The 57671-nt window shown below is 65.7% G+C and carries 54 protein-coding genes (1 of these 54 running past the window's edge); 48 read left to right on the top strand and 6 right to left on the bottom strand.

Annotated features, from left to right (window positions below):
• From rpsO to AC3ENJ_RS04060, 14 genes are all read left to right on the top strand, one after another.
• Window positions 1-164: the 3' portion of a 30S ribosomal protein S15 gene (gene rpsO, locus AC3ENJ_RS04125; protein WP_431813175.1), read on the top strand. 106 nt of this gene lie to the left of the window's left edge; 164 of the gene's 270 nt are visible here — the last part of the coding sequence; its start codon lies beyond the left edge, outside the window; its stop codon occupies window positions 162-164.
• 264 nt (window positions 165-428) lie between these two features.
• Window positions 429-2696: a polyribonucleotide nucleotidyltransferase gene (locus AC3ENJ_RS04120; protein ID WP_190781616.1), complete on the top strand. Its 2268-nt coding sequence runs from the start codon at window positions 429-431 to the stop codon at window positions 2694-2696.
• Between the two features lie 21 nt (window positions 2697-2717).
• Window positions 2718-4136 (top strand): M16 family metallopeptidase, encoded by a 1419-nt coding sequence (locus tag AC3ENJ_RS04115; protein WP_431813174.1) that lies wholly within the window; start codon window positions 2718-2720, stop codon window positions 4134-4136.
• 12 nt (window positions 4137-4148) lie between these two features.
• Window positions 4149-4916 carry a 4-hydroxy-tetrahydrodipicolinate reductase gene (dapB, locus tag AC3ENJ_RS04110; protein WP_190781614.1) on the top strand — a complete coding sequence of 256 codons (768 nt, stop codon included), beginning with the start codon at window positions 4149-4151 and terminating at the stop codon, window positions 4914-4916.
• Complete coding sequence (locus tag AC3ENJ_RS04105; protein WP_431813173.1) at window positions 4913-5536, top strand: hypothetical protein; 624 nt, start codon at window positions 4913-4915, stop codon at window positions 5534-5536. The genes dapB and AC3ENJ_RS04105 overlap by 4 nt, the downstream gene beginning before the upstream one ends.
• 19 nt (window positions 5537-5555) lie before the next feature.
• The gene (gene dapA, locus AC3ENJ_RS04100; protein WP_190781612.1) at window positions 5556-6491 is read left to right on the top strand and encodes a 4-hydroxy-tetrahydrodipicolinate synthase; all 936 of its coding nucleotides are present in this window, start codon (window positions 5556-5558) and stop codon (window positions 6489-6491) included.
• 15 nt (window positions 6492-6506) lie between these two features.
• Window positions 6507-8201: a ribonuclease J gene (locus AC3ENJ_RS04095; RefSeq protein WP_431813172.1), complete on the top strand. Its 1695-nt coding sequence runs from the start codon at window positions 6507-6509 to the stop codon at window positions 8199-8201.
• An 80-nt stretch (window positions 8202-8281) separates the two neighbouring features.
• On the top strand, window positions 8282-11203 hold the full coding sequence (locus tag AC3ENJ_RS04090; protein ID WP_431813171.1) for an FtsK/SpoIIIE family DNA translocase: 2922 nt from the start codon (window positions 8282-8284) through the stop codon (window positions 11201-11203).
• Window positions 11204-11241: 38 nt separating this feature from the next.
• Window positions 11242-11844: a CDP-diacylglycerol--glycerol-3-phosphate 3-phosphatidyltransferase gene (pgsA, locus tag AC3ENJ_RS04085; RefSeq protein ID WP_431813170.1), complete on the top strand. Its 603-nt coding sequence runs from the start codon at window positions 11242-11244 to the stop codon at window positions 11842-11844.
• On the top strand, window positions 11844-12341 hold the full coding sequence (locus AC3ENJ_RS04080) for a CinA family protein (protein ID WP_190781608.1): 498 nt from the start codon (window positions 11844-11846) through the stop codon (window positions 12339-12341). The genes pgsA and AC3ENJ_RS04080 overlap by 1 nt, the downstream gene beginning before the upstream one ends.
• A 157-nt stretch (window positions 12342-12498) precedes the next feature.
• On the top strand, window positions 12499-12924 hold the full coding sequence (locus AC3ENJ_RS04075) for a helix-turn-helix domain-containing protein (RefSeq protein WP_190781607.1): 426 nt from the start codon (window positions 12499-12501) through the stop codon (window positions 12922-12924).
• A gap of 101 nt (window positions 12925-13025) precedes the next feature.
• On the top strand, window positions 13026-13247 hold the full coding sequence (locus AC3ENJ_RS04070; RefSeq protein ID WP_190781606.1) for a DUF3046 domain-containing protein: 222 nt from the start codon (window positions 13026-13028) through the stop codon (window positions 13245-13247).
• Between the two features lie 163 nt (window positions 13248-13410).
• Window positions 13411-14550: a recombinase RecA gene (recA, locus tag AC3ENJ_RS04065; RefSeq protein ID WP_190781605.1), complete on the top strand. Its 1140-nt coding sequence runs from the start codon at window positions 13411-13413 to the stop codon at window positions 14548-14550.
• A gap of 16 nt (window positions 14551-14566) precedes the next feature.
• Window positions 14567-15193 carry a regulatory protein RecX gene (locus AC3ENJ_RS04060; protein ID WP_190781604.1) on the top strand — a complete coding sequence of 209 codons (627 nt, stop codon included), beginning with the start codon at window positions 14567-14569 and terminating at the stop codon, window positions 15191-15193.
• Window positions 15194-15230: 37 nt separating this feature from the next.
• Here AC3ENJ_RS04060 and AC3ENJ_RS04055 read toward each other — a convergent pair whose 3' ends face one another.
• Window positions 15231-16409: an FAD-dependent oxidoreductase gene (locus AC3ENJ_RS04055; RefSeq protein WP_431813169.1), complete on the bottom strand. Its 1179-nt coding sequence runs from the start codon at window positions 16407-16409 to the stop codon at window positions 15231-15233.
• Between the two features lie 60 nt (window positions 16410-16469).
• On the opposite strand from AC3ENJ_RS04055, the gene miaB reads away from it, so the two are divergent.
• The 3 genes from miaB to dapF are packed head-to-tail and all read left to right on the top strand — an operon-like array spanning window position 16470 to window position 19882.
• Window positions 16470-17990, top strand: a complete 1521-nt coding sequence (gene miaB, locus AC3ENJ_RS04050) for a tRNA (N6-isopentenyl adenosine(37)-C2)-methylthiotransferase MiaB (RefSeq protein ID WP_431813168.1) — start codon at window positions 16470-16472, stop codon at window positions 17988-17990.
• A gap of 1 nt (window position 17991) precedes the next feature.
• The gene (gene miaA / locus AC3ENJ_RS04045) at window positions 17992-18927 is read left to right on the top strand and encodes a tRNA (adenosine(37)-N6)-dimethylallyltransferase MiaA (RefSeq protein ID WP_431813167.1); all 936 of its coding nucleotides are present in this window, start codon (window positions 17992-17994) and stop codon (window positions 18925-18927) included.
• 10 nt (window positions 18928-18937) lie between these two features.
• Window positions 18938-19882 (top strand): diaminopimelate epimerase, encoded by a 945-nt coding sequence (gene dapF / locus AC3ENJ_RS04040; RefSeq protein ID WP_431813166.1) that lies wholly within the window; start codon window positions 18938-18940, stop codon window positions 19880-19882.
• Window positions 19883-19920: 38 nt separating this feature from the next.
• On the opposite strand, the gene AC3ENJ_RS04035 is transcribed toward dapF, so the two are convergent.
• Window positions 19921-20544, bottom strand: coding sequence for a class I SAM-dependent methyltransferase (locus AC3ENJ_RS04035; protein WP_431813165.1), 624 nt, complete (start codon window positions 20542-20544; stop codon window positions 19921-19923).
• Between the two features lie 86 nt (window positions 20545-20630).
• On the opposite strand from AC3ENJ_RS04035, the gene hflX reads away from it, so the two are divergent.
• Window positions 20631-22280 (top strand): GTPase HflX, encoded by a 1650-nt coding sequence (gene hflX, locus AC3ENJ_RS04030; RefSeq protein WP_431813164.1) that lies wholly within the window; start codon window positions 20631-20633, stop codon window positions 22278-22280.
• 2 nt (window positions 22281-22282) lie between these two features.
• Window positions 22283-24343: an ATP-dependent DNA helicase gene (locus AC3ENJ_RS04025; protein ID WP_431813163.1), complete on the top strand. Its 2061-nt coding sequence runs from the start codon at window positions 22283-22285 to the stop codon at window positions 24341-24343.
• A gap of 65 nt (window positions 24344-24408) precedes the next feature.
• On the opposite strand, the gene lexA is transcribed toward AC3ENJ_RS04025, so the two are convergent.
• On the bottom strand, window positions 24409-25158 hold the full coding sequence (gene lexA, locus AC3ENJ_RS04020; protein ID WP_431813162.1) for a transcriptional repressor LexA: 750 nt from the start codon (window positions 25156-25158) through the stop codon (window positions 24409-24411).
• 306 nt (window positions 25159-25464) lie between these two features.
• On the opposite strand from lexA, the gene AC3ENJ_RS04015 reads away from it, so the two are divergent.
• From AC3ENJ_RS04015 to AC3ENJ_RS03985, 7 genes are all read left to right on the top strand, one after another.
• Window positions 25465-25824, top strand: coding sequence for a LysM peptidoglycan-binding domain-containing protein (locus AC3ENJ_RS04015; protein WP_431813161.1), 360 nt, complete (start codon window positions 25465-25467; stop codon window positions 25822-25824).
• A gap of 37 nt (window positions 25825-25861) precedes the next feature.
• Complete coding sequence (locus AC3ENJ_RS04010) at window positions 25862-26965, top strand: histidinol-phosphate transaminase (protein ID WP_431813160.1); 1104 nt, start codon at window positions 25862-25864, stop codon at window positions 26963-26965.
• 115 nt (window positions 26966-27080) lie between these two features.
• Entirely contained in the window at window positions 27081-27698 is a 618-nt protein-coding gene (gene hisB, locus AC3ENJ_RS04005; protein WP_190781595.1) for an imidazoleglycerol-phosphate dehydratase HisB, read from the top strand.
• A complete protein-coding gene (hisH, locus tag AC3ENJ_RS04000; RefSeq protein ID WP_431813159.1) occupies window positions 27695-28420 on the top strand; it encodes an imidazole glycerol phosphate synthase subunit HisH in 726 nt (241 codons plus the stop codon). Before hisB ends, hisH begins: the two co-directional genes overlap by 4 nt.
• Window positions 28417-28578: a CG2302 family histidine operon protein gene (locus AC3ENJ_RS03995; protein ID WP_190807523.1), complete on the top strand. Its 162-nt coding sequence runs from the start codon at window positions 28417-28419 to the stop codon at window positions 28576-28578. Before hisH ends, AC3ENJ_RS03995 begins: the two co-directional genes overlap by 4 nt.
• Window positions 28579-28665: 87 nt before the next feature.
• Window positions 28666-29415: a bifunctional 1-(5-phosphoribosyl)-5-((5-phosphoribosylamino)methylideneamino)imidazole-4-carboxamide isomerase/phosphoribosylanthranilate isomerase PriA gene (priA, locus tag AC3ENJ_RS03990; RefSeq protein WP_431813158.1), complete on the top strand. Its 750-nt coding sequence runs from the start codon at window positions 28666-28668 to the stop codon at window positions 29413-29415.
• Complete coding sequence (locus AC3ENJ_RS03985; protein WP_431813157.1) at window positions 29408-30268, top strand: SseB family protein; 861 nt, start codon at window positions 29408-29410, stop codon at window positions 30266-30268. Before priA ends, AC3ENJ_RS03985 begins: the two co-directional genes overlap by 8 nt.
• Here AC3ENJ_RS03985 and AC3ENJ_RS03980 read toward each other — a convergent pair.
• On the bottom strand, window positions 30265-30690 hold the full coding sequence (locus AC3ENJ_RS03980) for a DUF1844 domain-containing protein (protein ID WP_190781591.1): 426 nt from the start codon (window positions 30688-30690) through the stop codon (window positions 30265-30267). The two genes, AC3ENJ_RS03985 and AC3ENJ_RS03980, sit on opposite strands and share 4 nt — an antisense overlap.
• A 338-nt stretch (window positions 30691-31028) precedes the next feature.
• Between AC3ENJ_RS03980 and infC the strand changes: the two genes are divergently transcribed.
• The 9 genes from infC (at window position 31029) to AC3ENJ_RS03935 (ending at window position 40076) form a co-directional block, all read left to right on the top strand.
• The gene (infC, locus tag AC3ENJ_RS03975) at window positions 31029-32009 is read left to right on the top strand and encodes a translation initiation factor IF-3 (RefSeq protein WP_431813350.1); all 981 of its coding nucleotides are present in this window, start codon (window positions 31029-31031) and stop codon (window positions 32007-32009) included.
• Between the two features lie 125 nt (window positions 32010-32134).
• Window positions 32135-32332, top strand: a complete 198-nt coding sequence (gene rpmI, locus AC3ENJ_RS03970; protein ID WP_016998296.1) for a 50S ribosomal protein L35 — start codon at window positions 32135-32137, stop codon at window positions 32330-32332.
• Window positions 32333-32430: 98 nt separating this feature from the next.
• Window positions 32431-32817, top strand: coding sequence for a 50S ribosomal protein L20 (gene rplT, locus AC3ENJ_RS03965; protein WP_190807526.1), 387 nt, complete (start codon window positions 32431-32433; stop codon window positions 32815-32817).
• Window positions 32818-32825: 8 nt separating this feature from the next.
• Window positions 32826-33746 (top strand): TrmH family RNA methyltransferase, encoded by a 921-nt coding sequence (locus AC3ENJ_RS03960; RefSeq protein ID WP_431813156.1) that lies wholly within the window; start codon window positions 32826-32828, stop codon window positions 33744-33746.
• A complete protein-coding gene (locus tag AC3ENJ_RS03955; protein WP_190781588.1) occupies window positions 33743-34222 on the top strand; it encodes a (deoxy)nucleoside triphosphate pyrophosphohydrolase in 480 nt (159 codons plus the stop codon). The genes AC3ENJ_RS03960 and AC3ENJ_RS03955 overlap by 4 nt, the downstream gene beginning before the upstream one ends.
• Before the next feature lie 2 nt (window positions 34223-34224).
• Window positions 34225-35718, top strand: a complete 1494-nt coding sequence (locus AC3ENJ_RS03950) for a DHA2 family efflux MFS transporter permease subunit (protein WP_431813155.1) — start codon at window positions 34225-34227, stop codon at window positions 35716-35718.
• Window positions 35719-35842: 124 nt separating this feature from the next.
• Window positions 35843-36901, top strand: a complete 1059-nt coding sequence (gene pheS / locus AC3ENJ_RS03945; protein WP_190781586.1) for a phenylalanine--tRNA ligase subunit alpha — start codon at window positions 35843-35845, stop codon at window positions 36899-36901.
• Window positions 36902-36903: 2 nt separating this feature from the next.
• Window positions 36904-39459 (top strand): phenylalanine--tRNA ligase subunit beta, encoded by a 2556-nt coding sequence (pheT, locus tag AC3ENJ_RS03940; RefSeq protein ID WP_431813154.1) that lies wholly within the window; start codon window positions 36904-36906, stop codon window positions 39457-39459.
• Between the two features lie 20 nt (window positions 39460-39479).
• A complete protein-coding gene (locus AC3ENJ_RS03935) occupies window positions 39480-40076 on the top strand; it encodes a hypothetical protein (protein ID WP_431813153.1) in 597 nt (198 codons plus the stop codon).
• 5 nt (window positions 40077-40081) lie between these two features.
• On the opposite strand, the gene AC3ENJ_RS03930 is transcribed toward AC3ENJ_RS03935, so the two are convergent.
• Window positions 40082-41056 carry a quinone oxidoreductase family protein gene (locus tag AC3ENJ_RS03930; RefSeq protein ID WP_431813152.1) on the bottom strand — a complete coding sequence of 325 codons (975 nt, stop codon included), beginning with the start codon at window positions 41054-41056 and terminating at the stop codon, window positions 40082-40084.
• Window positions 41057-41229: 173 nt separating this feature from the next.
• Here AC3ENJ_RS03930 and argC point away from each other — a divergent pair, with 173 nt between their 5' ends.
• The 6 genes from argC to AC3ENJ_RS03900 all read left to right on the top strand — a co-directional run bounded on the left by argC (window position 41230) and on the right by AC3ENJ_RS03900 (window position 47271).
• On the top strand, window positions 41230-42279 hold the full coding sequence (gene argC, locus AC3ENJ_RS03925; protein ID WP_431813151.1) for an N-acetyl-gamma-glutamyl-phosphate reductase: 1050 nt from the start codon (window positions 41230-41232) through the stop codon (window positions 42277-42279).
• A gap of 82 nt (window positions 42280-42361) precedes the next feature.
• Window positions 42362-43567, top strand: a complete 1206-nt coding sequence (gene argJ, locus AC3ENJ_RS03920; protein WP_431813150.1) for a bifunctional glutamate N-acetyltransferase/amino-acid acetyltransferase ArgJ — start codon at window positions 42362-42364, stop codon at window positions 43565-43567.
• Window positions 43568-43579: 12 nt separating this feature from the next.
• Entirely contained in the window at window positions 43580-44527 is a 948-nt protein-coding gene (gene argB, locus AC3ENJ_RS03915; RefSeq protein ID WP_190781581.1) for an acetylglutamate kinase, read from the top strand.
• The gene (locus tag AC3ENJ_RS03910) at window positions 44524-45774 is read left to right on the top strand and encodes an acetylornithine transaminase (protein WP_431813149.1); all 1251 of its coding nucleotides are present in this window, start codon (window positions 44524-44526) and stop codon (window positions 45772-45774) included. The genes argB and AC3ENJ_RS03910 overlap by 4 nt, the downstream gene beginning before the upstream one ends.
• Window positions 45775-45805: 31 nt before the next feature.
• The gene (gene argF, locus AC3ENJ_RS03905; RefSeq protein ID WP_431813148.1) at window positions 45806-46780 is read left to right on the top strand and encodes an ornithine carbamoyltransferase; all 975 of its coding nucleotides are present in this window, start codon (window positions 45806-45808) and stop codon (window positions 46778-46780) included.
• Window positions 46777-47271, top strand: a complete 495-nt coding sequence (locus tag AC3ENJ_RS03900) for an arginine repressor (RefSeq protein ID WP_190807534.1) — start codon at window positions 46777-46779, stop codon at window positions 47269-47271. The genes argF and AC3ENJ_RS03900 overlap by 4 nt, the downstream gene beginning before the upstream one ends.
• 25 nt (window positions 47272-47296) lie before the next feature.
• Here the strand turns inward: AC3ENJ_RS03900 and AC3ENJ_RS03895 are convergent, their stop codons facing one another.
• A complete protein-coding gene (locus tag AC3ENJ_RS03895) occupies window positions 47297-47728 on the bottom strand; it encodes an ankyrin repeat domain-containing protein (protein ID WP_190781577.1) in 432 nt (143 codons plus the stop codon).
• Window positions 47729-47909: 181 nt separating this feature from the next.
• Between AC3ENJ_RS03895 and AC3ENJ_RS03890 the strand changes: the two genes are divergently transcribed.
• The 7 genes from AC3ENJ_RS03890 to tyrS all read left to right on the top strand — a co-directional run bounded on the left by AC3ENJ_RS03890 (window position 47910) and on the right by tyrS (window position 57351).
• Window positions 47910-49427 carry a long-chain-fatty-acid--CoA ligase gene (locus AC3ENJ_RS03890; protein WP_190781576.1) on the top strand — a complete coding sequence of 506 codons (1518 nt, stop codon included), beginning with the start codon at window positions 47910-47912 and terminating at the stop codon, window positions 49425-49427.
• Window positions 49428-49516: 89 nt separating this feature from the next.
• Complete coding sequence (locus AC3ENJ_RS03885; RefSeq protein WP_190781575.1) at window positions 49517-50725, top strand: argininosuccinate synthase; 1209 nt, start codon at window positions 49517-49519, stop codon at window positions 50723-50725.
• Window positions 50726-50896: 171 nt separating this feature from the next.
• Window positions 50897-52342 carry an argininosuccinate lyase gene (gene argH / locus AC3ENJ_RS03880; protein ID WP_190807535.1) on the top strand — a complete coding sequence of 482 codons (1446 nt, stop codon included), beginning with the start codon at window positions 50897-50899 and terminating at the stop codon, window positions 52340-52342.
• Between the two features lie 12 nt (window positions 52343-52354).
• Window positions 52355-53077: a DNA-3-methyladenine glycosylase gene (locus tag AC3ENJ_RS03875; protein WP_431813147.1), complete on the top strand. Its 723-nt coding sequence runs from the start codon at window positions 52355-52357 to the stop codon at window positions 53075-53077.
• A 49-nt stretch (window positions 53078-53126) separates the two neighbouring features.
• A complete protein-coding gene (locus AC3ENJ_RS03870) occupies window positions 53127-53654 on the top strand; it encodes an adenine phosphoribosyltransferase (RefSeq protein WP_308495903.1) in 528 nt (175 codons plus the stop codon).
• 102 nt (window positions 53655-53756) lie between these two features.
• Window positions 53757-56033, top strand: a complete 2277-nt coding sequence (locus AC3ENJ_RS03865) for a HelD family protein (protein ID WP_431813146.1) — start codon at window positions 53757-53759, stop codon at window positions 56031-56033.
• Window positions 56034-56046: 13 nt separating this feature from the next.
• The gene (gene tyrS, locus AC3ENJ_RS03860) at window positions 56047-57351 is read left to right on the top strand and encodes a tyrosine--tRNA ligase (RefSeq protein ID WP_431813145.1); all 1305 of its coding nucleotides are present in this window, start codon (window positions 56047-56049) and stop codon (window positions 57349-57351) included.
• Window positions 57352-57671 lie beyond the last annotated feature (320 nt).

Raw genomic sequence — 57671 nt, 5'->3', positions numbered from 1 at the left:
TTTCCGATTTGACCGAGCACCTCAAGCAGCACAAGCACGATCACCACACTCGCCGCGGCCTCATGGCCCTGGTGGGTCGCCGTCGTCGCATGCTTGACTACCTGCGTCGCACTGAGATCGCCCGCTACCGTGCGCTCATTGAGCGTCTCGGCCTGCGTAAGTGATGTGAGTCCTCGGTGTTCCCCGTGTTTTCCCGCGTGAAAACACGGGGAACCGCCGCAACCGGCGCTGTTCGGGACGAACACCGCCAGGTTCCGACAGGAACCACCGGCCCATGGGCTAGAGACAACCAACAGAAAGTTCGTAGCGGATTCGCGCACCATATCGCGGTCCTCGACAGTGGCCTTCGCAAGGCATGTGCAGTGCGAGCGCCTCGATCGAAGACCGGTATGTCGCGCTTTTCGCAACAGAAGAAACGGAGGTGACCCTTGGAGGGTCCCGAAATTCAAAGTGCAGAAGCAATCATCGACAACGGTTCGTACGGCAAGCGCGTCGTGCGTTTCGAAACCGGCCGGTTGGCGAAACAGGCCGCCGGGTCCGCCATGGTCTACATCGACGAGGAAACCTCGATGCTGTCGGCCACCGCGGTGGGTAAGAACCCGCGCGAGGGCTTCGACTTCTTCCCGCTCACCGTTGACGTGGAAGAGCGCATGTACGCAGCCGGTCGCATCCCGGGCTCGTTCTTCCGCCGTGAAGGCCGCCCGTCCACGGATGCGATCCTGACCTGCCGCCTGATCGACCGCCCGTTGCGCCCCGCCTTCGGCAAGGGCATCCGCAACGAGGTCCAGGTTGTCGTGACCGTGCTGTCCATTGCACCGGACGAGATCTACAACACCGTGGCCATCAACGCCGCGTCCATGTCCACCTCGCTGTCCGGGATGCCCTTCCAGGGCCCGGTGGGCGGCGTGCGCATGGCGCTCATGGCTGAGGAGAACGGCAAGCACCAGTGGATTGCCTTCCCCAAGCATTCCCAGCTCGAGAACGCCGTGTTCGACATGGCCGTGGCGGGGCGTGTGGTCACCGCCGCTGACGGTTCCGAGGACGTCGCGATCATGATGGTCGAGGCCGAGGCCACGGACAACTCGTGGGAGCTCGTCAAGGGCCAGGGCGCCGTCGCACCGACCGAAGAACTCGTCTCGGAGGGCATCGAGGCGTCCAAGGCCTACATCAAGGCCCTGTGCGAGGCTCAGGCAGACCTGGTCGCCCGCGCGGGCAAGCCAGCCCTGGAACTGCCCCGCTTCGGCGGCTTCGAGGAGGACGCCACCCAGGCCGTCCGGGACTTCGTGGGTAACCGTCTCGCCGAGGTGTACTCGATTGCCGGTAAGCAGGAGCGCGAAGTCGCCACTGACGAGCTGCACCAAAGTGTTCTGGCCGAGCTCACCGGTGAGGGCAAGCCCTTCGCAGACCGCAAGGATGAGATCAACGGCGCGTACCAGGCGCTCACCAAGCAGACCGTGCGCCAGCGCGTCCTCAAGGATCAGGTGCGCATCGACGGACGTGGCCTGACGGATATCCGCGAGCTGACCGCCGAGGTGGAGGTCCTGCCCCGCGTGCATGGTTCGGCGATCTTCGAGCGCGGCGAAACCCAGATCATGGGTGTCACCACGTTGAACATGCTCAAGCTGGAACAGCAGATCGACTCGCTGTCCCCGGTCAAGCACAAGCGCTACATCCACCACTACAACTTCCCGCCGTACTCCACCGGTGAAACCGGCCGCGTGGGCTCGCCCAAGCGCCGCGAAATCGGTCACGGCGCGTTGGCGGAGCGCGCCATCACGCCCGTGCTGCCCTCGCGCGAGGAATTCCCCTACGCGATCCGTCAGGTCTCCGAGGCGCTGGGCTCCAACGGCTCGACCTCGATGGGTTCGGTGTGTGCCGCAACCCTGTCGCTGCTCAATGCCGGTGTGCCCCTGCGCGCCCCCGTGGCCGGTATCGCCATGGGCCTGGTCTCCGACACCGTGGACGGCGAGACCCGTTACGCGGCCCTGACCGACATCCTCGGTGCCGAGGACGCACTGGGTGACATGGACTTCAAGGTTGCCGGTACGTCGGAGTTCGTGACGGCGATCCAGCTGGACACCAAGCTCGACGGGATCCCCGCGTCCGTGTTGACGGCGGCCCTGAGCCAGGCCCGGGAGGCACGCCTGTACATTCTCAATGTGCTGACCTCGGCGATCGACGCCCCGGACGAGATGAGCGCATTCGCTCCGCGCGTGATCAGCGTGAACGTTCCCGTCGCCAAGATCGGTGAGGTCATCGGCCCCAAGGGCAAGATGATCAACCAGATCCAGGAAGACACCGGAACCGACATCTCCATCGAGGACGACGGCACCGTGTACATCGGCGCGACCGATGGTCCCTCCGCAGAGGCTGCGCGTTCGGCGATCAACGCGATCGCCAACCCGCAGGTTCCCGAGGTGGGCGAGCGTTACCTGGGCACCGTGGTCAAGACCACCACCTTCGGTGCGTTCGTTTCCCTCACCCCGGGCAAGGACGGCCTGCTGCACATTTCCGAGATGCGCAAGCTCAACGACAACAAGCGCGTCAACGAAGTGGACGACGTCGTGGGCGTGGGCCAGAAGATCCAGGTCGAGATCACCAAGGTCGACGACCGCGGAAAGCTCTCGCTCGCCCCGGTCGTGGCCGATGAGGACAAGGCCCAAGAGCTCGAGTCCGAACCCATCAGCGAGAGCTGATCGAGGGGTAACACGACATTCATGACGGTAGTTCACCTTCCGCTGGAGGCGGGCGGTCCCGGGGAGAGCATCTCCACCGCGGACGCCCGCCTTCGGGCGTACTCACCTTCTGCGCCGGTCAGCACCGGCTTCACCCACGTGCTCCACGACGACGCCGACGGCGCCGTGATCACCCGCAGCGTGCTGCCGTGCGGGGCGCGTGTCCTCACCGAGAAAATGCCCGGGCAGCGCTCGGCATCCGTGGGTTTCTGGGTCAGCCTGGGTTCCCGTGATGAAGCCCCGGGGATGCTCGGTTCCACGCACTTCCTGGAACATTTGTTGTTCAAGGGCACGGCGCGGCGCACCTCGCTGGACATCGCCGAGGCCTTCGACGCCGTGGGTGGGGAATCCAACGCCTTCACGGCCAAGGAGAACACGTGCTATCACGCGCGGGTGCTCTCCGAGGACCTACCCATGGCCATTGACGTGTTGGCCGACATGTTCTCCAGTGCGGTCCTGGATCCGGACGAGTTCGACCGCGAGCGCGGTGTGATCCTGGAAGAAATCGCCATGGACCGTGACGACCCCACGGACTTCGCGTTCGAGCAGTTCACCGCCGCTGTTCTGGAGGGGTCGCCCCTGGCCCGTCCGATTGCGGGCACACCGGAGGAGATTTGTTCCGTGTCCCGGGACGCCGTGTGGGAGCATTACCGCGCGGTCTACCGCCCCGAGAATCTGGTGGTCACCGCCGCCGGCGGGCTGGAACATGAGCGGGTCGTGGACATGGTCCGCGAGTCATTCACCCGGGCTGGGTGGGACCCCGACGCTCTCGGAACCGTGGGGGCACGGCGGGCCAACGAATCGGCCCTGTTGACCCCGCTCACCGGGACCCGTGTGTTCCACCGGCCCGTCGAGCAGGCCCACGTGGTGCTGGGCGGTCCCGCCCTGCGCGTTGGGGATGACCGGCGCTTCACCATGACCGTGCTCAATGCGGCACTGGGCGGGGGCATGTCCTCCCGGTTGTTTCACACCATCAGGGAGCAAAAGGGGTTGGCTTATTCCACCTTCTCCTTCTCCGGTGCGTATTCGGATGCCGGTTACTTCGGCATGTACGCGGGCTGCGCCATGGAGCGGGTGGACCAGGTGGCCCAGCTGATGCGCGACGAGTTGGATCGACTGGCTCAGGACGGCATGGTGGTCAAGGAGTTGTCCAAGATCGAGGGACAACTCAGCGGCGCCACCGTGCTGGCCCTGGAGGACACGGGTTCCCGCATGTCCCGCCTGGGATCCGCGGAACTGAAAACCGGTGTGTACATGGACGTCGACGAGGCCCTGGACCGCATCCGGACCGTGACGTCGCGGGACGTGCAGACGCTGGCGGCGGAGCTTTCGGCCGCTTCGGCCGTGCAAACGGTGGTGGGCCCGCAGATAGTGTCCGAGGCCCTGCCGATCCAGAACTAAGGAGTGGTTGAGATGACTGATTCGAACAACGTCACCACAGTGGCCGTACTGGGCCACCGCGGGCGCATGGGCTCCGAGGCCGTAGCGGCCGTGGAGCGCGCCCCGGGGTTGGAGCTGGTTGCTGCTCTGGGTCGTGAGGACGACCTGCAGAACATCGTCGATGCGGGGGCGCAGGTCATGATCGACCTGACCGTTCCCGAGTCCACCCGCGAGAACGTCCGTTTCGCGGTCGACCACGGGATCCACTCGGTCGTGGGTACCACCGGTTGGGATGATCAGGCGCTGGCGGAGCTGGAGTCCCAGCTGGCCCAGCACCCTGACGTGGGAGTGTTGATCGCCCCCAATTTCGCCGTGGGTGCGGTGCTGGCCATGAAGTTCTCGGAGGCCGCCGCCGCATTCTTCGAATCCGTGGAGGTCGTGGAACTGCACCACCCGGACAAGTTGGACGCCCCCTCGGGAACCGCTGCCCGCACGGCGTCGTTGATCGGCAAGGCCCGCCACGAGGCCGGCGTCGCGGACTCACCGGACGCGACCCGGACCGACCCCGACGGCGCTCGTGGTGCCGTGGTGGACGGCGTGCACGTGCACTCCGTACGGCTGCGCGGGCTGGTGGCCCACCAGGAAACGCTGCTGGGTAACACGGGGGAGCAATTGACCATCCGCCACGATTCCTTCGACCGGATTTCGTTCATGACGGGCGTGGTGCTGGGCGTGCGAGAGGTCCACCGGCACCCCGGTCTGACCCACGGTTTGGACGGTTACATGGATTTGCGCCTGTGAGCGACCAGACATCCAGTTCACTGCGTTGGTTGGTGGCGGCGGTCATCGTTCTGGCGCTGCTCACCGTGGTGATTTTGCCCATTTCCGTGGGTTCCAAGGTGTGGATCGTTGCCATGTTGGCCTTCGCCGCGGTCTTCACCGTGCTGGAGATCGGCTCCAAGGGACGGATCCTGGCCGCTCTCATGGTTGCTCTGCTCGCCCTGTACCTGGGGCTGTCGTTCCAGCGCGCGGTACTGCTACTCAGCTCCCAGGGGTGGATCGTGAAGGGCTTCGGGATCGCCATGCTGATCATCCCGGCGGTGGGCACCTGGGCCATGGTCCGGGAGATCATCTTCGGTGCCCGCACCGAAAAACTCGGACGAACCCTCGCCGCGGAAGGCGGGCTGTTCGAGGATGAGCTGCCCAAGACACCGTCGGGGCGGTTCGTCCGCGAAGCCGCCGACCAACATTTCCACACGGTGCGCGCAGAGGTCGAAGCGGATCCCGCCGAATGGCGAGGGTGGTATCGGCTGAGTCTTGCGTATTCGGCGAGTTCTGACGGTCGCCGCGCCCGCGCTGCCATGCGTACCGCCATCAAATTGCACCGCGGTGCCGATCCGGGGACAGCATTGGCCCGGTGATCACGGTAACCTTGGGCTTATGACCGATCGCAGCGTAGCCACCCAGCCCGACCGACCCGCTCCCATGTTCGGAACTCTGCTCACCGCCATGGTGACCGCGTTCAAGGACGATGGCTCCGTGGACCTAGAGACCACGGGACACCTCGCCGAGGAATTGGTCAATGACGGTTGTGACGGGCTGGTGGTGTGTGGCACCACCGGCGAGTACTCAACCATGACCGACCAGGAGAACCTCGCGGTGTTCCGAGCCGTGAAGGACGCCGTGGGCGGGCGTGTGCCGTTGCTGGCCGGTACCGGTTCCAACGACACCGAGCATTCTCGGTACCTGTCCCTCGAGGCGCAGAAAATCGGCATGGACGGGCTGCTGATCGTTACACCCTATTACAGCAAGCCCACCCAGGCCGGTGTGGAGGCGCACTTCCGCTCGCTGGCTGACTCGGTGGACACGCCCATCATGATGTATGACATTCCGGGCCGCTCCGGCATCCCCCTTGCCCCGGAGACCCTGATCTCGTTGGCCTCACACGAGAACCTCGTGGCCGTCAAGGACGCCAAGGCGGACCTCACTGCGGCCGCCCACGTCATGGCCGAAACCGATCTCCAGTACTACTCCGGTGACGACGGCTTGACCTTGCCCTGGATCGCGCTGGGCGCGGCCGGTCTCGTGGGTGTCACCACCCACGTGGACACCCACCGGTTCCGCAAGCTCATCGACGCCGCACTGGCCGGTGACTACGCCACCGCGCGTCAGATCAACAACGAGCTGATCCCTGTGGTCCGCGCCACCATGACCCGCGTACCCGGTGCCGTGGCTGCCAAGACCATTTTGAATTGGCAGGGGCGCCTGCCGAACAACACCGTGCGTTTGCCGCACGTTGCGCCCACCCAGGCCGAAATCGAACAGATCCGTGGGGATCTGAGTTCGTCGGTCCTGGCGGATACTTTGAACTCATAAGACGAAAGGGGTCTCATGACCCGTTGGACCACCACAGATCTCTCCGAGCCCCCCGCGTTGAGCGCAGACACCATGCGTGTCGTGCCGCTGGGTGGTCTGGGTGAGGTCGGTCGGAACATGACCGTGTTCGAAATCAACGGGCAGCTGCTCGTGGTCGATTGCGGTGTGCTGTTCCCCGAAGAAACCCAACCCGGCGTGGACCTGATCCTGCCGGACATCAATTACATCAAGGACCGTCTCGACGACATCGTCGCGGTCGTGCTCACCCACGGTCACGAGGACCACATCGGTGCGGTTCCGTACCTGCTCAAGCGGCGCCCCGACATTCCCATCGTGGGATCCCAGCTGACTCTCGCGTTGATCGAGGCCAAGCTCAAAGAGCACCGGATCAAGCCCTTCACCCTGGCTGTGCGCGAGGGGCAGGTGGAGCGTCTCGGTGAGTTCGAATGCGAATTCGTGGCCGTCAACCACTCCATACCGGACGCCCTGGCCGTGTTCTTACGCACCAAGGCCGGCACGGTGCTGCACACCGGTGACTTCAAGATGGACCAGTTGCCCATGGACGGTCGCATTACCGATCTCCGTCACTTCGCCCGCCTGGGCGAGGAGGGCGTGGACCTGTTCTTGACCGACTCGACCAACGCTGAGGTGCCCGGCTTCGTGGCGACCGAGAAAGCCATTGGTCCCGTGCTCGCGGACGTGATCGCCAAGGCACGCCAGCGCGTGATCGTGGCGTCCTTCTCCTCTCACGTGCACCGAGTGCAGCAGGTCCTCGACGCCGCCGTGGCCAGCGGTCGCAAGGTCGCCCTGATGGGGCGTTCGATGATTCGCAACATGGAGATCGCGGACAAGCTCGGTTACCTGGACGTTCCACCCAACGTGCTGATCGACCAGAAGAAAGCCGCCGACTACCCGGACGACAAGCTCGTGATCATGTGCACCGGATCGCAGGGTGAGCCCATGGCCGCGCTGTCCCGGATGGCCAACGGCGATCACAAGGTCCAGGTGAACGCCGGTGACACCGTGATTCTGGCGTCGTCCTTGATTCCCGGTAACGAGAACTCCGTGTTCCGCGTGATCAACGGCCTGATGCGCCTGGGCGCGGACGTGGTGCACAAGGGCAACGCCAAGGTGCACGTGTCCGGTCACGCGGCAGCCGGCGAACTGCTGTACTGCTACAACATCGTGGAGCCCGAATACGTGATGCCGGTCCACGGCGAGGTGCGCCACCTGATCGCCAACGGTGCACTCGCCCAGGAGACCGGCGTGCCCAGTGACCACGTGATACTCGCCGAGAACGGCACCGTGGTGGACATGCACGGCGGCAAGTCCACCATCACCGGTCAGGTCGAATGCGGTTTCATTTACGTGGACGGTTCGTCCGTGGGTGAAATCACGGACGCGGACCTCAAGGACCGAATGACACTGGGCGAAGAGGGCTTCATCTCCGTGGTCACCGTGGTCAACCGCGACACGGGCAAGATCGTCTCCGGCCCGGACATTCACGCGCGCGGCGTGGCCGAAGAAGATACCGTCTTCAACGAGATCCGGCCCAAGATCATTGCCGCGCTGGAGGACGCCATGGGTGAGTCCGGTAAGAACCACACCTCGCACCAGCTGCAGCAGGTCGTACGCCGCACCATCGGCTCGTGGGTCTCGCGCAAGTTGCGCCGTAAGCCCATGATCGTGCCCGTGGTGGTCGAGGCCTAGGACACCGGTCACCGCAGCGCACAGCCCGCCCCGACTCGATGTCGGGGCGGGCTTTGCACTGGGCGGGTATTCTGGAACATATGGCGTCACGAACTTCCCCTCCGCGATCGTCGAAGTCAACATCTCGAACCTCGACCGCATCCCGCTCGACCAAGCGCAACTCCAAGGCCCCGGCCAAATCCGCACCGCAGGGACCCTCCGCCGGTGCCAGGCTTCTGCGCGCCGTGGTCAATGCGTGGGCGGGCCTGGGGCACGCCGTGGGCGCGGGTGTGCGTCGGATCGGTACCGTGCGCACCGATATGGCTCCCGAGGAACGGCGTGACGGCGGCGCGCTCGTCTGGCTCGTCCTGGCCGTGCTGATTGCCGCGGTCGAGTGGTGGAATCTGCGCGGTGTAGCTGCCGCGTTCATCTCGATGCCGGCCTCCTGGGTGCACGCGGTGGTCGGCGGCACGTTCGGTTTCATGGCACTCGTGCTGCCGGTGTTCTGCCTGTTCTTCGCGTGGCGGGCCTTCCGCCATCCCACCGAGACGCAGGCCAATAACCGCATCGCCATTGGCTTGTTGGCGCTGACCGTTGCCGGAGCGGGGATCGCCCACATCGTGGGCGGGCAGCCCCGGGTGAACCAGGGTTTCGAGGCCATTTGGCAGGCGGGCGGCTTCGTCGGGTTCTTGGCGGCCGACCCGCTCTCGGCACTTGTGACGCAATGGGGTGCGCTCGCGGTTCTTGCGGTTCTCGCATTTTTGTCCGTGCTGGTCATGACCGCCACCCCCGTCAGCCAGATCGGTCCGCGCGTGCGAGAGGGGTACCGCACGCTGATGGGCCTGGGGGAGCCTCGCACCACGGACCTATCGGACCCCGCCCACGACCGCTCCTACCTGGATCCTGCCGGGCCTCAGAAGAAGCGCCCCGATCGTCGTACCCGGGCCGAGCGACGTCGTGAGAAGGCCCAGCTGGATGCCTACAACGGCGACGAAGCCTTTGAACGCGCCGTGGTCGACGAGGCCAAGCGCCGCGAGGCCGCCGAGGGGTCCGTGCGCACCCGCGTGTTCGATCTTTCCGATGACGACGCTGCGAGCGCATCCGGGTCCACGTCCGCCGCCGCGGCGAGCGCCCCGAGTGCGCAGGCTCAGGACACCGAGGACATTCCCCAGGTCCGCCCGGGCGTCAAGCGCCCCACCAAGTCGCAGATCGCCGCGGACAAGCTGCGCCGTGAACAGGGCCTGGAACCCGCCGCGGACACCGCTGAAGCATCCGAGGCCCCGGCGCTGGCGGACGTGGCCGCGCCCAAGAACTCCCGCACCCACACGCCGTCGGCCCCCATCCCGGCTCGTTCCGAGCAGCTGCAGATCGCGGGGGACATGGCCTACAACCTGCCGGATCCTAGCGCTCTGGTGCAGGGCCCGCCCGCCAAGGACCGCTCCGAGGCCAACGACCGCGTGGTCACAGCCCTGACCAACGTGCTGGACCAATTCAAGGTCGATGCCGAGGTGACCGGTTTCTCTCGCGGACCCACGGTGACTCGCTACGAGATCGAACTGGGATCGGGTACCAAGGTGGAGCGCGTCACGGCCCTGTCCAAGAACATTGCCTACGCTGTGGCCTCCGCCGATGTCCGCATCCTGTCGCCCATTCCCGGCAAGTCTGCCATTGGTATTGAGATCCCCAACACGGATCGGGAGACCGTGGCACTGGGTGATGTGTTGCGCTCGCAACGAGCCCGCACGTCGGAGCACCCCATGGTCATGGGCGTGGGCAAGGATGTTGAGGGCGGGTTCGTGGTGGCGAATTTGGCCAAGATGCCGCACATGCTCGTGGCCGGTGCCACGGGCGCGGGTAAGTCCTCGTTCGTGAACTCGATGATCGTGTCCATCCTGATGCGCTCCACCCCCGATGAGGTGCGCCTGGTCATGGTGGACCCCAAACGCGTGGAACTCACCGCGTACGAGGGAGTTCCCCACCTGATCACCCCCATCATCACCAACCCCAAGAAGGCTGCGGAGGCCCTGCAGTGGGTGGTGCGTGAGATGGACGCCCGCTACGACGATCTGTCCCACTACGGGTACAAGCACATCGACGACTTCAACAAGGCCGTGCGCAACGGCAAGGTCCAACCGGAGCCCGGCTCCAAACGAGTCATCCGGCCGTACCCGTATTTGCTGGTGATCGTGGACGAGCTGGCGGACCTCATGATGGTCGCCCCGCGCGACGTCGAGGACGCGATCGTGCGTATCACGCAGCTGGCCCGTGCCGCGGGCATTCACTTGGTGCTCGCCACGCAGCGTCCTTCGGTGGATGTGGTCACGGGCCTGATCAAGGCCAACGTGCCCTCGCGCATGGCGTTCGCGACGTCCTCCGTGACCGACTCGCGCGTGGTCCTGGATCAGCCCGGCGCCGAGAAACTTATTGGTCAGGGCGACGCGTTGTTCCTGCCCATGGGTGCGTCCAAGCCCATGCGTGTGCAGGGCGCCTGGGTTTCTGAGTCCGAGATCCACAAGGTCGTGGAGCACGTCAAGACGCAGATGAAGACCAACTACCGCGAGGACGTGGTTCAGGAAGCACCCAAAAAGCAGATCGACGAGGACATCGGGGACGACCTCGACGTCCTGCTGCAGGCGGCCGAGCTCATCATCACCACGCAGTTCGGTTCCACCTCGATGCTCCAGCGCAAGCTGCGCGTGGGCTTCGCCAAGGCGGGCCGCCTCATGGACCTGCTCGAATCCCGCGGCGTTGTGGGTGCCTCGGAGGGCTCCAAGGCGCGCGATGTCCTGGTCAAACCCGACGACCTCGCGGCGACCCTAGCGCTGATCCGCGGTGAGGAACCGCCCACCGCATCCGGCGACGACGCCGCCGCGGTAGGCTCCGAGGTGCCGTCGGCCAGGACCGGTGGTTCCGTGGACTACGGTGACGATCCCGTGGAAGCGGGCCTGTCCGACGTGGCCAAGGACTATCACGACGGCAATGACGATGATTCCACTGACGCATGGGAGTTGACCGGACGATGATGATGGCTCGACATGGCGGCGCGTCCGAGGCCCGGGCAGTGAGCGACCCGCCGCCCAATTCTTCCAACTGGAACCTGCCCAATGCCCTGACCGCATTGCGGATCGTCATGGTGCCGTTCTTCGTGTGGTTCTTGTGGGCGGGCGGCACACACGGTGAAGACTCCATGCCCATGCGGTGGGCGGCCGTGGTGGTCTTCGGCGTGGCCATGTACACGGACAAGCTCGACGGGGACATCGCCCGCGCGCGCAACCTGATCACAAGCTTCGGCAAGATCGCCGATCCCATCGCGGACAAATTGCTGACCGGCGCGGCGTTCGTGGTGCTTTCGATGTTGGGGGAGCTGTGGTGGTGGGTCACCATGGTCATCCTGGTGCGTGAATGGGGTATCACCGTCATGCGTTTCGTGGTGATCCGCTACGGCGTGATGGCCGCGTCCAAGGGCGGCAAGACCAAGACCGTGCTGCAGACGGCAGCCCTGATTGCGCTGCTGCTGCCGTTGGCGCCCTTCGTGGGTGCCTGGTGGCTGTGGCTTGCGTGGGTGCTGACCGCACTGGCGCTGATCGTAACCGTGGTCACCGGCATCGACTACGTGATCAAGGCCGTTCAGCTGCGTAACGCGGCCTTGGGGAAAGAGAAGTAGTGACAGAGTCCGATCTCCACACAGCCGTTGACCTGGTTCAACTGGCCGTCGAACACGGCGTCACCATCGGCACCGCGGAGTCGCTGACCGGCGGGTCGCTGGCAGCGGCGATCGTCGATGTTCCCGGAGCCTCGAATTGCCTTGAGGGTGGCGTGGTGAGTTACTCGCACGCTGTGAAGGAAAGGACTCTGGGCGTCTCTCACGACCTTCTTGAGAGCGAGGGAGCCGTGGCTCCCGAGGTGGCCCGTGCCATGGCGCGCGGTGCACGGGCCGCCCTGGAAGTCGACTGGGCGGTGTCGACCACCGGGGTGGCCGGGCCCGACCCACACGACGGTCAGGCCGTGGGCACGGTATACATAGCTGTGAGTGGGCCTCGGGGCGAGCAGCACCTTGAGCTGCACATGGACGGCGGACGAGCCGCGATCCGCAGCGAGACCGTTTCTCGAGCCATTGAGTTCTTGGCGTCACAAATCGAGCTCACAGACAACTTCCAGTGAAAATCGTTCATCAACAAGGAACAATTGAACGGGCAAGCAGGTTACTACTACCAGAGGCTCAACTTGAGTCGTCCAGTGTCAATCTTCTGGCCCAGGCCGGGCTGAAGGACTACTGGTTTAACGGTTTGACCGTTCGTACAAGGAGTAGGCAATTCACATGACGAAGCAACCCGTGTCCGTCAATGGTGTCGTCCGTTGGAAGGACGTGGGACTGTCCGAAGAAGAACATGCCGAGACGAAGGACGTGAAAGTGGGAGTGCTGCGGCAAGAAATTGGCGAAGTGCTCCGCAGCGTCCGTCAGCGACAGGGACGCACTCTGCGGGAGGTTTCGCACAGTGCACGAGTCTCGTTGGGCTACCTGAGCGAGGTGGAACGCGGACAGAAAGAAGCATCTTCCGAGCTGCTGGCCTCCATCTGCGCCGCGCTGACGATCCCCCTGTCGCAGATGCTGCGTGAAGTGGCAGATCGCCTGGCGTACGCCGAGGGCAACTACATTCCGGACACTGTGCCTTCCGAGCTGACCGAAGAGTTCACCAGCGAGGTCCGCCAATTGCGCGGGGGCGCAGCCACGTCGTCCCACTGAGCCACATCGCACGTACCAGTTAGAGTTTTGAGGGCCCGTCGGCATTGTCGGCGGGCCCTCGCTTTGTCACCCCACCGCCGACAGTTGTTAGGGAAGATCGCATGCGCCTCAGTACGTTCTGGGAATTGATGGACCATGAATTCGGGTCCGGGTATTCCAAGGTTCTGGCCCGAGACCTCGTCATGGCAGAGGTGGGGGATCGTACCGCGATAGAGGCCCTCGATGCCGGAATCGATCCCAAACAAGTGTGGTTCGCGCTCTGTAGGGCGCAGGAAATTCCCGAAGGCCGCTGGTGGGGGCCGGACAAGGAGCCCACACCGTAGTGGCCTCATGGCGCCGGCGGCCCATCGAATGTATATTCGAATCAGATCATCCGGGCTCCACATACTGCGTGGATCCTTATGCGTGTCAGACCCCCTCAGTAGGTTGAGACACGAACCAAACAACAGGGCCGAGTACGTGGGCCCCCAAGAACCGAGGTGAATCATGGCAGCCAAGTCAAAGGGAACCACGTCCGTTCCCTCTCAGGTGGTCGGCTCCGATCGTGAGAAGGCTCTGGATACTGTCCTGGCACAGATCGACAAGAACTACGGCAAGGGCTCGGTCATGCGCCTGGGCGACCGGCCGGCCACTCGCATCGAAACCATTCCCACGGGTTCCATTGCACTGGACGTCGCACTCGGTATTGGAGGTTTCCCGCGCGGTCGCGTGGTCGAGATCTACGGTCCCGAGTCCTCCGGTAAGACCACCGTGGCGTTGCACGCGGTTGCCAGCGTGCAACGTGCCGGCGGCATCGCCGCATTCATCGACGCCGAGCACGCGCTGGATCCCGTCTACGCCGAAAAGCTGGGGGTGGACACGGACAACCTGCTCGTGTCCCAGCCGGATACCGGTGAGCAGGCCCTGGAGATCATGGACATGCTGGTGGGCTCCGGTTCCATCGACATCATCGTGATCGACTCCGTGGCAGCGTTGGTTCCCAAGGCTGAAATCGAAGGCGAAATGGGCGATAGCCACGTGGGCCTGCAGGCGCGCCTGATGTCCCAGGCGCTGCGTAAGATCACCGGTCGGTTGTCGCACACCAACACCACCGCCATCTTCATCAATCAGTTGCGTGAGAAGATCGGTGTGTTCTTCGGATCCCCGGAAACCACCACTGGCGGTAAGGCTTTAAAGTTCTACGCCTCGGTGCGCGTGGACGTCCGCCGTATCGAGACCCTCAAGGACGGTGCCAACCCGGTCGGTAACCGCACCCGCGCCAAAATCGTCAAGAACAAGATGGCCCCGCCCTTCAAGCAGGCCGAGTTCGACATTCTCTACGGCCAGGGCATCTCCATCGAGGGTGGCCTGATCGACATGGGTGTGGAGCACGGGATCGTGAAGAAGTCCGGCGCGTGGTTCACCTACGAGGGTGATCAGCTGGGGCAGGGTAAGGAGAACTCCCGCCGTTTCCTCAAGGACAACCCGGAATTGGCCGCGGAAATCGAGCGGAAGATCCTGGTGAAGCTGGGCATCACGGATGACAGCGAGGACACCGAAGAGACCGCGCAGGACGGCCCGGAGACCTCCGATGACGACATCCTCGAAGCTCCGGATGCGACCAAGCCGGAACTGCCGGCATTCTGATCGAGGTGACTGAGCGATGAGCCAGTCCTCTCGCTACAACTCCCGGCGACGCAGGGCCTCGGATCGGTACCGGGGCCCCGCGGAACCACCCTCAGAGGGTGCTGCCGGTCAGGACGATGAGCCCGATCAGCATGAGGTTGCGCGGGCCATCGTGTTGCGTCAACTGACCGCGTCCGCCAAGTCTCGTAAGCAGCTCGAGGACAAGCTCGCCGATCGTGATGTTCCCGAAGGGGTGGCGCAGGACGTCCTGGACCGGTTCGAAGAGGTCAACCTCGTGGACGACCGCGCCTACGCGGCCATGTTCGTCCGGTCCCGAGCCGAGACACGCAAACTCTCGCGCAGCGCGCTGCGCCGCGAACTGCAGCAACGGGGTATCACCGGGGAGTTCGCGGAGGAGGCCCTCGAGCAACGGACCGACGAGGACGAGACGCAGGACGCGCACGAGCTCGTGCGGAAGAAACTGCCCAGGGATCTTGATGCTCTGGACCGGAAAGAGGTCGATAAGGTCACACGTCGTCTCGTCAGCATGCTGGGCCGGAAAGGGTATCCACCCGGTCTGGCTTTCGGGGTGGTCAAAGAGGAACTCTCCGCCTACACCTCCGGCGACGACTTCTCGGAACCGGATCCCTGGCCCAGCGTCTAACTGTGCCGCGGCCGAACATGACGTGGAATCACGGCTCCTATGGCGGTGGAGCCCAGTCGTGAATGGTCGAGAACTGACGACGCAGCGCGGACGTCGGGGTGAGTTGCAGGGCGAGGTCGCGCACCATCGAGGTTCCTCGGCCTTGAAGGTTTGCAGCGTCACCGATGAGCCGAGACCGGCGAGCAATTCTCCGGGTCCGAGGTCTGCGTAATCGGTCGTACTCCGCGAGTGCCGCGTCAATGTCCAGGGGCCGTGGTGAGTCCTGGCGAGCCAGTGTCCGAAGCAGTACTGCGAGTGTGGCGGAATCTTCCAAGGCTTGATTTCCACCCTGACCCAGATTCGGCGTCATGGCGTGCGCGGCGTCGCCCACGAGCACGGCCCGCCCGTAACGGACACTCGGCAGCGGCGCCCCGAGTTCGTGAATCGGGAGCCACTGAATGGCCGCCGAACTCGTGGCGTCCACCAGCTCGGGAATCGGTGCGTGCCACGAGCCGAATCTCTCGAGCACTTCGCGCTGCGCTCCGTGTGTTTCCGGGACACCGGGGCCGGTAGCCTCGGCGGGTCGAGAATCGACCGCAAACCAATACACCCTTCCGTCGGGCAGTGGAACGATACCGAATCGTTGATGCCGCCCCCAGGTCTCTCCGGCTTCGCCGTGGAGGTCAACGGGGTGGGATGTGACCCCGCGCCACGCACCGTATCCGGCGTATCTGATTCCGGGGTCCTTGGGCCACAGTGTGCGTAGGGTGCTACGGAGTCCATCGGCCCCCACGATCAGGTCGAAGGTTTCGTGGAACGCCGCGCCATGAGCGGTTCGACCCCGAAGATCGCCGGTGACGGTCAGCTCGGAAATGGTGGTCCCCAGGCGCACGACACCTGGTTCAAGCTGTGAACTCAGTAGGTTGTGGAGTTCCTCCCGGTGAATCACACGAACGTCCCGCACCGTTTCGGCGGGAAATACTTTGATCCAGGCACCATTGGGTTTGCGCATGCCTCCGAGGAGGAGACCAGCTGTCTCCGAGGTCAGCGCATCGAACTCGCGCGTCAGCCCGAGTGCGTCCAATGCAGCCCGGCCATTGCCGAAGATCGACAACCCGGATCCTCCGGGACGCAACTGGCCGGATCGTTCCAGAACCGTGACGTGGGCCCCCGCGCGCTGCAGCCCGACGGCGGTGCTCAGGCCCGCGACTCCGGCTCCGATGACCGCAACGCGCATGGTCGCCACCCTTTCGCCTGAAGGTTCGGGTTAATTTGACCTGGTCCTTAACATAGTGGGGTGACTCAACTGATCGACACCCCGGTGAATGCCGCTCCCCTCGCCTCCGATGTGCCCGCGCCCGGATACGAGGTGCGCACTCTGGGCTGCCAGATGAACGCTCATGACTCCGAGCGCATCACGGGTCTGCTCGAAGCGGCCGGGTACGTCCCCGCGGTGGACCGGGATCCGGATCTGGTGGTGTTCAACACGTGCGCTGTCCGGGAGAACGCGGACAACAAGTTGTACGGCCAGCTGGGTCAGCTGGCCCCGGCCAAGAAGCGCAATGAGCGCATGCAGATCGCCGTGGGTGGCTGCCTCGCCCAGAAGGACCGTTCCACCATCGTGGAGAAGGCCCCGTGGGTCGATGTGGTTTTCGGCACGCACAACATCGGTTCTCTTCCGGTGCTGTTGGAGCGTGCCCGTCATAACCACCGGGCCGAGGTCGAGATCCTCGAATCCCTCGAGACGTTCCCCTCGACTCTTCCGACCAAACGCGACCAGGCGTACGCGGGCTGGGTCTCCATCTCCGTGGGTTGCAACAACACGTGCACGTTCTGCATCGTTCCGCAGTTGCGCGGCAAGGAAAAGGACCGCCGCCCCGGGGACATCCTGGCCGAGGTGCAGGCGCTGGTAGATTCCGGCGCGGTGGAGGTCACGCTACTGGGTCAGAACGTCAATTCCTACGGTGTGGAGTTCGGGGACCGCGGCGCATTCGCCAAGCTCCTCCGTGCCTGCGGGGAGATCGACGGTCTCGAACGGGTGCGCTTCACCAGCCCCCACCCCGCGGCGTTCACCGATGATGTGATCGACGCGATGGCCGAGACCCCCAATGTCATGCCGCAGCTGCACATGCCGCTGCAATCGGGTTCGGACCAAATCCTCAAGGACATGCGCCGCTCCTACCGTTCCAAGAAGTTCCTGGGGATTCTGGATCGCGTTCGCGAACAGATCCCCCACGCGGCAATCACCACGGACATCATTGTCGGTTTCCCCGGCGAGACCGAAGAAGATTTCCAGGCCACCATGGACGTGGTCGAGGCGTCGCAGTTTTCCTCCGCGTTCACGTTCCAATACTCGATCCGCCCGGGGACCCCCGCCGGTGAGATGACGAATCAAGTACCGCACCACGTTGTTCAGGAACGATTCGAACGGCTGACGGCCCTGCAGGACGGGATCAGCGCGCGTTTGAATCGGCAGCTGGTTGGCTCCACGGTGGAGGTCCTGGTCAGTGCCCACCAGGGTCGAAAGTCCGAGAGCACCCATCGCTTGAGCGGCCGCTCCCAGGATCAGCGACTCGTCCATTTCTCGGTGCCCCAGGGAGCTGAGGCGCCTCGCCCGGGCGACTTCGTGACGGTTCCCGTGACCGCAGCCGCGGCCTATCACCTGCTGGCCGACCCCAAGGACTCAACCGAGTACTCCTTGCGCCGGTCCCGGGGCGGAGACGCGTGGGACGCGGCGCAGGCGGAGTCGTGCGGCACCGGTGGTTCCGGGAAGCCAGGCGCCGTGGGCTTGGGCATGCCGGCCCTGCGCACCACGTAGGGTGACCGACATCTCCCGGCCATCTGACGGGCCGCCCCTGGTGGCCGTGGTCGGCCCCACCGGAACCGGCAAATCCGATCTTGCTCTGGCTCTCGCCGAGAGCCTGGACGGCGAGATCATCAACGGGGACGCCCTCCAGTTCTACCGCGGCATGGATATCGGCACGGCCAAACTCTCGATTGCTGAGCGGCGGGGGATCCCGCACCACCTCCTGGACATCATGGACATCTCGGAGGAAGCCTCGGTTGCCAAGTTCCAGGCGGACGCTCGTGCCGCCATTGACGACGTCGCCGCGCGCGGCAAGGTGGCGATCCTCGCCGGAGGTTCGGGGTTGTACGTGCGCGCGGCCGTGGACGCCATTGAATTCCCCGGAACGGATCCGGCGGTGCGAACACGGCTGGAGACCGAGCTGGCCACCCAAGGACGAGGCGCGCTCATGGCGCGACTGAGCGACGTCGACCCCCCATCCGCGGCGCGCGTGAAGGACGACCGTCGCCTGGTTCGCGCGCTGGAGGTCTACGAGGTCACCGGGCGGGCATTCACCTCATTCATGCCCCAGCGCGCCTACGTGCGCCCCACCGTTCAACTGGGCCTGGACATGGAACGCGAGGTCCTCAACGACCGACTCGCCCGACGCATCGACGCGATGTTGGCGGCGGGCTGGCTCGACGAGGTGAGCTCTCTCGAACGGCAGGGCCTGCGCGAAAGCCCCACCGCGGGCAAGGCCCTGGGCTACCCCCAACTCTTGGACGTACTTGCCGGGGTGCGGACATTGGAAGCTGCCCGTGAGGACACCGTGGTGGCTACCCGGCGCTTCACCAAACGCCAGCGCACGTGGTTCCGCGCGGATCCCCGCGTGCACTGGCTCGACGCCGCTCACCCCGCAGGCCCGGCCGCACTCGCGCGGGAAGCCGCGGCGCTGCTGCAATCCGCGTAAACTGTCGGCCGTGACTGTAACTGAGGATCGGGGAGTGGACACCGTGGACTGGCGTGAATTGGTGAACCAAGACGTGGTCAAGGCCCACGGAACCGGAAATGACTTTGTGGTCTTCACGGACGAGAACGGTGAGATCTCGCTGAGCGCGGACACCGTGGCCGCCGTGTGCGACCGCCACATGGGTCTGGGCGCGGACGGCGTGATTCGCGCGGTCCGGGCGAGCGAGCTGCCGGAGGGCCGGAAACTCGCGGAACAAGATCCCTCCGTCGAGTGGTTCATGGACTACCGCAACGCGGACGGCTCCATCGCGCAGATGTGCGGCAACGGGGTCCGCGTTTTTGTGGATCATTTGGTCCGTGAGGGCCTCGTGGAGCTCCCGCAGGGATCGCAGCTGCGGATCGGCACCCGCGCGGGGATACGCTCGGTGGCCCGCACTGACGGTGGTTATGCCGTGGACATGGGTCCGTGGAGTTTCATGGCCGGCGAGGACGCACGGGACAAGGGCTCGGACGCCGTGGTCACGACCGACGGTTTGAGTGTCCCACGCCCGGGCTTGTCCATCAGCATGGGCAATCCCCACACCGTGGTGGCGCTGTCCGAGGACGACAAGCTGGACCGGCTGGATCTGCGCCATGCGCCGGTGGTCTCCCCGGAGCCAGAGGACGGCACCAATGTCGAATTCGTGGTGCCGGTGGACCACGAGGACACCGAGGTCGGTCGGATCCACATGCGGGTGTTCGAACGAGGCGTGGGAGAAACCCACTCGTGCGGTACCGGAGCGTGCGCCGCCGCCGCGGCAACTCGATTCTGGGGCGGCGCCGAGGCCCCGGACCGCTGGTTGGTGGACGTGCCCGGAGGCGTGGTGTCCGTGACGTTCGTCCCGGCCACGGACGGTACCGAGCATGTTGTGCTGGCCGGTCCCACTCGGGTGGTCGCCCGCGCGGTCCTGGTGTAGTCGTACCGGCCCGGACTGCGGTTCCGGGAATGACGGCGCTACCGCGCGCGTTCCACCCTCAGTATCCGGAAACCCTTGTCCGTGGCCGCGCGCTCGATCGTGAACTCTGCTTCATCGAGGACCGTGCCGAGCCAACGCTGAAGGGAATCGCCCCCCAGGTTTTTCTGCACCACCAACCAGGCGGTTCCACCGGGGGCCAGACGAGGCAGCCACGTCAGTAAGATGTCGTGCAGCGCGTCCTTGCCCACCCGAATGGGCGGGTTGGACCACACGGTGTCGAACTGACGTCCCTCGGGCACATCCTCCGGCCGGTAGGTCTCCACACGGGTCAGGCCGTGGGTCTGCGCATTGCGGCGTGTGAGTTCCAGGCTGCGGTCGTTGACATCGACGGCGGTCACGGTGGCTTCCGGATCCGCCAAACCCATGGCCAGGGTCAACGGACCCCAGCCACAGCCGATGTCCAAGAAGTGGTGACCGTGCGGATCGGGGACGTTGCGTAATAGCGCGGCGGTTCCCTTGTCCAGGCCGCCGGGGGAGAACACCCCGGCGGCGGTACGAACCCGCACCTCGCGGCCCCTCAGGTCCACCGAAATCTGCCGGGGTTTCTCCGGCAGGGACGGGTCGGTCACGAAGTAGTGCTGAGGGTGCGGTTCTGTGGCCATGGCTCCACATGCTATCGCTCAGTGCCCCGTGTCGGGGTGCGGCGATAGACTGAACGAATTACCAGCAGTTGGCAGATCAAGGAATTATGACTGAATCTCACCGCCCCGAAGACTCCCAACACCGTGCTCCGGTGAACTCCGGAGAGCCCTCGGGTGCCGATCTCGAAGACGTCGTCGCCAGGGTCCTGGCTCGCGCCCGTGCCCAGCAAGAACCGGCCATCTTCCGAGACGCCGCAGAGGACGCGTCCGAGCATCGCCGCGACACCCTGGGCCGCGCCCGAGAGCTCCACGACGAAGATCCGCACTTCTCCGACGCCGACGGCGAGCAGCAAGACCTCGCCGAACGTCACGCCCTGCGCCGTGTTGCCGGGCTGTCCACCGAACTCGAAGACGTCACCGAGGTCGAATACCGCCAGCTGCGGCTGGAACGAGTGGTACTGGCGGGGCTGTGGTCCGCAGGAACGCTCGGAGACGCTGAGAACTCACTGCGCGAACTGGCCGCGCTCGCGGAGACTGCCGGTTCGGAGGTCATGGACGGAATGCTCCAGCGTCGCGTGACTCCGGACCCCGGCACGTACCTGGGGTCGGGCAAGGCAATCGAACTGCGAGACGTCGTTGCGGCGACCGGTGCTGACACCGTGGTCGTGGACGCCGAGCTCGCACCCTCACAGCGCCGCGCCCTGGAGGACGTCGTCAAGGTCAAGGTCATTGATCGCACCGGCCTGATCCTGGACATTTTCGCCCAGCACGCCAAGTCCAAGGAGGGCAAGGCCCAGGTCGAATTGGCCCAGCTGGAATACATGCTTCCCCGCCTGCGCGGCTGGGGTGAGTCCCTGTCCCGTCAGGCCGGTGGTCGTGCGGCGGCCGGTGAGGGCATCGGTTCCCGCGGCCCGGGTGAAACCAAGATCGAGCTCGACCGACGCAGGATCCGCCAGCGCATGTCCAAACTCCGTCGCGAGATCGAGGCCATGAAACCGGCCCGTGAAACCAAGCGGCTCAACCGCAAACGTTTTTCGGTGCCGTCCGTGGCCATTGCCGGCTACACCAACGCCGGGAAGTCGTCGCTGCTCAACCGCCTCACGGACGCCGGTGTGCTCGTGGAGAACGCGCTGTTCGCCACGCTGGATCCCACCGTGCGCAAGGCGGAAACCCCGGACGGCATCGGCTACACGCTCTCGGACACCGTGGGTTTCGTGCGCTCGCTGCCCACTCAATTGGTCGAAGCTTTCCGCTCCACACTGGAGGAAGTCGCCGACGCGGATGTGATCGTGCACGTGGTGGATGCCTCTCACCCGAATCCCGAGGGTCAGCTCAAAGCAGTCCGCGACGTCCTCACGGACGTGGGTGCAACCGACATCCCGGAAATCGTGGCTCTCAACAAAGCTGACGTCGCGGATCCCGTGGTGCTGGGTCGACTCCTCAACCATGAGAGCCCGTCCGTGGCCGTCTCCGCTCGGACGGGAGAGGGCATGGAGGATCTCAAACAGCTGATCTCTCGGGCCATTCCCCGCCCGGATCACGAACTGGATCTGCTGATTCCCTACGTTCACGGTGAGGTGGTCTCGCGGCTGCACGCCCAGGACGCGGAGATCCTGCGCACGGAACACACCGAGGACGGCACCCGCCTGCGAGTGCGCGTGCGGGGGAGCCTTGTCGCGGAACTCGAGCCGTACCGGCTAGGAGCGGCGCCATCGGGGGACACCGACAGGCCCGAACCCGGCGTGGAAACCGCATAGGTATGGCAGACCCGTTCATTGACGAGACCGGGCGAGACATTTCGGGCATCCGACCCGAGACCCTGCCCGGAGCCAAGGATTCCCTCGCGCTCCTGGACGCCGCCGTGACCGCCATGGGTGGGCAACGGAGGGAAGGGCAGCGGTTCATGACCGTCAAGGTGGCCGAGGCGCTGGACTCGCGCAAGCACCTGCTGGTCCAAGCGGGCACGGGCACGGGCAAATCGCTCGCCTACCTGGTTCCGGTGTTCGAACACGCTCAGACCGCTGACAAGCCCGTGATCATTTCCACGGCAACCTTGGCGCTGCAGTCGCAGGTCACCGGCCGTGACGTGCCGCGCGTGCTCGACGCCGTCGAGGAACACCTGGAGCACCGGCCCAACGTCGCGCTGCTCAAGGGTCGCTCGAATTACGCGTGCCTGCACAAAATAGGCGGTGGTTACCCCACCGACGACGACGCCGCTCTGTTCCATCTCGCCGAGCCGGCCGGTTCCGCCCGGACCGGTGACACCGCGGTGGGTAAGTTGGGCCAGCAGGTCAAGCGACTGCGGGAATGGGTCGAGTCCACCGAGACCGGTGACCGTGACGATGTGCAGCCTGGTGTCTCCGATGCGGCCTGGCGGCAGGTGTCCGTCACCGCGCGCGAATGCATCGGACGCAAATGCCCCCTGATCGAGGAATGCTTTGCGGAGAAGGCGCGGTTGGCCGCCGGCGAGGCGGATGTGGTGATCACCAATCACGCGTTATTGGCCATCAACGCTTTCGAGGGATTGGCCGTGTTGCCCGAACACGACGTGGTGGTCGTGGACGAGGCCCACGAATTGCAGGACCGAGTGACCGGGGCGGTCACGGGCGCGCTGTCCGGTGCGGCCGTGCGAGCCGCTGCCAGCGGGGTGCGCAAGCACACCGCCGCTGCGCACGAAGACTTGGACAAGGCCGCGGACGCCTTCGACCGCGCGTTCAACGGTGATCCGAACGGGCTGCTACCGCGAGGCTTTACCGAGGAGCAGGTCTATGCGGTGCGCGGCGTTCAGGACGCTGCCCGCGCCGGGCTCAGTGCCACCAAGGGTGATTCCAACGCGGAGGACGCCGGCCGACATGCCGCGCGTTCCCGGCTGTCGGAACTTCTGGACACCGCCGATCGGATGCTCGGTGCCAATACGGATCACGATGTCCTCTGGATCTCCCGGGTGGGCCGCTGGGACCAGTCCTCCGGGTATATGTCCCCGGATGCGGGGGAGCCGGCAACCCTGAACATTGCTCCGCTCAGTGTGGCTGGTGCCCTTCGAGAAGGACTCTTCGACGGCCGGACGGTGGTGCTGACGTCGGCCACCCTGGCGGTGGGTTCGTCGTTCTCATCCGTGGCCGGTGCGCTCGGCCTGCAGGGCGCGGGGGCCCCACCGTGGCGCGGTGTGGACGTGGGAAGCCCGTTCAACTACCCCAAGCAGGGGATCCTGTACGTTGCGCGGCACTTGCCCAAACCGGGCCGGGGCGTGTCCTCGGACCAGTTGGCGGAACTGGCCGAATTGCTCAGGGCCTCCAACGGTGGCGCCCTGGGGCTGTTCTCATCCCGCCGCGCCGCCGAAGAGGCCGCCGAGAAGTTGCGTGAGGTGATCGACACCGAGATCCTCTGCCAGGGTGAGGCGTCCTTGCCGTCCCTGGTGAAGGAGTTCACCGATGACCCGGCTGCCAGCCTGTTCGGGACCATGAGCCTGTGGCAGGGGGTGGACGTGCCCGGCAACTCATGTCGTTTGGTCGTGATCGACCGGATCCCGTTCCCACGGCCGGACGACCCGCTGGGAACCGCCCGCACCCGTGCGACCGAACGGGCGGGCGGCAACGGGTTCATGGCCGTATCGGCAACGCACGCGGCGGTGAAACTTGCGCAGGGCGCGGGACGCCTCATTCGTTCAAGTAACGACCGCGGCGTGGTGGCCGTTCTGGATTCGCGACTCGCGACGGCGCGCTACGGCACGTTCCTGACCAAGTCCCTGCCGCCGCTGTGGCCGACTGCGGACAAAGCCACGGTCCTGGGCGCACTGAAGCGGTTGAGCAGCTCGCAGTAGTCCCCCTGCCATGACCTGCCGGCAGGTTGGCGTCACGGATGAGGGTGGGCGAACACCGGGGCGGATCACAGGGAGCGGAAAACCGACACGACCTTGCCCATCACGGTGGCGTGATCGCCCAGGATGGGTTCGTACTGCGTGTTCTGGGGCAACAACCACGTGTGTCCGTCGCGTTGCCGGAAAGTCTTCACCGTGGCCTCGTCGTCCAGTAAAGCCGCCACGATCTCACCGTTGACCGCCGTGTTCTGCTGGCGCACCACGACCCAGTCGCCGTCGCAAATGGCGGCATCGATCATGGAGTCACCCGAGACCTTCAGCATGAACAGGTCACCGTGACCCACGAACTCGCGCGGGATGGAGAACACGTCTTCGACCGACTGCTCAGCCGTGATGGGACCACCGGCGGCGATTCGCCCGACCAGGGGCACCGATGCCATGGCGCCGTCTGAACTGCTCGCGGGCAACTGATTGATGTTGTGCACCGAGCCGGTGGATGACGTGGCAGCCGGCTCCGCAGTGCGGGTCTCACCCACTTCCCGGGCCAGTTCGGCCTCGGAGAGGGGACGCAGAACTTCCATGGCGCGGGGGCGCCGCGGGTCCCTGCGGATGTACCCCAGCTTTTCCAACTGACCCAGCTGATGGGTCACGCTCGACAGGGACGCCAGGCCCACGACGTCGCCAATCTCGCGCATGGACGGCGGGTAGCCGCGCTCACCGATGGATCGTTGCACCGCGCCCAGAATGGTGCGCTGGCGAGCGGTCAGTGGCCGCTGTGAACGCGTGGACTCCGAACCGGAGGGGGAAGGTGTGCTCACGAGTTGGGGTCCTTTCACCGTTTTCCACCGCGGAATCAACCGCGAGGTATGCCGTACCCGCCGTGTTCGATCCGGCCGCTTATGCGTGTCGGAGCTGGTCGATCAACTAGTACGGCTGTCGCTTAAAGACTAGTGCCCCCGGAGTGAGGACTCAAACACATGTTCGATTTTTCTCTCGACAAGGTTCGTACACCCGTGCTAGAACTTAACTCCGGTATTCGAAAACGTGTTCTAACACCGGGAAGAGGGTTCGAACACCCCGCCGCTGTATCCCGCGGTCACCGGAGAGATCACCAGGAGGTTGCCATGACCACACGCATCTTGCCCACCAGTGCTCGCAGCATTGCCCGAGCCCCCAAGCTCAATCTCACCCGCCGCGGGCGGCTCGTCCTCATTGGGTTGCCCCTCATGACGGGTGCCGCGGCACTATTGGTGGTCGCCGTCATCTTTTTGCTGCCCACCACGGTTCAGGCCACCAGCGACCCGGTGGGTGAACCGGTGACCCATACCGTGAGCGTTCAACCCGACCAATCGCTGTGGGAGATCGCGTACGCCGCCGACCCGGCGCGCGACACCCGCGAGGTCATGGACGACATCGTGGAGCTCAACGGGTTGGCTTCCTCGGAGATCTCCGCCGGTCAACTGCTGGAGGTCCCCGCACGCTGAATCGTGCGCAGGCCTCCCCGGCGCTTAAGCTAGGGGAGTGAGCCAAAATCTCGATCGTTTAGAAGCCCTGCCCGTGCGTGAGAACCTCCGGGGCATGTCCCCGTACGGTGCCCCCCAACTCGATGTTGCGGTGGCACTCAACACGAACGAGAACACCCATCCCGTTCCACAGCCGGTGGTGGACGCCATTTCGAAGCGCGTTTCGCAGGCCGCCGGGCAGCTCAATCGCTACCCCGATCGGGAGTTCACGGAACTTCGCACCGCCCTCGCCGGCTATCTGGGACACGGACTGAGGGCGGAAAACCTCTGGGCCGCCAACGGGTCCAACGAGATCTTGCAACAAATCCTGCAGGCCTTCGGGGGCCCCGGCCGCTCGGTTCTCACGTTCGTCCCGACCTACTCCATGTACCCGCTGCTCGCCTCCGGCACCGGCACCGAGTTCATAGCGGGCCGGCGTGCAAAGGACTTCACGTTGTCGGCCGAGTCCGCGGCGCAGCAGGTTCGTGAGCACGCCCCGAACATCGTGTTCCTGTGCTCACCCAATAACCCCACCGGTACCGCGCTGGGCCTGGACGTGGTTCACGCCGTGTACGAGGCCGCCGCCGAGACCAATTCCATGGTCATTGTGGACGAGGCCTATGCGGAATTCGCACGATTCGGCACGCCGTCAGCCTTGACCCTGCTCGAAGGTCGCCCTCGGCTGGTCGTCACCCGCACCATGAGCAAGGCGTTTGCCCTAGCCGGCGCCCGGCTGGGCTATTTCGCCGCGGCCCCCGAGGTCACGGACGCCATTCGTTTGGTGCGATTGCCCTATCACCTTTCCGCCGTCAGCCAGGCCACAGCGCTGGCGGCCCTCGAGCACCATGATGTCCTGCTCGCTACGGTGGAAGACATCAAGATGCAGCGGGACCGCATTGTGGATGACCTCAAACGCCTGGGTTTCGAACCCGCGGAATCCGATTCCAACTTCGTGTTCTTCGGCGGTATGGAGGACGCCCACCGGATGTGGCAGAACCTCCTGGACCAAGGGGTTCTAGTGCGCGACGTGGGGATCCCCGGCCACCTGCGGGTCACCGCGGGCACCGATGATGAGACCACCGCCTTCCTGACCGCGGTGGAGAACTACCTGCACCACGAGTGAGCGGCGGGGGAGTCATCCGACGGTCACCGGGCAGGCGCGCCGGACCGCCCACTAGACTGGACATCGCCGCTGTTTCCGGCGGGCACTTGTAGAAATCGAGGAGTCACACCCCGTTATGTCCCCAACCAACTCACCTCGTACCGCCGTGGTGGAACGCGTGACCAGCGAATCCACGGTGCGCGTAGAGCTGAACCTGGACGGTACCGGCCAGTCCACCATCGAGACCACGGTGCCCTTCTACAACCACATGCTGACGGCGTTGTCCAAGCACTCCCTGATCGACCTCACCGTGCAGGCCCACGGGGACACCGACATCGACGTGCATCACACGGTCGAGGACACCGCCATTGTGCTCGGCGACGCCTTTCTGCGGGCACTCGGTGACAAGAGGGGCATCCGTCGTTTCGGACAGGCCACCATCCCCTTGGACGAGGCACTGGCTTCCGCGGTCGTGGACGTCTCGGGCCGCCCCTACGTGGTGCACACCGGTGAGCCGGAGGGTCAGCAGTACCACTTGATCGGTGGGCACTTCACCGGTTCCATGACCCGCCACGTCTTCGAGTCCTTCGCCCACCACGCGCAACTGTGCCTGCACATCGACCTCATCCGTGGCCGGGACCCGCACCACATCGTGGAAGCGCAGTTCAAGGCGCTGGCCCGCGCGTTGCGCGAGGCCGTGGAACCCGATGCCCGCATGGCTGACTCCATTCCATCCACCAAGGGAGCTTTGTGAACCCCGAGAACCCGCAGGTGACCGACACCGAGCTGGCCCCGTGCGTCGTCGTTCTCGATTACGGCGCGGGCAATGTGCATTCCGCCGTGCGAGCGCTTGAAGCTGCGGGAGCGAGGGTCAAGCTCAGCGCGGACCCGGAGGACGTCATGGACGCCGACGGGCTCGTGGTTCCGGGTGTGGGTGCGTTTGCGGCCGTGATGGCCGGATTGCGGTCGGTCCAGGCGCCTCGGCTCATCGATCGCCGCTTGAGCGGTGGCCGTCCCGTTCTGGGTATTTGCGTTGGGCTGCAGGTCATGTTCGATGAGGGTGTCGAACACGGTGAGCGCTCGGACGGTCTGGCTCAGTGGCCGGGAACCGTGGAGCGGTTGAACGCGCCCGTGGTTCCCCACATGGGATGGAACACCGTGGAACCGCCGGAGGATTCGGTGCTCTTCAAGGGCATTGAGGACGAACGGTTCTACTTCGTGCACTCCTACGGTGTGCAGGATTGGAATTTCGATCAGACGATCGACCGCATGAGGGCGCCCGGGGTCACATGGTCCGAGCACGGTGGCCCGTTCGTGGCCGCGGTGGAGAACGGTGCGTTGAGCGCCACGCAGTTCCACCCGGAGAAGTCCTCGGCCGCGGGGATCGCCCTGCTGCGCAACTGGCTGGGCACACTGCCCCGGACCGGTCGCATGGCCGAGCGCATGCCCGTGCGTGGCGCGGAGGTCGAGAAGTGACCTCCTCCATGTTGACCATGGTGCTGGGCGCGTTCTTCGTGGGCGGTGCGATTTCCTTCCAACAGCAGAAGAAACCCCTCTGGTCCGTGCTGTTGCTGGCGATCATTGCCCTGGCGCTGGTCGGTTACGGCGCGTATTCCTGGATCACCTCCCTGTAGTGTCCCGCCGCGGTCCGGGCCGCGGCACCCAGCTTGTACGTCGATGTCGAATTTTTCGCGCGGTACTCACCGCCGGTAAGGAGAATCATGTCCCAGGACACCACCCCCCGTTTGGAATTGCTGCCCGCCGTTGACGTGCAGGACGGCCAGGCCGTTCGTCTGGTGCAGGGTGAAGCCGGTTCGGAAACCGGTTACGGAGATCCCGTGGAGGCCGCTCTCCAGTGGCAGGACGCCGGTGCGGAATGGCTGCACCTCGTTGATCTGGATGCGGCCTTCGGGCGCGGTGACAACATCGACGTGTTGCGTCGCGTGGCGGAGCGGATCGAGATGAAGATCGAAATGTCCGGCGGTATTCGCGATGACGAGTCGCTCGAGCGGGTCCTGTCCTTGGACCCGGCCCGCATCAACTTGGGTACGGCCGCATTGGAGAACCCCGAGTGGACCCGGCGCGTGATTGCCGAGCACGGAGACGTGATTGCCGTGGGCCTGGACGTTCGAGGGACCACGCTGGCTGCTCGCGGCTGGACCAAGGAGGGCGGCGACCTCTGGGAGGTCCTGGATCGCCTCGAGGCCGATGGCTGCTCCCGCTACGTGGTCACGGACGTCACCAAGGACGGAACGCTCAAGGGGCCGAACGTGGATCTGCTGGCCGAGGTCGCTCGCCGTACCGACAAGCCCGTGGTCGCCTCCGGCGGTGTGTCCTCCCTGGCGGACATTGCCGCGCTGCGCGAGCTCGTCCCCGTCGGTGTCGAGGGCGCGATCGTGGGCAAGGCCCTCTACGCCGGCAAGTTCACGCTTCCCGAGGCCCTGGACGTGGCCGGTCGCCCGAATGCCTGACAGTTCTTCCTCCCCACAACTGCCCGCCCACATCGCTGCGCAGTTGCGCTCGGCCGGCGGCGCCCAGGACACGGGCGGCCAGGCATGGGAGGGCCGCAACCTGGGTGAGGGCACCAGCCACACACACCTGTTCCCGGACGACGACGGCGCCTCGGCACCCGCGGTCGCCTCCGCCTTGACGGCGTGGCGCGGCGGGCACGCCTCCGAAACGGCAGTCATTGCCGCGCTACCCGGTAGCAGGGTGTTCGTCCCGATCGTGGCCGAGGTCTCGCACTCCCAGATCACGGACCACGGACTCGTGTCCGACAAGGAAGTGGACATGGCCCTCGTGAGTTTGCGGACCGCGGACGGGCGCAAGGCCCTCCCGGTGTTCACCGCGGTGGACGAACTGTCCGCGTGGAACCCCGACGCGCGACCTGTCGCGGTGGACATCCGCAGGGCCGCACTGTCCGCGGTGCAGGACGGTTCGGACCTGCTGGTGGTGAACCCTGCCTCCGACCCGGCCTTCGTGGTGCGTCGCCCGGCCATGTGGTGCATCGCGAAGGACACGCCGTGGACGCCGTCGTACGCGGACCTCGCCGTGGACGATGCCGTACTGCGCGCGGCACTGGGCATGGACGGTATCGTGTCCGCGCGCACCGAACCCGGGTCCGGAATCCACGGACGCCGCTCCGACGGGGTGATGCTGGACGGCGGGGCGACCGGGCCCGAACTCGTGATCGTGTTGCAGCTGACACCCGGACTGACCCGGGAAAAAGTTCAGGCAACGATCGACCGGTACCAGCAGAAGCTGGCTACCGAGCCGATCATGGCCGAGAACGTGGATTCCTTGGGACTGCGCCTGACCGCTTAGCCGAACACGGGTCCGGTGAACTTCTCACCGGGACCGGAGCCGGGGGCATCCGGGAACGGGGAGGCTTCGCGGAAAGCCAACTGCAGGGACTTGAGCCCGTCTCGCAGGGGGGCGGCATGCTGGGAGCCGATCTCCGGTGCGGCTGCGGTGATGTAACCGGCCAGCGCGGTGATGAGTTTGCGGGCCTCGTCCAGGTCCTTGAGTTCCTCGGCATCGTCGCCGGCGGCCAGGCCGCACTTGACCGCGGCGGCGCTCATGAGATGCACGGCGGCCGTGGTGATGACCTCCACCGCGGGAACCTCCGCGATGTCGCGCATTTGCTCGTTGACGGCCGCTACGGTCTCGTCCGCTGCGCCGTGTCCGTCATGGCCGGGGAGGTGGTCGTCGAATTCAAAGCGCTCGTTGCGCGGTGCGTCGGTCATGGATCTACTCTAAATCAGTCCCACGTCCGCGGCGCACGGCCCGCCCACCGCCGCGGACAGACAGGGATCACGATTACGGTTCGCGCACACCGTCGACCATGCGCTAGACTGTAGGGCAGTGTGCAAGTGGAGGTATCTCCCACCCGCGTCCGCCCGCTTCATCATGGGTTGTAGGACACCGGGTCAGTGACCGGAAATCCGAGGTCCATGCCGCACGGCATGTGATTCATGGACGTTTCCGATGACAGTGTGGTTTCAACCTCCGCTCGCGCCTTCCGCAGCGGAGGTTTTTTGTTGCGGTCGTTCACAGCAACGGGGAAACCCACGAACATCAGGAGATTGGCATTAGCGATCCACGTATCAATGACAGAATCCGTGTCCCGGAGGTCCGTCTCGTCGGACCCGGCGGCGAGCAGGTTGGCATCGTACGCGTCCAGGACGCACTGCGGCTAGCACGCGAATCGGATCTCGATCTGGTCGAGGTCGCACCGAACGCCAAGCCTCCCGTGGCCAAGCTCATGGACTTCGGCAAGTACAAGTACGAGGCCGCGGTCAAAGCGCGTGAGGCTCGCAAGAACCAGGCGAACACCGTGCTCAAAGAAGTTCGGTTCCGCCTCAAGATCGACACTCACGACTATGAGACAAAGGTCGGTCACGCCAAGCGCTTCTTGGGCGCCGGCGATAAGGTCAAGGCCATGATCCAGTTCCGCGGTCGTGAGCAGCAGCGCCCCGAAATGGGTGTCCGGCTGCTGGAGCGACTGGCTGAGGACGTCGCCGAGGTGGGTGTGGTGGAGACCAACCCCCGCGTTGACGGCCGCAACATGGTCATGGTGATCGGTCCGCTCAAGAACAAGGCAGAGGCTCGCGCCGAAGCCCGTCGTCAGAAGCAGCGCGACGAGTCCAAGGCGAACAAGGACCGTAAGCAGCGGGTCGACACCTCTCAGGCCGCACCCGTGACCCAGTCCATCGGGGACGCGTTCCCGGAGGAGCTGCGGAACACGGCAAGCGCACCGGAGACCACCCAGGATGAGGCCCCCAAGGCCGAGCCCAAGGTGGTGGCTGCACCGGCCGTCGATCCCGAGATCGGTCAGGCTGCTCCGGCAGTCACCGAGACCGAGGAACAGGCCCAGCAGCGCAACGCGGAGTCCGAGGCAGCGTCCACCGAGAAGCCCAAGGCCGCGGCGTCGTCAACCAAGCCCAAGGCGGCACCCAAGCCGGCAGCGGCGGCCAAACCCAAGGCCGCACCCAAGCCCGCTGCGGCTCCGAAGCCCGGTGCACCCAAGCCCGGCGCTCCTAAGCCGGGTCCCGCTAAGCGCTGAGGCGCGCAGCACACAGTGAATTGACAACGTTGGGCGTGCCACACGCTCAACACAAGCGTGGCCGTCGCTGAAAAGCGGCGGCCCACCGGTGCGCGTCATCGGTTGAACCAAAGGAGACGGCCACTATGCCGAAGATGAAGACCCACAGTGGAGCTAAGAAGCGTTTCAAGCTCACCGGTTCGGGCAAGGTCAAGCGCCAGCAGGCCAACCGCCGCCACTACTTGGAGCACAAGTCTTCGCGACTGACCCGCCGCCTCGCGAGCGATCAGATCGTGAGCACCCCGGGCGAGGCCAAGGCCATCAAGCGGATGCTGGGCAAGTAAGCCAAGCGCTACACCAAGTTTTGTGCCGTGACAGCGGCACCGTGCACATTTGAGATTGTTCCGATCGCGATCGGAACCGAACCGTAAGGAGTACACACGTGGCACGTGTGAAGCGGGCGGTCAACGCCCACAAGAAGCGTCGTGAAATTTTGGAGATGGCCTCCGGTTACCGCGGACAGCGTTCGCGCCTGTACCGCAAGGCCAAGGAGCAGGTGCTGCACTCGTACACCTACTCCTACAACGACCGTCGCAAGAAGAAGGGCGATTTCCGTCGCCTGTGGATCCAGCGCATCAACGCTGCATCCCGCGCCAACGGCCTGACCTACAACCGCTTCATCCAGGGTCTGAAGGCCGCCGAGGTTGAGGTGGACCGTCGCATGCTGGCAGAGCTGGCCGTCAACGACGCCAACGCTTTCGCCGCTCTGGTCACGGTCGCCAAGGACGCACTGCCGGAGGACACCTCCGCACCGCGCAACGCTGCCTGATCAGGTTCGTGAACTTCACCGAGCGCCTGGGAGACCGGCTGCTGTCCAACACCCGTTCCGATCGGGTTCGTGACGTGGCCGCGTTGACCAGGCGCTCGGTTCGTTCAAAGCGCGCAATGTTCCGTGCCGAAGGCCCGCAGAACGTGCGCGAAGCACTACGACTGGCCCTGTCTGACACGCCCCCGCCGGGGCTTCCTGGGTTGGACGCCGTGTACGTCACCGAGGCGGAACTGGAGCGCCACCGGGACATCGCCGCGGATCTGGAAGCCGTCTCCGAACGCGGGGGAGTGTTCATCCGCGCGGTCACCGCAGAGGTGCTCGCGGCCATGACGGATGCCGTGACACCCCAGGGAATGTTGGCCGTGTGCTCCCTGCCCTCCCTCACCCTCGATCTCACGTTCGCGCGGGTCGAGCTTGCCTGCGTCCTGGTACGCGTTCAGGACCCCGGTAACGCGGGAACGGTCGTGCGCGCCGCGGACGCCGCCGGCGCCCGCGCCGCCGCGTTCACCTCCGGCAGCGTGGACCCGTTCAACCCCAAGGCGGTGCGCTCATCGGCGGGCTCGCTGTTCCACGTCCCGGTGGTCACGGGCGCGGAGCTGGCCGAGATCGCCGCGGCCGCCCGCCATCACGGCCTCGGAATTCTCGCCGCCGACGGGTACGCGGACGTCCTGGTCGACGAACTCGCCGACGTCGCTCTGCTGCGATTCGCGGGCTCGGCTCCGCCCGCGGACGCTCCCTATGACTTGTCCCGCCCCACCGTGTGGCTGTTCGGTAACGAGGCCCAGGGCCTGACCGACGAGGACAAGGCGCACGCCGATGTTGCCGTGGCCGTGCCGCTCTACGGCGCCGCGGAATCCCTCAACGTGGGTACCGCCGCAACCGTGTGTTTGTATTCCTCGGCGCGCGCCCAGCGCCGCGCGCGCTCATGAGCGCTTCCGCGTCCCGTGATCGCCTCACCAGGGTCACGGGTGCGGCGATAATTGACAATGTTCAATCACCCACCAGATTGTTAGTGGCCCAGCGCGCCTATCCCGAGAAGCTCCGGGGGCTGTGGGAGTTCCCGGGCGGGAAGCAGGATCCCGGCGAGGGCGCTCAGGAAGCGCTCGTGCGGGAATGCCGCGAGGAGCTCGGCGTCACTGTCCGACTGCTCGAGGAAGTCTCCGCTCCGGACCCGGAGGGCTGGCCCCTGAAGGGGACCGCGGTGATGCGTGTCTTCACGGCGGTGGTCACCGATGACCGTGAACCCGCCGCAGGGGAGGACCACCTGCAACTGCGCTGGGTGGCGCTGGCCGATCCCGATCCGATCCTCGACCTGGACTGGATCCCAGCTGATCTGCCCATCGTGGGGGCACTGCTCGAGCAGCTTGACGTCAGCAACCCCAAAACTGTGAGGCACGGACACTGACCATGGCGCAGCACACCGAGACTCGGCACGATCCGGCAGCGTGGAGGGCCCTGTGGGCCATGGTCCTGGGGTTTTTCATGATCCTGGTGGACGCCACCATTGTTTCCACCGCCATTCCCGCACTCATAGCGGGCCTCGACGCGCCCATCGGGGCAGTCCTGTGGGTGACCAGCGCCTACCTCCTGGCCTACGCCGTGCCGCTGTTGATCACCGGGCGGCTGGGTGACCGCTTTGGTCCGCGCACCATGTACTTGTTGGGCTTGTCGATCTTCACCGTGGCGTCACTGTGGTGCGGATTCGCCGGGAGCATCGAGAGTCTGGTTGCCGCCCGTGTCGTCCAAGGGCTGGGCGCGGCTATTCTCACGCCGCAAACCATGTCTGTGATCACCCGGATGTTCCCGAGCGAGACTCGCGGCACCGCCCTGGGCATTTGGGGCGCCACGGCCGGTATCGCCACGTTGGTCGGGCCGCTGTTGGGCGGTGTGCTGGTGGACCTGGCCGGTTGGCAGTGGATCTTCTGGGTCAACGTTCCGGTCGGGATCTTTGCCCTGTGGCGCGCGGCCAAGTACCTGCCGCGCTTCGAACGTCGCAGCCATCGCCTGGACATCCTCGGTGTACTGCTCTCCGGTGTGGGTCTTTTCCTGATCGTGTTCGGCGTGCAGGAAGGACAGACGTTCGGCTGGTCCACCGTGGTCGGCCCCATCACCATCCCCATGGTCATCGGAACCGGTGTGGTCGTGATGATTGGGTTCGTCGTCTGGCAGGCCAAGAACCGCGCGGAGCCGCTGGTGCCGCTCGAATTGTTCCGCGACCGCAATTACTCGCTGGCCAACGTGGGGATCGGGGCGGTCAGCTTCACCGTGAACTCCATGATCATCCCCGCGATGCTCTACCTTCAGCTGGTCCGCGATCTCGATCCCACGCTGGCGGCACTGAGCTACGCGCCCATGTCCTTGTTGTCCGCGATCCTGGCTCCGCTCGTCGGCCGCGCACTGGCCCGGCGGACTCCGCGGTCCCTCGCCCTTCCCGGGATGATCATCATGTCGCTGTCGTTGGCCGCCTATGCCTTTGCCCTGCGCGTGGACACCCCCGTGTGGTTGCTGGCCGTCATGACCCTGGGCATGGGCCTGGGCAGCGCCCTGGTCTGGTCCCCGGTCTCGATCACGGCCACCTCCAATCTTCGCCCGGACCGCGTGGGCGCCGGCTCCGGGGTATTCAACGCCACCCGCCAGGTCGCCGCCGTTCTCGGCGCGGCCATGGTCGCAGTGCTGTTGCAGGCGCGACTGGCCGCGAACCTGCCGGAGGCTGCGGGGACCGCGTCACTCGCGGCGTCGTCGAATGCCGGTGGTCTACCCGAGGCGGCACGGGAAGGCTTTGCCGCCGCCGTGACCCAGACCCTGCTGCTCCCGGCCGCCGTGCTGCTGCTCGGCGCACTTGCCGCCGCGTTCTTCGCCCCGCCGCGCTGGTGGGGAGAGCACCAGACCGAGAGCTCCTGACCGATCCACTAGACTGACCATGCCCGCACCGTGATCGTTGCGGGCATTTACGCGGGGACCGTGGCGCAGCGGTAGCTGCCAGGTCTCACGCTGAACCCGTCCGCGAGCAGGAACGCGAGAAACCATGTCCGAACCCACACCGTCCATCGAGGTGGACCCCACCGACGAGGCCGGGGTCACCTCAGCCGTAGAGCGCGCGCTCGCCGAGATCGAGGCGGCCGCCGATCTCGACGAACTCAAGGCCGTGCGACTGGCGCACACCGGTGAGAAATCACCCCTCGCGTTGGCCAACCGCACGATCGGTGGGCTGGACAAGGCGCAGAAGGCCGTGGCCGGCAAGCTCGTCGGCCAGGCCCGCGGCCGCGTGAACAAGGCGATCGCCGCACGCACCACCGTGCTCGAGGAAGAGCGTGACGCCCGCATCCTCGTGGAGGAGGCGGTGGACGTCACCGCGGCCACGCGGCGCACCCGGCTGGGCGGGCGCCACCCGCTCACCAACCTGATGGACCGCATTGGCGACGTGTTCGTGGGTATGGGCTGGGAGATCGCGGACGGTCCCGAGCTCGAACACGAATGGTTCAACTTCGACTCCCTGAACTTCAAGCCGGACCACCCCGCCCGCCAGCTGCAGGACACGTTCTTTGTGGACCCGCCGTCCTCGCACCTGGTCCTGCGCACCCACACCTCACCGGTCCAGATGCGCTCTCTGCTCGAGCGTGAGCTGCCGGTGTACGTGGTGTGCCCGGGCAAGACCTACCGCACGGACGAGCTGGATGCGACCCACACCCCGGTGTTCCACCAGGTGGAGGGCCTCGCCGTGGATGAGGGCCTGTCCATGGCCGATCTGAAGGGCACGCTCACGCACTTCGCGCGCGTGATGTTCGGCGAGGAAGCCCAGATCCGGCTGCGCCCCAATTACTTCCCGTTCACCGAACCCTCCGCCGAGCTGGACGTGTGGCACCCCGCCGCCAAGGGTGGGCCCCGCTGGATCGAGTGGGGCGGCTGCGGCATGGTGCACCCCAACGTGCTGCGCGCGGCCGGTATCGACCCCGAGCGGTACTCGGGCTTCGCGTTCGGCATGGGCATCGAGCGGACCCTGATGTTCCGCAACAACGTCCCGGACATGCATGACATGGTCGAGGGCGACGTTCGGTTCAGCGAGCACTTCGGGATGGAGATCTAATCATGCGAGTTCCTTTGTCATGGCTGCGCGAATACGCGCCAGTACCCGAGAACGCGACCGCCGAGGACGTCCTGGCCACCCTGGTCAAGGTGGGCCTGGAGGAAGAAGACATTCACCGCCCCACGGACGAGCTGTCCGGGCCCATCGTGGTGGGCCAGGTGCTCACCATGGAACCGGAAACCCACTCCAACGGTAAGACCGTCAACTGGTGCACCGTGCGCGTGGTCCCGGAGGGCCAGGAGCAGACCCTGACCGGCAAGGGCATCGACCCCTCCGGTGTGCAGGGCATCATTTGCGGTGCCCACAACTTCACCGTGGGCGACAAGGTCGTGGTGACCTTGCCCGGTGCCGTGCTGCCCGGTGACTTCAAGATCTCCGCTCGTAAGACGTATGGCCACACTTCCGCCGGCATGATTGCTTCGGTGCGTGAACTGGGCATCGGTGACGATCACGACGGCATCCTGGTGCTCTCCACCGTGGGCCTGGACCCGGAACTGGGTTCGGATGCCATGGAACTGCTGGGCCTCTACGATTCCGCCGCCGAGATCAACGTGACGCCGGACCGCGGGTACGGTTTCTCGGTGCGCGGTGTGGCTCGCGAGTACTGCCACGCCACGCGTTCCCCGTTCACCGATCCAGTGGTCGAGCTGGCACCCACGGTGCCGGTCGCCAACGACGCGGGCTTCCCGGTCACGCTCGCCGACGATGCCCCGATTCACGGCCGCGACGGCTGCACTCGGTTTGTGACCCGCGTGGTCGAGGGCGTGGATCCGTCCGCACCCACCCCGCCGTGGCTGGCGTCGCGTTTGCGGTTGGCCGGGATCCGTTCCCTGAGCCTGCCCGTGGACATCTCCAACTACGTGATGCTCGAGTACGGCAACCCGATCCACAACTACGACCTGGACACCCTCCAGGGCGGCATCACCGTGCGGCGCGCGCAGCAGGGGGAGAAGCTCACCACGCTGGACGACAAGACCCGTGAGCTGGACCCGGAGGATCTGCTCATTACGGACGAGTCGGGTCCCATTGGCCTGGCCGGTGTCATGGGTGGCGCCACGACCGAGGTGTCTGACTCCACCACGCGCATTCTCGTAGAAGCCGCACGGTTCGACGAGATCTCGATCGCCCGCACCGCGCGCCGCCACAAGTTGCCGTCGGAGGCGTCCAAGCGCTTCGAACGGGGCGTGGACCCGCAGGTCGCCCCGGTGGCCGCTCAGCGCGTGGTCGATCTGCTGGTCGAGCTCGCCGGGGGCACCGATTCGGGTGCCGTGACCGACGTCGACCGGACGGTGGCTCCCGAGAACATTGAGCTGCCCGCCGGCTACGCCGAGGCGCGTGTCGGCGTGGACTACTCGCCCGAGACCATTGAGCATTCGCTGCGCGAAATCGGCGCCGAGGTCGTCGAGACCGCGGACGGCTGGACGGTCACCCCGCCCACGTGGCGCCCGGATCTGAGCGACAAGGAAGACCTGGTGGAGGAAATCGCCCGCCTTGACGGGTACGACAAGATCCCCGATCGCCTCCCGGTGGCCCCTCCCGGCCGCGGCTTCACCCGCTGGCAGGCCGCACGACGCCGCGTCGCCAACTCACTGGCCGCGGCGGGCCTCACGGAGGTGCTCAGCTACCCCTTCGTCTCCCAGGACGAGAACGACCTGTGGGGTGCCGCCGAGGCGAGCGCCACCGTGACGTCGGTCAAGCTGGCCAACCCGATCAGTGAGGCCAAGCCGCTGCTGCGCGTGAGCATCCTGCCGGGCCTGCTCGAGGTGCTGAAGCGCAATCACGCGCGTGGTTTCCGTGATCTTGCGCTGTTCGAATCGGGTCACGTCTTCCTGGCCGAGGGGTACACCCCGGACACCCAACCGATCCCGCCGCTGGGACAGCGACCCTCCGAAGAGGAGCTGGCGCGCCTGAATGCGGCCATTCCGGATCAGCCGCGCAAGCTCGCCGCGGTCTTCACGGGCCACGACGTCGCTGCGGGGCCCTGGGTCGCGCCGCGGCGCCTGGATTGGCAGGACGCCCTGGATTCCGCGATGCTCGCCGCCGCCGTACTCGGTGTGGAACTGACGGTCGAGCAGGGTCAGCATCAGGCATTCCACCCGGGCCGCACGGCGGTGCTGAGCACAGCCGACGGCGCGGTGATCGGTGTGGCCGGTGAACTGCACCCGAAGCTCGTGGCGGCGCACAATCTGCCGGAGCGCACGTGCGTCATGGAACTGGACCTCTCGGCATTGATCGAACGGGAGATCCCGTCCGTGGTGGCCGAGGCGATCTCGGGTTACCCGGCGGCAACGCAGGACGTGGCACTCGTGGTGGACGCCGATCTTCCGGCGGCGGACCTGCTGGCCACCGTGGAGGGCGGCGCCGGAGACCTGCTGGAATCGGCCAACGTGTTCGACGTGTACTCGGGTACCGGTGTGGCGGACGGCAAGAAATCCGTGGCGATTGCCATGCGATTCCGAGCTTCGGACCGTACCCTGACCGCCGATGAAGCATCGGAGGCGCGCAACGCGGCCGTGGCCGCGGCCGAATCCGCCCACGGTGCGCAACTGCGCAGCTGACACGTAGCAGAGGAGAATTTTTGTCACACGACACCCACGAGTTCTTTGACTTCGACGAGCAGGAGCCGCCCCGGCGCAGCAGAGCCGGTGGCTGGCGCATCGTGCTGGTCGTGCTCGTGGGCGTCGTGGTGGCACTGATTCTCGCCGTCGCGTCCCTGCTGTCCTTCGACAAGGCGGGGCGGCTCGCGGACTGGGCCGGGAACTCCATGGTGGTCTCCGGCACCTACCAGACCATGACCCACGATCTGGTGACCAAGGATTACAACGGTATTTACGCCGGCATCATGCCCGACAACGAGCTGCTCAAGGACCACCCGTTCGACAATGGGTTGAACGATCCGGCCCAGGCCGAGGGGGGCGAGCAGATCACGTTCCGGGGCACGGAGACCGGGCAACAGGACTCCGACTTCCCGGAGGCGGTGGACGCGCTCGTGGCCGTGGACGACGGTCAGTTGCGCATCATGGACACGGATGAGCCCGGCAGCTACGGCGAGGGCATTACCGATTCCACCGTGACGGGCCAGCGGGTGAAAGCGGGCGTTCTGGCGGCACTGTCGTTGCTGTCCGTTGCGGGCACGGTGTGGGGAGTGCGCGCCCTCAATCGCCGCGCGCGCTGACCGGATTACGGCAGCAACAGCAGCTTGCCCTGTGTTGCGCGGGATTCCAGGTCCATGTGAGCCCGGGACGCCTCGGCGAGGGGGTAGGTGCCGCCCACCCGCACCTTCAGGTCCCCGGCCACCACGGCGTCCGTGAGTTCCTTCCAGCGCCAGGTGCGTTCCTGCGCGTCACGGAGGTAGAACGCCAGCGACGGGCGGGTCAGGAACAGTGCACCCGACCCGTTGAGGCGCTGGATGTCGAACGGCGGAACTTGACCGGACGACCCACCGAACAGCACCACCGTGCCGCGTACGCGCGCGGCCTTCAGTGACTCGTCAAAGGTGCTCTTGCCCACAGAGTCGTACACCACGTCCGCGCCGCGGCCGTCCGTGAGGTCTCGGACCCTGTCCGCGAAACCCTCGTAACCCAGGACGTGATCGGCGCCCAACTCACGCGCCGTGGTCGCCTTTTCCTCGGTCGAGGTCAACGCAATGACCGTGGCACCAATGCGCTTCATGAGCTGAATGGCGAGCCCGCCCACGCCGCCGGAGGCAGCGGTGATCACGGCGGTGTGCTCGGGCTTGAGCTCGAACGTGGAGCGCACCAGGTAGTGGGCGGTGAGTCCCTGCAGGGGGAGGGCGGCGGCGTCGTGATCGGACATGCCGTCCGGAACCGGCATGGCCTTTTCCGCGTCGACCACGAAGTACTGGGCGTAGGTGCGGATGGCTTCCGAGGTGGCCACCCGCTGCCCCACCGACACCGACGTGACGTCCTCACCCACGGCGCTCACCACGCCGGCGCCCTCGGAACCGGGAGTGAACGGGTGATCCACGGAGTACACGCCCTCGCGCTGGTACGTCTCGATGAAGTTCACCCCCGTTGCCGCGGTGCGCACCAAGACCTGTCCGGGTCCGGGCCTGGGGATCTCCACGTCGTCCGGTTGTAGGACGTCCGGGCCGCCGCTTTCCCGCGCGGCAATGGCTTTCATGGTGTCGTTCACGCTGTCTCCTCCGGGCGCGAGCGCGCCGGTAGTCAATGGGTACGGTCAGTCTTACGCTCCACACCGATCGGTTCAACCCCGGTTGCGCCAACTCCTCGACGCTCGGTGCTGCCCGGAACGCAAAATGTATAAATATCGGGCACACTGTATATCCATGCGGTATGCTGACCGGTATGACGTACACCGCAGCTGTTTCAGGAGCCACCGGCTACGCGGGCGGAGAGGTCCTGCGCCTGCTCGCCGGCCACCCGGACATCACCGTGTCCACCGTGACCGGTCACTCCACGGCGGGTCAGCGACTGGGGGCCCTGCAGCCGCATCTGCATGCGCTGGCCGAGATGGAGGTCGTCGAGACCAGTCCCGAGAACCTGTCCGGTCATGACATCGTCTTCTTGGCCCTGCCGCACGGCCAGTCGGCGGAGATCGCCGCGCAGCTGCCGGAGAACACCGTGGTCGTGGATGCCGGTGCGGACCATCGGTTGGAATCCACCGAAGCCTGGGACACGTTCTACGGTGGTAGCCACGCCGGTCATTGGCCCTACGGTCTGCCCGAGCTCATCATCGCTGCCAACGGGACCAAACAGCGGGAGAAACTCGGCGGCACCACGCGCATCGCCGTGCCCGGATGCTATCCCACGGGTTCTTTGCTGGCGCTGGCGCCGGCGGTCGCCGCGGGGCTCGTGTCCACGCGCGACATCGTGATTGTCTCCGCTTCCGGTACCTCCGGTGCGGGTAAAGCCGCCAAGCCGCATCTGCTCGGGGCGGAGGTGATGGGCAGCATGTCCCCGTACGGCGTGGGCGGCGGTCATCGCCACACGCCGGAGATCGAGCAGGGGCTGGGCTGGGCCTCGGGCCAGGATGTCAGCATCTCGTTCACGCCCACGCTCGCTCCCATGCCCCGCGGGATCCTGACCACAGCCACGGCGCCGTTGGCCAAGGGCACCACGCTCGAGTCGGCACTGGCGACCTACCGGGAGGCCTACGCGGACGAACCGTTCATCACCGTGCTGCCCCGGGGCCAGTGGCCTACCACCAAGTCCGTGGTCGGATCCAACCACGTGGCACTGCAACTCGCGGTGGACCCGCACGCCAACAGGCTGATCGTCAGCGCGGTGCTGGACAACCTCACCAAGGGCACGGCCGGCGGCGCCGTTCAGTCCGTCAACATCGCACTGGGCCTGCCGGAAACAGCGGGACTTCACCTCCAGGGTCTCGCTCCCTGAGCCAGCACTGAGATGCGGCGCGTCCGACGCCGCTCGCTTACAGCGCCCACGCCCCTCACCTTTGACGCTCCCAGGAGTTCTCATGCAATCCCACAACCCCGTTCCCGACATCACGGTGGACACGACCTATGGCGTGTGCGCCGCTGCCGGTTTCCGTGCCGCCGGTGTGGAGGCCGGCTTCAAGGCCTCCGGTGGCAAGGATCTGGCCCTGGTCGTCAACGACGGCCCGGAGTTCGCCGCCGCGGCCGTGTTTACCTCCAACCGCGTGGCCGCCGCACCCGTGCACTGGTCCCGCGAAGTCATCCGCCAGGGCACCTCCCACGCGGTGATTCTCAACTCCGGGGGAGCCAATGCATGCACCGGCACCCGGGGGTTCCAGAACACCCATGAAACGGCGGAGCTGGTGGCCGATCGTTTGGACGTGGGCGCCGGCGACGTCCTCGTGTGTTCGACCGGTCTGATCGGCGAGCAACTGCCCATGGACGTGATGCGGGCGGGAATCCCGGCGTTGACCGACGCGCTCGCGGCCGGGCCCGAGGCGGGCCAGGCCGCCGCGGAGGCCATCATGACCACCGACTCCGTCTCCAAACAGGCGTGCGCCGCGCGAGACGGCTGGACTGTCGGAGGCATCGCCAAGGGGGCGGGCATGCTCGCGCCGGGGCTGGCGACCATGCTCGTGGTCATCACCACGGATGCGAAACTGCCCTCCGAGGTCCTGGGCCGCGCTCTGCGCGAGGCCTGCCGCGTGACGTTCAACCGCACGGACTCGGACGGCTGCATGTCCACCAATGACACGGTGACTCTCATGTCATCCGGGGCCTCCGGGACCACCGCGGACGAAGTGGAGTTCACCCGTGCGCTCACCGCCGTGTGCCACAGTTTGGCCCAGCAACTGATCACCGACGCCGAGGGTGCCTCCCACGACATTGCGATCACCACCGTGGGAGCGGCCACCGAGACCGAGGCGGAGGACGTCTCCCGCGCGGTGTCCCGTTCCGCCCTGCTCAAGACCGCGGTGTTCGGCAACGACCCCAACTGGGGCCGGGTGCTCTCGGCCGTGGGTACCACGAGCGCGCAGTTCGATCCGGACCGGATCGACGTGACCATCAACGGGGTCATGGTGTGCCGCAACGGGGCCATCGGGGACTCCCGTGACACCGTGGACATGGCCGCCGCCCGCGCCGTGGACATTGTCATCGACCTGAAGGCCGGCAATCACCAGGCCACGGTGTGGAGCAACGACCTCACCCACGATTACGTTGAGGAGAACAGCGCGTACTCCAGCTGACGCGCGCCCGTCATGTCACGTTTCAGCGATAACACCCGGTACGAAACCGCCCAGACCAAGGCGGAAACACTTATGGAGGCCCTGCCCTGGATCCAGCGCTACGCCGGGTCCGTCATGGTCTTCAAGTACGGCGGCAACGCCATGATCAATGACGATCTGCGCCGCGCCTTTGCGGAGGACATGGTCTTTCTGCGTCACGTGGGCATCAAGCCCGTGGTCGTCCACGGCGGCGGCCCCCAGATCAGCGCCATGTTGTCCACCCTGAACATCCCGTCCGAGTTCAAGGACGGGTTGCGCGTGACCTCTCGCGAGGCCATGGGTGTGATCCGCATGGTGCTCACCGGCCAGGTGGGGCGTGAACTCGTGGGTCTCATCAACGCGCACGGCCCGTACGCCGTGGGCATGTCCGGTGAGGATGCCGGGCTGTTGCAGGCACGCAGGATCCGCACGGGTTCCGACGGTCAGCCGCTGGACCTCGGCCTGGTGGGGACCGTAGAGAAGGTCAATACCGCGGCCGTCGAACAGCTCATCGACATCGGAAAGATCCCGGTGATCGCCTCGATCGCGCCCGAGCTGGCCGATGATCCGGCCGCCTCGGACGGTTCCGGCGATCTCACGGGTGAGGTGCTCAACGTCAATGCGGACACCGCCGCGGCCGAGGTCGCCGTGGCCCTGGGAGCCGAGAAGTTCGTGGCCTTGACGGACGTTGAGGGTGTCTACGCGAACTGGCCGGACAAGTCCTCCCTGATTTCCTCACTGACCACCACCGAGCTGCGGGACATGCTGCCGGGGCTCGAATCCGGCATGATCCCCAAAATGCAGGCGGCCCTGCGCGCCGTGGACAACGGTGTGCCGCGGGCATCCATTGTGGACGGGCGCTCCGCGCACTCGTCACTGCTGGAACTTTTCACGGACACGGGCATCGGCACCGAGGTCACCCCGGACGGAGACAAGCAATGAGCGACTCACAGAACGAACTGCTTCAGGACTACAAGGACAACCTGCTGGGTGTTTTCGGGGATCCCGCCCTGGTGCTCACCGAGGGCCAGGGCGTCCATGTGAAGGACGCCAACGGCAAGCGCTACCTCGACCTGCTCGGCGGAATTGCCGTGAACTCCATTGGTTATGCACACCCGGCATGGGTGACGGCGGTCAGCGAGCAAGCGGGCAGGCTCGCGCACATCTCCAACCTGTTCACCTCGCCGCAGGGGATCTCCCTTGCGCATCAGCTGCTTGAGCTGACCGGCGCGCCCGAGGGATCCCACGTCTTCTTCGCCAATTCGGGATCCGAGGCCAACGAGGCGGCCTTCAAGCTCGCCCGCCGGCACGGTGCAGCCCACCCCGGTCCCGACGGCGCCCCGCGCACCCGGGTGCTCGCGCTCGAGAACGCCTTCCACGGCCGCACCATGGGCTCGTTGGCCCTCACCGCCAAGGAGGCCTACCGCGCGCCTTTCGAACCGTTGCCCGGGGGAGTCACCCACATTCCGGCGACCATCGAGGCGCTCGAGAAGGAGCTGGACGGCACCGTATCGGCGCTCATCGTGGAACCGGTGCAGGGCGAATCGGGTGTGCACGCTCTGCCCGAGGGGTTCCTGACCCGCGCGCGCGAACTGACCCGCGAACACCGGGCCCTCTTGATCGTGGATGAGGTGCAGTCCGGCATCGGACGCACCGGGCAGTGGCTGGCAGCCACGGCCCAGCTGCCCGAGCGCGAGTTCCCGGACGCCGTCACCCTGGCCAAAGGGCTCGGCGGCGGCTTTCCCATCGGGGCCATGATCACCGCGGGTGCGGAGGTGTCGAATCTTTTGACCGCGGGCCAGCACGGCACCACGTTCGGTGGCAACCCCCTGGCGACCGCGGCGGCGTCGGCCACGCTGGACGTCATCAAGAACGACGGTCTGCTGGGCAATGCCTCGGCCGTGGGCGCGCACCTGGCGGCCGCGTTGAAGGACCAGTCGGACGTGCGCGAAGTGCGGCAACACGGCCTGCTGATCGGCATCGATCTGGTCCAGGACTCGCCGGAGCAGGCTCTTGCCCCCGCCGTGGTCACCGCGGCCCGCAAGGCCGGATTCATCATCAATGCGACGGGCCCCGCAACCGTGCGCCTCGCCCCGCCGCTGATCATCACCACGGCGGACACCGACAGTTTTGTCGCGGCTCTTCCGGGCATCATCGGCGCTGCCCGCGCCGAGCTCGCCGGTTCATAACAGACGTCATTCATTCGCAGGAGGAAACCACGTGTTGCGTCATTTTCTGGTCGATACCGATCTGAACCCCCAGGAACAGGAACAGGTCCTGGAGCTGGCCGCGGCGTTGAAAGCCGATCGGTTCAGCCGCCGTCCCCTGGCCGGGCCGCAAACCGTGGGTGTCATTTTCGACAAGACCTCCACGCGCACCAGGGTGTCCTTTGCGACCGGGATAGCAGACCTGGGCGGCAATCCGCTCATCATCAACCCGGGGGAGTCCCAGCTGGGTCATAAGGAGACCATCGCGGACAGCTCCCGCGTGTTCTCCCGCATGCTCGCCGCCGTCGTGTGGCGCACCTTCGACCAGTCAGGGTTGGAAGAGATGGCCGAGCACAGCACCGTGCCGGTGATCAACGGACTCTCCGACGACTACCATCCGTGCCAGATCCTCGCGGACCTGCTCACACTCCGCGAGCGGTTCGGTGACGTCAAGGGCCGCACGCTGACCTACGTGGGTGACGCCGCCAACAACATGGCCAATTCCTACATGCTCGGTTGCGCCACCGCGGGCATGCACGTGCGCATTTCCGGCCCCGCCTCACACCTGCCCAGCCAGGATGTTGTCGACGCCGCCCGCGAACGCGCCGCGGAGACCGGCGGCTCCGTGGTGGTCACCACCGACATGGGTGAAGCGCTCGCGGGCGCGCACGCGGTGGTCACCGACACGTGGGTGTCCATGGGACAGGAGGCCGAGAAGGCCGAGCGCGCCGAGATCTTCCGACCCTACTCCGTGACGACCGAGGCCATGGCGCAGGCCGCCGAGAACGCGGTGTTCCTGCACTGCCTGCCCGCGTACCGCGGTATTGAGGTCGAGGCGGAGGTGATCGACGGCCCGGCATCGCTGGTCTGGGACGAGGCCGAGAACCGCGTGCATGCCCAGAAGGCGCTGCTCACGTGGCTGTTGGACTCCTCGGGGCTGTCCGCGGATCGGCCCCGGTCACTGCGCCGCGCCGGGGGGCGGCAGTGAGCATTCCCACCACCAAGACCGCCCGGCAGGCCCGCATCATCGAGTTGGTGATCGGCGGGGACGTCCACTCCCAAGCGGAGCTGGCCGACCTGCTTGCCGCCGACGGCGTTCAGGTCACCCAGGCCACGCTGTCCCGCGACCTCGTCGAACTCGAAGCCGTGCGGGTGCGCTCCCCGGAAGGTGGGCTGGTCTATGCGGTTCCCCAGGCGGGCGCGGATCGCTCACCCGCGAGCGGTATCACCCGGGAAACCCTGGACGCGCGCCTCGCCGGACTGTGCAAGGACCTGTTGGTCACTGCGGAAGCGAGTGCGAACTTGGTGATCCTGCGCACCCCGCCCGGAGCCGCCCAGTACTTCGCCTCCGCGATCGACCATTCGGTGCTCCCGGACATCCTGGGCACCATTGCCGGGGACGACACCATCATGATCGTCTGTCGGGATCCCCGCGGCGGGGGAGCCGTGGCCCAGAAATTCCTGGACCTGGCCCGCTGAACCGAGACGCCCGGATCCGCCGTGGTTAGGACTCGCGGGGTTCGAACTCCTGGAGCACGGGCAACAGGTTTTCCTGCCCGAACACCTTGGCCACGTCCTGGGCGTGCTGGTTACCCGTGGCCTGACCCGCGCCGGCTTCCAAAAGCCTGCGCGTAATGGGCTCATTGCCGCGGAACACCGCGCAGAGTAACGCGGTGAACCCCGCGTCGCTCACGCGCTCGGTGTCCGCACCGTGGTCCAGGAGCATGAACACGGTCTCTTCCTGCTCCTGGTAGGCCGCCAGGTTCAGCAGCGTGTCGCCCTTTGCATTGGTCAGGTTGGCCGGAACACCCGCCGCGAGTGCCTCCCTCAAGAAGTCGTTCCTACCCTCGCGGGCCGCGTCGAAGAGGGACGTGACATATTCGATTTCTTCGTCGCTCAACTGCGGCTGCTGGGCATTGTTCTCCGATGCGGACACGGGCGGTTCCTCCTGAACGATCTGACATGACGGGGCATCTCCGAGCTCGGGGAGCCACCAGAACAGTGTCCCATGGCACTGCGACATGCTGGTGGCGACCACGGAGCGTCGCGTTGACTCTGTTACCCGATACTGGCAGTCTCATGTGTCACAGATCACTACAGCTATCGGGAGATTATTCATGTCCAACGTGGCCACCCTGCTCACTGATTCCGCCGGCCGTTTTCCGGAGCGCCCCGTGATCATCCTGGATGACACCCGGGTCACCTACGCGCAACTCAACGACCTCTCGGCACGGGCGGCCACGATGCTCAAGGCGCAGGGGATCAAGCCGGGTGACCGCGTGGCCATGGTTATGCCCAATGTCCCCCACATGCCCGTGCTGTACTACGCGATTTTGCGTATCGGAGCCATCGTGGTTCCTCTCAACCCGCTGTTGACCCCGCGGGAGCTCAGCTACCACTTCACCAACGCCGAGGTTTCCGCGGTGTTGACGTGGGAGGCCATGATCGAGCCCAGTCGGCAGGCCGCCAAGGACGTCGGTGACATCCCGGTGGTGGCCATTGGTGCGCAGGAGACCCTTCAGGAGCTACAGGGTGTGGAACCCGACTACGACGTGGCCGAGGTCGCCGATAGCGACACCGCCGTGCTGCTGTACACCTCGGGCACCACGGGCAAACCCAAGGGCGCGGAGTTGACCCACCTCAATCTACGGTCGAACGCCATCATGTCCGCCAACGGATTTTCCCTGACCGAAGAGGATGTGAAGTTCGGTGGACTTCCGTTCTTCCACGTGTTCGGCCAGACCGTTGCGCTCAACGGAGTTGTTTCCGCGGGTGCCTCCGTCACGTTGCTGCCCCGATTCGACCCGATCAAGGCCCTGGAGATCCTGCGCCGGGACAAGGTCACCGTGTTCGTGGGTGTACCCAGCATGTATGTTGCCCTGCTGCATGCCGTGAATCAGATCGGGCCGGAAGCGGTGGAGGGCATCAACCTGCGGGCGACTCTCTCTGGTGGTTCGCCCATGCCCGTCGAAGTTCTCGAAAAGTTCGAGAAGGTCTTCAACACGACCGTGCACGAGGGCTATGGATTGTCGGAAACGTCACCGGTGGTCTCGCTGAATCAACCCGACGGAATTCGCAAACCCGGTTCCATCGGGACCCCGGTGGACGGAGCGGAACTGGACATCGTGGACGGTCAGGACCAACCGGTCGCCACCGGCGATGTGGGGGAGTTGGTGGTCCGGGGGCAGTACGTGATGAAGGGATACTGGCGCAATCCCGGGGCCACGGAAGCGGCCATTCGAGACGGCTGGTTCCACACCGGGGACATGGCACGCCGGGACGATGACGGCGTGTACTACATCGTGGACCGCAAGAAGGACATGATCCTGCGCGGCGGTTACAACGTGTATCCCCGCGAGATCGAGGAGGTCCTGTACCAGTTCCCCGGCGTGGTGGAAGCCGCCGTGCTGGGCGTGCCGGACGAGAAACACGGGGAGGAGGTGGGCGCCGTCGTCGTTTTCGACCCCAAGGAACTGGGCGAGCGCAGCGTCGAGGACGTGACCAAGGAGCTGGATGCGTTCGTCCAGGAACGTGTGGCCAAGTACAAGTACCCCCGGCACTACAAGGTGCTGGACGAGCTCCCCAAGGGCCCCACCGGCAAAATCCTCAAGCGCGAACTCACCCTCAATGCATAATTAAAGGAACTCCTGTATAGTCATGCATTGAGGTGCGGGCCTGATCCCCGCGCAAAGTTTTCGTCGTGCAGCAAAGTGAGGAGAGCACCGTGAGTGATCGCGTTGTGTTGGCATACTCCGGAGGTCTCGATACTTCCGTGGCTATCGGGTGGATCGGTGAAGCCACGGGTGCCGAGGTCATTGCCGTGGCCGTTGACGTGGGCCAGGGCGGCGAGGATCTGGAGACCATTCGCCAGCGCGCCCTGGACTGCGGCGCGGTCGAGGCCTACGTGGCCGATGCCCGGGACGAGTTCGCCGATGAATACTGCATGCCGGCCTTGAAGGCCAACGGCATGTACATGGATGCGTACCCGCTGGTGTCTGCCGTCTCCCGCCCCGTGATCGTCAAGCACTTGGTCAAGGCGGCCAAGCAGTTCGGTGCCACCACCGTGGCTCACGGTTGCACCGGTAAGGGCAACGATCAGGTTCGCTTCGAAGTCGGTATCCAGACCCTGGGCCCGGACCTCAAGTGCATCGCCCCGGTCCGCGACCTGGCCCTGACCCGTGAAAAGGCCATTGCCTATGCGGAGAAGAACAACCTGCCGATCGTCACGACCAAGAAGAACCCCTTCTCGATCGACCAGAACGTGTGGGGCCGCGCCGTGGAGACCGGCTTCCTGGAGGACATCTGGAACGGTCCCACCAAGGACGTCTACGACTACACGGACGACCCCACGTTCCCGCCGCCCGCGGACGAGCTCATCATCACCTTCAAGGAGGGTGTCCCGGTCGCGATCGACGACAAGCCGGTGACTGCGTTGCAGGCGATCCAGGAACTCAACCGCCGGGCCGGTGCTCAGGGTGTGGGCCGGATTGACATTGTCGAGGACCGTTTGGTGGGGATCAAGTCCCGTGAGATCTACGAGGCCCCCGGTGCCATGACCCTGATCGCGGCGCACCGCGAACTCGAGAACGTGACGCTCGAACGTGAGCAGGCCCGGTTCAAGAAGACCGTGGATCAGCGCTGGACCGAACTGGTCTACGACGGTCAGTGGTTCTCGCCGCTGAAGAAGTCCCTGGACGTCTTCGTGGACGACACCCAGAAGTACGTCAACGGTGACATTCGTATCGAGCTGCATGCCGGCCGCGCCACCGTGACCGGTCGCCGTTCGGACACCGGCCTGTACGACTTCAACCTGGCCACCTACGACGAAGGTGACTCCTTCGACCAGTCCAATGCCCGCGGCTTCATCGAGCTGTTCGGCATGTCGTCAAAGGTTGCTTCCCAGCGCGAACAGCGCTTGGCGGGAGAGTACTAAACGACATAGCCGCATCATGACCGGCCGGGCTCCTAGACTGGAGCCCGGCCGGATTCACGCCCGGAATAGTCACGGACGGCCCGGACCCAGTGCCGGTAGCGTCGACCCGGGACCCGTTGGCGTCCCGGCACCGCAACCCCAACGAGCACCACCTCGCGAGCAAGGAGCAGCATGGCCCAGCACCAGCAGCACGGAACCAACGAGGGCGCCCTGTGGGGCGGTCGTTTTGCCGGCGGACCGGCGGATGCACTGGCCGCACTGAGTAAGTCCACGCAGTTCGACTGGCGGTTGGCTCCCTATGACATTGCGGGTTCCCGCGCTCATGCTCGCGTGCTCCACACGGCCGGACTGCTCAGGGCGGAAGAACTGGATGCCATGATTGCCGCGCTCGATCAGCTCGAGGCCGATGTCCGGTCCGGCGCCTATGCTCCCGCCGAATCTGATGAGGACGTGCACGGTTGCTTGGAACGCGGCCTCATCGAACGCGCCGGGCCCCAGCTGGGCGGCAAGCTGCGAGCCGGCCGTTCCCGCAACGACCAGATCGCCACGCTGGGTCGCATGTACCTGCGCGACCACGCGGCGATCATTGCCAAGGACCTGTTGGATGTCGTGCGAGCGCTGATCTCGCAGGCCGAGCGCTATCCGTACGCACCCATGCCGGGCCGCACCCACCTGCAACACGCCCAGCCCGTCCTGCTGTCCCATCACCTGCTCGCTCACGCGTGGGCGGTGCTGCGCGACGTGCAACGACTGGTGGACTGGGACAAGCGCGCGGCCGTGTCCCCCTACGGTTCCGGTGCGCTGGCCGGTTCCTCCCTGGGCCTGGACCCCAACGCCGTGGCCGCGGAGCTCGGTTTTGACTCCGCCGTGTTCAACTCGATCGACGGCACGGCCGCTCGGGACGTCTACGCCGAATTCGCCTGGGTCACCGCGATGGCCGCCGTGGATATCTCGCGCATGAGCGAAGAGGTCACCACGTGGGCCACCAAGGAATTCTCGTTCGTGACGCTGGACGATTCCTTCTCCACCGGATCCTCGATCATGCCGCAGAAGAAGAATCCCGACGTCGCCGAGCTCGCCCGCGGCAAGGCCGGCCGCCTCATCGGTGACCTCACCGGTCTGCTGGCCACGCTCAAGGGTCTGCCGCTGGCCTACAACCGCGACCTACAGGAGGACAAGGAACCGGTCTTCGACGCGATCGATCAACTCGAGGTCCTGTTGCCCGCCGTGTCCGGGATGATGGGCACGCTCGTTTTCCACCCCGAACGCCTGGCCGAGCTGGCCCCGCAGGGTTTCGCCCTGGCCACCGATGTTGCCGAATGGCTCGTCCGCCAGGGCGTCCCGTTCCGCGAGGCCCATGAGATCTCCGGGGACGCCGTACGCGTGTGTGAGGAAAACGGCATTGAGCTGTGGGACCTCACCGACGACCAGTTCACTCACATCTCGGAGCGCCTCAGCCCGCAGGTGCGCGAGGTGCTCACCGTCGAAGGATCCCTGAACTCGCGTAACTCGCAGGGCGGCACGGCGCCGGCCGCTGTGGCCGAGCAACTCGCAGAACTCAAGCGGCAGCTGGACGAACTGGCGGCTTTCGAGTCGCGCCGGGCGATCGTTTCCTGACGCGTCGGGTCCATGAATAATCCGCTCGAAGAACTCTTGTCCGCAACGGCGCCGGAGGCAGCTCCGGCGCTGCTGGGGGCTGTCCTGGTGCGTTGCGACCAGCAGGCCACTGTGGCGCTACGGCTGAGTGAGGTCGAGGCCTACGGTGGCCCGGCCGATTCCGACCTACCGGATCCAGGGGCGCACACCTATCGCGGCAGAACGGCCCGTAACGCGTCGATGTTCGGCCCTCCGGCCCACCTCTACGTGTACTTCACCTACGGTCTCCACCATGCGCTCAACCTGGTGTGTCGTCCCGACGAGCAGGCGGGCGGCTGCCTCATTCGCTCCGGGGAGGTCGTGGCGGGGGAGGACGCCGCGCGGCGTCGGCGTAGTGCCCACCGCGCCACCGAACCACCGCACGCGGGTCTGGCACGTGGGCCGGGCAACGTGGCCCAAGCGCTCGCCCTGGACCGCTCGGACGACGGCGCTCCCTTGCGTTACCTGGGTAGCTCCCCGGATCCCGTACTCGCCGCGCAGCGTCTCGTGACCGAGAACCCCGGGTATCCGAAACCCTGGACGGGGCTGTTCCTGCCGGGCCGCGCGGGGCAGCTGGAGGTTGTGAGGACCGCGCGCACCGGCGTTTCGGGGGAGGGCGGAACCGACGCTTTCCCATGGCGATTTGCGCTGAAACACGACCCAACGGTCTCTCCCTACCGAAAAGCGGCCGTCAAGAAACGAAGAACCCGCTTGTAGCAACCGCGTGAACGGCTCATGCGGTGACCGCGACGGATACGATGGTCCGGTGACTGAATCCGTAGAGCAGATGATTGACCGGTTGTGCGCCAAGATCCCGGACCACCCGGAACCGGGGGTGTTGTTCCGTGATCTCACGCCGCTGTTCGCGGACGGTGACGGATTCGCACGAACCGTGGATGCCCTAGCCGACGCCTTCCGGGGTCAGTACGACTGTGTGGCCGGGGTGGAAGCGCGCGGGTTCATGATTGCCTCCGCCGTGGCGTACGCCTCCGGGGTGGGCATTGTCCCCGTGCGGAAGAAGGGCAAACTGCCCCGGGAGACCATTTCGCAGCAGTACGACCTGGAATACGGCACCGAAACCCTGGAAATCCACACGGATGACGTGCCGCGGGGATCGCGGGTGCTCGTCCTCGATGATGTCCTGGCCACCGGCGGGACCCTGGGTGCCTCCGCCTCGCTGCTGACCCGCGCCGGGTTCAACGTGGCGGGCTTCGGCGTCATCATGGAACTCACCGCCCTGCGCGGCCGCGCGCAATTGGGCGGCCACCGGGTCCGCGCACTGCTGCGCGTCTGAATTTCTCTCCCCCCTGGCCTGTCGGGTCTCGGGAGCGCGATAGGATTGACGACCGCCGGTTATGGAACCGGCGGTCGTTTTCGTCCCCGTGAGGTGAATTGCGTGACCGAGTCCGCGTCAGACAGAACCGCCCAGCAGCTCGAGCTGGAACGGGCTTACGTTGCCCAGGCGTACGAGCGTCTCGACGAATTGCGCGTTGCCAACGGCCGTGAACTCTCCAAGGTGCGCCGCAGCGACTACGGCGGCGGCCACCAAGCGAAATCCGAACGCGATGCTTTCGCCAGTCATTACGAGGACCGCCTGACACAACTGGAATCGGTGGATGAACGCCTCGTTTTCGGACGCCTCGACACCGAGGACGACGAACGGTACTACGTGGGTCGACTGGGACTGGCCACCGAGGACCACCAACGCCTCGTGCTGGACTGGCGTGCGCGGGAAGCCGGCGCGTTCTACCAAGCAACCGCGCGCAACACTCAGGGGCTCGCGCGGCGTCGCCACCTGATCATGGAAAAACGTGCCGTCACCGCCATCGAGGACGACGTCTTCGACACCGATGCCGTGGAACGGGACGAGATCGTCAGGGGCGAGGGTGCGCTGCTCGCCGCGCTGAACAAGACCCGCACCGGTCGCATGAACGACATCGTCGCCACGATTCAGGCAGAACAGGACCGCATCATTCGCGCACCACTCAAAGGTGTGCGGGTGGTCCAGGGCGGACCCGGTACGGGAAAGACTGCGGTGGCCCTGCACCGCGCAGCCTATTTGCTCTACGAACACCGTGAACGCCTGGCGAAGTCGGGTGTGCTCATCGTGGGGCCGTCCTCCTCGTTCCTGTGGTACATCGAACGTGTGCTTCCCGCGCTGGGTGAGACCGGCGTGGTGATGTCCTCGCTGGCGGACCTGTACCCCGGTGTGCGCGGGCAGGTCGAACGAGACCCGTGGGCGGCGCGTTGGAAATCCGGTCTGCACATGGTGGACGTGATCAAGCGAGCCGTGGCCGACCGGCAGAAGGTCCCGGAGAAAAACCTCTGGCTCACCGTGGACGGTCACTCTGTACGGCTCAAGCCCTCGCTGGTGCGCCATGCCCGGGAACGGGCCCGCGCCACCGGCAAGCCCCACAACGAGGCGCGCGAGACGTTCGTGAAGACCATCATCAAGCAGCTTGCAGAGACGCTCGGCCAACAGCTCAATGACAAGGCCGGTTCCACCATGGATCGTTCTTACCTCAACGAGGATCTCCGGCAGTCGAGGGACGTTCGCGTGGCACTCAACCTGTTGTGGTTGCCGCTCACGCCGCAGCAGCTGGTGAGTCAGTTGTTCTCCAAGGAGAACTACTTGCGATCGGCGGCCCCCGATCTCGACGACGCCCAGATCGCCCGGGTGCTCCGTGCCCCGGACGCCCCGCTGACCGCAGCGGATGTTCCCCTGCTCGACGAAGCCGCCGAGCTTCTCGGTGACTTCGAGTCTGCGGGCATCAAGCTGCGAGGCCCGGCAGCCGAACAGCGCAAAGCCGCCGAGTCCGCCGAAAAGGTGCTCGCCACCATGGCGGAGGGCTTCGAGGACATCGGGGCCCAGGGCATCATCACGGTGGACCAGTTGACCACGTTGAACGAGGAGCCGGTGCGGCGAATGACCGCCGCCGAAGCCGCGTCCTCGGACCGGACGTGGGCCTACGGCCACGTGGTTGTGGACGAGGCGCAGGAGCTGTCCGCCATGCAGTGGCGCGTTCTCATGCGCCGGTGCCCCATGAAGTCGTTCACGGTGGTCGGGGACATCGCCCAAGCCGGTAATGCCGTCGCGGCGACCACGTGGGAGGACGCGTTGGAACCATTCGTAGGGGATCGCTTCAGCCTGGAGGAACTCACGGTCAACTACCGCACGCCCCAGCCCATTGCCGACGCCGCGGTGCGAGTTGCCCGCGCGGCGGGCCTGCGCGTGTCGGACCCGCGCGCGGTTCGTGACGGGGAAGAGCCCGTTCTGATTAACGTCGCCGGACGAGAAGAAGTGGCCGGTGCCGTGGTCGAGCAACTGCGCCAGGAACTCGAGCTGGTCGAAGGAGGACTGATCGGGGTCGTGTGCCCGGGCGACGCGATCGCGTCCGTGGCCGCCGCCCTTGATCAGGCGTTCCCGGGGTTGGTCGCCGCGGGGATGCGACGGCTGGATCGCCAAATCATGCTGCTCACCCCGTGGGATGCCAAGGGGCTGGAATTCGATTCCGTGGTGGTCGTAGAACCAGCAGACATCGCCAACGACTCGGCCGGGGGAGCGGGCAATCTGTACGTGGCCATGACACGGCCCACCCAGCGCCTGTACATGGTGGCCGCGCACGGCATGCCAGCGGGCCTGGACCAAACTCACGCGCCGGCGCAGGACTGATAACTTGGTCCTCGTGTCAACCACCGATCTGAGCAAGCAGCACAATGATCCGACCTTCGACTCCTTGTGGGAGGAGCTGAACTGGCGCGGACTCGTCCAGGTGTCCACGGACCCGCAATCCATCGAGGAAGCCCTCGCCTCGGGGCCGATCACGTACTACTGCGGATTCGATCCCACGGCGGCCTCCCTGCACCTGGGCCACCTGGTTCAGTTGTTGTTGCTGCGCCGGCTGCAACTGGGTGGGCACAACCCCATCGGCTTGGTCGGTGGATCTACCGGCTTGATCGGTGACCCGCGTCAGACCTCCGAACGAGTGCTGAATTCCCGCGAAACCGTGGCCGAGTGGGTTGAACTGTTGCGCGAACAGGTTCAGCGGTTCCTCTCCTTCGACGGGGAGAACGCCGCGCGCATGGTCAACAACCTGGACTGGACCTCGCAGATGTCCGCCATTGATTTCCTGCGGGACGTCGGCAAGAACTTCCGCGTGGGCACGATGATCAAGAAGGACATTGTCGCCAAACGGCTCAACTCGGACGAGGGCATTTCCTACACCGAGTTCAGCTACCAGATCCTGCAGGGTATGGATTTCCTGAACCTGTACCGCGAGTACGACTGCGTGCTGCAGACCGGTGGCTCCGATCAGTGGGGCAACCTGACCTCGGGTACCGAACTGGTCCGGAAGGTCGAGGGCGCCACCGTCCACGCAATCGGTACTCCGTTGATCACGAATTCGGACGGCACCAAGTTCGGTAAGTCCGAGGGCAACGCGATCTGGTTGAACCCCGAGCTCACCTCGCCGTACGCGTTCTACCAGTTCTGGCTCAACACCGCGGACGCAGATGTGGTGGACCGTCTCAAGGTCTTCACCTTCCGCACTCGAGAAGAAATCGAAGAGCTTGCTCGTCTCACGGAGACCGAACCGTACCGCCGTGAAGCGCAGAAGGCGTTGGCCTACGAGGTCAACACACTGGTTCACGGTGAAGATGCCACGCGCAAGGCCATTGCCGCATCGGCCGCCGTCTTCGGTAAAGGACAGTTCTCCGACCTCGACGAGGAAACCCTGGCGTCGGTCACTGCTGAACTGCCTCACGCTGAAGTCAACGCGGATCAAACCACAATCATTGATCTCCTCGTGGCCACGGGACTCTCCGAGTCCAAGTCCGCTGCCCGCCGCACGGTCAAGGAGGGTGGCGTTTCGGTCAACAACCAGAAGATCACCGACGGCGAGGCCGCACTGGAATCCGCCGACCTGTTGCACGGCCGGTTCGCGCTGTTGCGCAGGGGCAAAAAGAACCTCGCAGCGGTCACCGTCCGCTGAAACTCGCGCGGTCGCGGGGTTCTTGCGGAGGTTTTGCGCGGGTGCCGTTCCGTGTGTAATGTAGTCCGAGTCGCCGCGGGCAAGGCCGAAAGGCCAACGCAGCGGTGAACATCCCGTAAAGATCAGCACAGGTTGTTCCTGCGCCTTGTTCATGCGGAATCGAAAGCTGCCTGAAGTGGAAGCGTACCGACTTGGAACGTCAAGTTGACACGCCGAAACAGAAGGTACTACGATAGAAAAGTTGCTTCCGAGCGGAACCGAGAGGTTCGCCGCGGACAGCGAGAATTTCAACCAACGACAGGATCGCTGAGATCCGCCGT

Source organism: Kocuria sp. cx-455, from assembly GCF_057707085.1.
Note: the sequence above shows the minus strand (reverse complement) of the source record. Positions and strands in the feature narration are given on the sequence as shown.

Coding starts and splice junctions, on each gene's coding strand:
- AC3ENJ_RS04115 (WP_431813174.1), top strand. CDS start 2,718: ATGACGGTAGTTCACCTTCCGCTGGAGGCGGGCGGTCCCGGGGAGAGC.
- dapB (WP_190781614.1), top strand. CDS start 4,149: ATGACTGATTCGAACAACGTCACCACAGTGGCCGTACTGGGCCACCGC.
- dapA (WP_190781612.1), top strand. CDS start 5,556: ATGACCGATCGCAGCGTAGCCACCCAGCCCGACCGACCCGCTCCCATG.
- AC3ENJ_RS04095 (WP_431813172.1), top strand. CDS start 6,507: ATGACCCGTTGGACCACCACAGATCTCTCCGAGCCCCCCGCGTTGAGC.
- AC3ENJ_RS04090 (WP_431813171.1), top strand. CDS start 8,282: ATGGCGTCACGAACTTCCCCTCCGCGATCGTCGAAGTCAACATCTCGA.
- AC3ENJ_RS04075 (WP_190781607.1), top strand. CDS start 12,499: ATGACGAAGCAACCCGTGTCCGTCAATGGTGTCGTCCGTTGGAAGGAC.
- AC3ENJ_RS04070 (WP_190781606.1), top strand. CDS start 13,026: ATGCGCCTCAGTACGTTCTGGGAATTGATGGACCATGAATTCGGGTCC.
- recA (WP_190781605.1), top strand. CDS start 13,411: ATGGCAGCCAAGTCAAAGGGAACCACGTCCGTTCCCTCTCAGGTGGTC.
- AC3ENJ_RS04060 (WP_190781604.1), top strand. CDS start 14,567: ATGAGCCAGTCCTCTCGCTACAACTCCCGGCGACGCAGGGCCTCGGAT.
- AC3ENJ_RS04055 (WP_431813169.1), bottom strand. CDS start 16,409: ATGCGCGTTGCGGTCATCGGAGCCGGAGTCGCGGGCCTGAGCACCGCC.
- AC3ENJ_RS04035 (WP_431813165.1), bottom strand. CDS start 20,544: ATGGCCACAGAACCGCACCCTCAGCACTACTTCGTGACCGACCCGTCC.
- hflX (WP_431813164.1), top strand. CDS start 20,631: ATGACTGAATCTCACCGCCCCGAAGACTCCCAACACCGTGCTCCGGTG.
- AC3ENJ_RS04025 (WP_431813163.1), top strand. CDS start 22,283: ATGGCAGACCCGTTCATTGACGAGACCGGGCGAGACATTTCGGGCATC.
- AC3ENJ_RS04015 (WP_431813161.1), top strand. CDS start 25,465: ATGACCACACGCATCTTGCCCACCAGTGCTCGCAGCATTGCCCGAGCC.
- hisB (WP_190781595.1), top strand. CDS start 27,081: ATGTCCCCAACCAACTCACCTCGTACCGCCGTGGTGGAACGCGTGACC.
- priA (WP_431813158.1), top strand. CDS start 28,666: ATGTCCCAGGACACCACCCCCCGTTTGGAATTGCTGCCCGCCGTTGAC.
- AC3ENJ_RS03985 (WP_431813157.1), top strand. CDS start 29,408: ATGCCTGACAGTTCTTCCTCCCCACAACTGCCCGCCCACATCGCTGCG.
- AC3ENJ_RS03980 (WP_190781591.1), bottom strand. CDS start 30,690: ATGACCGACGCACCGCGCAACGAGCGCTTTGAATTCGACGACCACCTC.
- rpmI (WP_016998296.1), top strand. CDS start 32,135: ATGCCGAAGATGAAGACCCACAGTGGAGCTAAGAAGCGTTTCAAGCTC.
- AC3ENJ_RS03955 (WP_190781588.1), top strand. CDS start 33,743: ATGAGCGCTTCCGCGTCCCGTGATCGCCTCACCAGGGTCACGGGTGCG.
- AC3ENJ_RS03950 (WP_431813155.1), top strand. CDS start 34,225: ATGGCGCAGCACACCGAGACTCGGCACGATCCGGCAGCGTGGAGGGCC.
- pheS (WP_190781586.1), top strand. CDS start 35,843: ATGTCCGAACCCACACCGTCCATCGAGGTGGACCCCACCGACGAGGCC.
- pheT (WP_431813154.1), top strand. CDS start 36,904: ATGCGAGTTCCTTTGTCATGGCTGCGCGAATACGCGCCAGTACCCGAG.
- argC (WP_431813151.1), top strand. CDS start 41,230: ATGACGTACACCGCAGCTGTTTCAGGAGCCACCGGCTACGCGGGCGGA.
- argJ (WP_431813150.1), top strand. CDS start 42,362: ATGCAATCCCACAACCCCGTTCCCGACATCACGGTGGACACGACCTAT.
- argB (WP_190781581.1), top strand. CDS start 43,580: ATGTCACGTTTCAGCGATAACACCCGGTACGAAACCGCCCAGACCAAG.
- AC3ENJ_RS03910 (WP_431813149.1), top strand. CDS start 44,524: ATGAGCGACTCACAGAACGAACTGCTTCAGGACTACAAGGACAACCTG.
- AC3ENJ_RS03890 (WP_190781576.1), top strand. CDS start 47,910: ATGTCCAACGTGGCCACCCTGCTCACTGATTCCGCCGGCCGTTTTCCG.
- argH (WP_190807535.1), top strand. CDS start 50,897: ATGGCCCAGCACCAGCAGCACGGAACCAACGAGGGCGCCCTGTGGGGC.
- AC3ENJ_RS03875 (WP_431813147.1), top strand. CDS start 52,355: ATGAATAATCCGCTCGAAGAACTCTTGTCCGCAACGGCGCCGGAGGCA.